Below are 57,671 nucleotides of genomic sequence, written 5' to 3'. Positions count from 1 at the left end.
CCGGACTGCACCTCGCCGGCGCCGGGGCCGATGGGGGCGATGTCGAAGGCGACGGCGGTGCCGGCCTTGCGGGGGTTGACGCCGGCGACGACCTTCGTGCCGGCCGAGAGCATGCGGGTGGTGTGCTTGCGGCCCTCGGAGCCGGTCATGCCCTGGACGATGACACTGTCGGTCTCGGTCAAGAAGATGCTCATGTCTCAGGCCTCCTTGGAAGCGGTCTGCCCGCTGATCTGCTCGGCGATGGCGGTGACGACGTCGGCGGCCCCGTCCATGGTGTCGACGACGGTGACGCCCTCGATGGCGGCGTCGGCCAGGATGGCGCGACCGGTCTCGGCGTTGTTGCCGTCCAGGCGCACGACGACGGGCTTGGGCAGCCCACCCAGGGACTCGACGGCGGTCACGATGCCCTGGGCGACGGTGTCGCAGGAGGTGATGCCGCCGAAGACGTTGACGAGGATGGCGCGCACCTGGGGGTCGGAGGCGACGACCTCCAGGCCGGTGGCCATGACCTCGGCCGATGACCCGCCTCCCAGGTCGAGGAAGTTGGCGGGCTTCATGCCGCCGTGGCGCTCGCCGGCGCCGGCGACGACGTCGAGGGTGGACATGACCAGGCCGGCGCCGTTGCCCAGGACCCCGACCTCGCCCTCGAGGCGCACGTAGTTGAGGCCGGCCTCGCGGGCGCGGGCCTCCAGGGGGTCGGTGGCGGCGTTGTCGACGAGCTCGGCGTGGGCGGGGTGACGGAAGCGGGAATTGTCGTCGAGAGTGACCTTGCCGTCCAGGGCGATGATGCGGCCGTCGGTGGCCTTGACCAGGGGGTTGACCTCCACGAGGGTGGCGTCCTCAGCGGTGAAGACCTCCCAGAGGCGCTCGATGACGGCGGCGACCTCGTCGGCCAGGGCCCCGGCCTCGAAGCCTGCGGCCTCGACGATCCGGTGGGCGACGGCGGGGGTGACGCCCTCGAGCGGGTCGATGCCGACGCGGGCCAGGGCCTCGGGGCGCTCGGCCGCGAGGGTCTCGATGTCCATGCCGCCCTCGCGCGAGCACATCGCCAGGTACTGGCGCTCGGTGCGGTCCAGGAGGATGGAGAAGTAGTACTCGGCGTCGAGGTCGACGCCGTCGGAGATGAGGACGGCGCGCACCGTGTGGCCCTTGATGTCCATGCCCAGGATGTCGCGGGCGCGGGCCTCGGCCTCCTCAACGGTGCGGGCGAGCTTGACGCCGCCGGCCTTGCCGCGGCCGCCGGTCTTGACCTGGGCCTTGACGACCACCAGGTCGCTACCCGCGTCGAGGAGGGACTGCGCGGCGCTGCGCGCCTCCTCGGGGGTCGTGGCCACGGCGCCGTTGAGCACGGGGACGCCGTGCTGGCGGAACAGGTCCCTGGCCTGGTACTCGTAGAGATCCATGCAGCTGATCCTCTCGGGGCATGTGGATGGCTTGAGGGCGCGGGCCGACGTCGGCCGGGCGGGCACCGGTATTGAGCCTAACGTCCCAGGACGCTCCACACGGGCTGGACACGAGGCTGACTTCGGGCGTCTCACGTAGGGCGGGCGCGGCGTCTCACGGCGGGGCGTGCGAACGGGGGCATCCGCTGTGGCCCGGCGGACCTGACGACTGACCGATGTGCTGCTGGTCGGCCGCCCGGTCGGGCTCATCTCGCGGCACAAGGCCTTCGGCCGTGAGCGCCGTCGAGAACGTACTTTCGGCACGAGGACTGCGTTCTGTCGCAGACGACTGGGACCAGAACGCAGTCATCTTGGGGAAAAGTACGTCCCCGACACGAAACGCAGTCCCCGATCACAAAGTACGTTCCCGGCACCTGCTCCAACCTCTACGCTTCGAGCCCGACGTCGTCCACAGCGTAGGATGACAAGGCATGGAGCAGGTGGCATGAGCGAGGTTCCCGAGGACCTTCGGGGCGGGTCGACCGAGGTCACCAAGGTGGGCGGCAGAGTACTTCGTAGTCGGCGCCAGGGCAGCGCCAATGTCGAGTGGCTGCTCACCGTGCTGGAGTGCCGGGGGTTCAGGTACTCACCGAGATTTCTTGGTCTGTCCGACGACGACCGGCAGGTCCTCGGGTTCATTGAGGGCCAGACCGGCTCCTACCCGCTGTCTGAGGAACTGCGCAGCGACGAGGTGCTCGTCTCGGCGGCACGAGCGCTGCACTCACTGCACGAGGCGACCAGCGACTTGGCGACCAAAGTGGTGGACGGCTGGATGCTGACTGCGGTTGAGCCCTATGAGGTCGTCTGCCACGGGGACTTCGCGCCGTACAACTGCGTCTTCGATGGAAGCAGGATGGTCTGCATCATCGACTTCGACACCGCGCACCCAGGCCCTCGCATCCGCGACGTCGCCTACGCGATCTATCGGTTCGCCCCACTCACCGCACCAGAAAATGCGGTCGGCTTCGGCTCTCTGGCCGAGCAGGCTCGGCGGGCCCGGCTGTTCTGCGACGAGTACGGCGAGGTGGACCGGACACAGGTCATCGAGGCCATGTGCCAACGGCTGCTCGATCTAGTCAGCTACATGCGGTCTCAGGCGGCACAGGGCGACGCGGCTTTCCAGTCCCACCTCGACGACGGCCACGACACCACCTATCTGCGTGACATCCACTATCTGAGGACCAACGCGGCGGCACTCACCAGAGCGCTCATATAAGAGGCCCTGACGGAACCACCCCAGGATCGCGGCACAAGGCCTTCGGCCGTGAGCGCCGTCGAGAACGTACTTTCGGCACGAGGACTGCGTTCTGTCGCAGACGACTGGGACCAGAACGCAGTCATCTTGGGGAAAAGTACGTCCCCGACACGAAACGCAGTCCCCGATCACGAAGTACGTCCCCAATCCTGCGCTGCGCATCACCACACGAATTATCGTTGGTTGACACGAGGAGGGCTCGAGAAGGGAGACGGTCATGCCCGCACTGACGGCGACGAGCGCGCTGGTGGGTGCCATAGTGCTGCTCGGCCTCTGGAGCGGCAAGCGGTGGGGCCGACGACGCAAGCACGTCCTCAACACTGAGGCCCGAAAGCTCCCATGCACACCAATCCACAAGCCAGTCGAAATTGAAGACATCAAAGCCGCCCTCGACGTACAGCAACCACCGTCATTGACCAGGACTTCCAAGCACCTAGAATCAACATCCAATTCAGTGAAACTTATTCATGAACCAGAGAACCGCCCATGTTTCTACTGGTCAGAAGCGAGGCATCCGAGTCTGCGAATAGCCCTCAGTGGGCCTACTTGCAACCTCCTCAACTAAAGACACCGCCCCAGAAGGTAATTCAACCTCGGATCGATTTTCAATAATTTGCTCTCTGACTTCACGATGAGAATCCGACTCACTAGAGAACAGCCACGAAACAATTCGAATCAACGGAGAAAACGCGGCGTTGAGAACGGCAAGAAATAGGAATGCCGCTGACGTCCACACTACACTTAAGCACACACTCATAGGCGCCAAAACTATATCGGGAAATCGCTCCAATACAACGCGCCACACAAGAGCCGTCACCAACAAGACAACAGCAAGCACCGCAAGGGCACACAGTGCACCCACAAGCCGTTCAGGAGGACCCACTTGACAGCAGATCGCAAACACAACCCACAAAGTTCTTGCAACCCTGGACCATAACAGCCCCTTCATCTCGTATTCAACACCAAGCCCGCGCACACCTCTCTCTTCGTTTCTTTCCTCCCTCAAAACCGGCAGAACCACCATCGCCACAACGACAACCACCACCACAGCCATAAAGACATTCTGCCAAAATATACTGCGAAACTTAAGTATCGGAGGAGCATCTACCGTAAGCCATCGCGACACAGCCTCCAACCCTACAAAACTAGACACCATCGCACCAACCTCAGTGGGATGTGTTTTCGATGCGACCGAAGCCAAAGCCGACATCGCCGCCATAGCACCAAACCACTCATAGAGGCCATCACCATCCTGCTTCCAAAAATTGAGCATCTTTTCAAGTAGCGACAATGCAACCTTCATCGAGATCTCCTTTCGCTCAGGAACCAGTATGCCAACGGTCACCGACACATATAGGTAGGCATGGGCAGAGGTCACCTAACCCCCGGCATAATCAGAATCACAGATAGCGGAACAACGCCCTTGGGACCTGGGGAGGATGACGTGGCGGCGCTCACCAGCAACAATAAGGGCTGATGTCCTCCCGGCCGACGCCGGGAGCCAGGCCCACCGGCGACCTCAGGGAAGGACCCCACATGCCAGCCGCCACGTCCTCAGACACCGCCCTCTCCCCCACCGGCTCGTCGGCCGGCCCTCTCCTCGGCCTGGACGGTGAGCCCCTGCGCATCGGGGTCCTCACCTCCGGCGGTGACGCCCAGGGCATGAACGCGGCCGTGCGGGCCGTGGTGCGCACCGCCATCCGCCTGGGGGCCAGGCCTTACGCGGTCATGGAGGGCTGGGCCGGAGCCGTGGCCGGCGGCGATGGCATCCGCCCCCTGGAGTGGGACTCGGTGGGCTCCATCCTCCAGCGCGGCGGCACCATCATCGGCACCGCCCGCTCGGCCGAGTTCCGCGAGCGCGCCGGCCAGCTGGCAGCCGCCCGCAACCTCCTGGAGCACGGCATCGACCGGCTCGTGGTCATCGGCGGCGACGGATCCCTGACCGGCACCAACGAGTTCCGCAAGAACTGGCCCTCCCTGCTCGAGGAGCTCGTCGCGGCCGGCGACATCAGCGCGGAGACGGCCGCCGCCCACCCCGTCCTTATGGTGACCGGCCTGGTGGGCAGCATCGACAACGACCTGGTGGGCGCCGATATGACCATCGGCACCGACTCGGCCCTCCACCGCATCCTGGAGGCCATCGACGACATATCCTCCACCGCCGCCTCCCACCAGCGCACCTTCGTCGTGGAGGTCATGGGCCGGCACTGCGGCTACCTGGCCCTCATGGCGGCGGTGGCCGGGGGCTGTGACTATGTCCTGGTCCCCGAGCTCCCCCCGGGCAAGGACTGGGAGGAAGACATGTGCTCCAAGCTCAAGGCGGGCCGGGAGGCCGGGCGCCGCGAGTCCATGGTGATCGTCGCCGAGGGCGCCACCGACCGCGAGGGCAACCGCATCACCGCCGACGACGTCCGCCAGGTCATCGCCGACAAGCTGGGCGAGGCCGCCCGTGTCACCATCCTGGGTCACGTCCAGCGCGGTGGCCGCCCCAGCGCCTACGACCGCTGGATGTCCACACTGCTGGGCTGCGCCGCCGCCCGCGAGGTGGTGGCCATGGAGCCGGGCAGCGAGCCAGTCATCATCGCCGAGCGCCACAACCGCATCCGCCGCCTGCCGATGATGGAGCAGATCGCATCCACCCGCGCCGTCAAGGACCTCGTGGCCGCCCACGACTACCTCGGGGCGATCCAGGCCCGCGGGGCCAGCTTCGGCAACATGCTCGAGCTGTTCGAGACCATGTCCACACCCCCCGCCGAGCCGGCCACCAATGCGGACTCGACGCCGTCGTCCGCCGCTCGCCCCAAGCGGGTTGCCATCATCCACGCCGGCGGCCTGGCCCCGGGGATGAACACGGCGGCGCGCGCGGCCGTGCGCCTTGGCCTCGACCACGACTTCACGATGCTGGGCGTCTATGGCGGCTTCCCCGGCCTGCTCGACGGCGACGTGCACGAGCTGACCTGGGCCGACGTCGAGGGCTGGGTCGGCGACGGCGGCGCCCAGCTGGGCACGCGTCGCGAGGTGCCCACCATCGAGCAGCTCTACGCCCTGGGGCGGGCCATCGAGCTCCATGAGATCGACGCCCTGCTGGTCATCGGCGGCTACAACGCCTACCTGAGTGCCTATCGCCTGGTCACCGAGCGGGACCGCTACCCAGCCTTCCAGATCCCGATCGTGTGCGTGCCGGCCTCCATCGACAACAACCTGCCCGGCTCGGAACTGAGCATCGGCACCGACACGGCCCTCAACAACGCGGTGGCGGCGCTGGACTCCATCAAGCTCTCCGCGGCGGCCTCCCACCGCTGCTTCGTCGCCGAGGTCATGGGCCGCAAGTGCGGCTACCTGTCCCTGATGTCCGGTCTGGCCACCGGCGCGGAGAAGGTCTACCTCAACGAGGAGGGCATCACCCTCAAGGGTCTGGCCGTCGACTCCGAGCGGATGGTGGAGTCCTTCCGCTCGGGCCGCAGCCTCTACCTGGTCATCCGCAACGAGCGGGCCAGCGTCAACTACACCACTGATGTCCTGGCCCACATCTTCGCCGAGGAGGGCAAGGACCTCTACGACGTGCGCGAGGCGATCCTGGGCCACCAGCAGCAGGGCGGCAGCCCCACGGCCTTCGACCGGATCATGGCGACCAAGCTCGTCGCCTACTCCCTGGATCTGCTGGCCGGTGCCTTCAAGCGCGGTGAGCCGACGGCCTCCTACGTGGGCCTGGTGGAGGGCAAGGTCTCCCTCCATCCGCTGGACCGCATGAACGACGAGCTCGACCGCGAGCACCGCCGCCCACGTCACCAGTGGTGGCTGGGCCTACGCCCCGCCGTCGGACTAGTCAGCCAGAACAGCGGAACCCTGAAGCTCGAGGACGTCCCCGACTTCGGCGAGGCGGTCGACGACGCCGCCAGCTGACCCGCCCGGCCCAGGAGCCCCGGGGCCGGGTATCGTGCCTGGCGTGCGCGCGCTGACCCGACCCCGGTTCCTGGTGGCCGCTGTCCTGGCGGGAGTGGCCGCGGGTCTCATCGGGATAGCGATGGCACTGCTCCTGGAGATCTTCGAGTCGCTGTTCTACGGCGTCGCCCACGACGGGCTCCTGGAGCGTCTGGCCACTGCCCCGCCCTGGCGGCGCGTGCTCGCCCCGGCCATGGGAGGCGTCGCCGCCGGTGGCGTGTGGTGGTGGCTGCGCACGACCGGCGGGATCACCGGCGTGGAGGCCGCCGTGGCGGACCACTCCGGCAGGGCCGCCACCCGGATGGGACTGGCACGTCCGTTCGTCGACGCCGTCAACCAGGTCCTCACCGTCGGCTCGGGCAACTCGGTGGGCCGCGAGGGCGCCCCGCGTCTGGCCGCCGGTGCCGTGGCGGCCAAGCTCACCATGTGGTTGGGAATCGGCCGGACCGAGGGCGCGATCCTCATCGCCTCGGCCGCCGGGGCGGGCCTGGCCGCCATGTACAACGCGCCGCTGGGCGGAGCGGCCTACGCCGTCGAGCTCGTCATGGTCACCGGGATGCGGCGACGCGGAGCCGTCGTGGCGGTCCCGGTGTGCGTCCTCGCCGCACTCGTCTCCTGGCTGCACTCCCACGGACGACCCGCCTTCGAGGTCGCCCCCCAGGGGCCGTCGTCGGGGACCGTCCTCGGGCTGGTCCTGTTGGTGCCCGTCGCCGCTGCGCTGGGGGTGGGCGCCCGGCGACTGTGGTCGTGGATGCTGGCAGGCCGAGTGCGCACCGTACGGTGGCTGCCGGCGGCGATCGGGGCGGCGGGGCTGATCACCGGGCTGGTGAGCCTGTGGGTCCCGGCTATCGTCGGCAACGGACGCGACGCAATGGAAGTGGCGCTGGGCACCACCACGGATCCGGCCGCCTCGGACGCCTCGCTCGGCACTCCGGGTGCTGCCGTACTCATGCTGCTGGGTGTCGTCGTCCTCAAGCCGGTCCTCACCGGTCTGACGCTCGGGGCCGGAGCCACCGGCGGACGCCTGGCCCCCTCCCTGGCGGCTGGTTCGAGCGCGGGGGCAGCCCTGGCAGTCGCGCTCCACGCCTGCGGGGTGGAGGCGAGCGTGCCGGTCCTGGCACTGGCGGGCGCGGGCGCGGTGCTCGCCACCACCCAGAAGGCCCCCGTCTTCGGGATCGTCTTCACCTGGGAGCTGGCCCGAGCCGGAGCCTGGACGCTGACGTCTCTGATCGCCGTCGTCCTGGTGGTCATGCTGCTGGTCTCCCCCGCCTGGCAACGAACCCTCATCGACCGGCTACAGCACTCACGGAAGCGATAGCCGATGCCTCCTGCCACGTGTCAGGGTCATTAATTCTTCCGATCGACCGTATACTCCTCGCGGATCGTAGCCAGCAGCCACGTCATCGGAATCACTATGGATCGTCACAGGGGCGTCGCCCCGCCCCGCCACACGTTACGCCCCACCACGGCCGACGCCTACGCCTTCGAGACCGGTCAGCCTGCTGTCTCCGAAGGGGTCACCCTTACGGCCGTCGCCCTGCTGGTCGGCGCCCCGGCACTGGGAACCGCCCTGGCGCTCGTCCGAGGGCCGTGGATCATCATGCTCGCCCTCCTTCACCTCGGCGGGCTCGTTCTCTGGTTCGGGCTGGCCCACCGCGGCTGGCGTGACCTGCTGGCCGGTGGCGGCATCCACAGCAGGACGCTGCTCTTCACGACCGGGGCCCTAGCCGGGATCACTTTCGGCGGGCTGCACGCCTGGATGGGGCCAACAGGCACCGGCCCCCTGTGGAAGCCGGATATCACTGCATCCACGGTGCTTCACGCACTGGTCTTCGCCGTCTCGGTCGGCATCGCCTACAACGCGATCCCTGAGGAGATCACGCTCAGACGCACCCTGTTCGCACCGGTGCGGGAGCGCCTCGGAGCGACGGCTGCCGTACTTGTGACGACGGCCTCCTTCACCGCTCTCCATCTTCCGACCTGGCTGACTTCCGACACCAGCCTCAAGGGCTACGCATGGCAGATCCTCCACAAGGTGCTCTTCGGGCTGCTCGCCGGCTGGTCGGTGGTGCGGCTGCGGTCGGTGTTCTTCGCGCTGGGCCTGCACGTCAGCGGAAACGCGCTGGGCCTGTTCATCGGCCAGCTTCAGAGCGAGAACCTGCCCGACTTCGAGATCTCGTGGCTCAACGCGGCGATCCTGCTCACCGGCGCAGCCGTCGCCGCCGGCCTCATCCATCTCCTGGGCCGACGGCGGAAGCAACCTTCTGCGCTCAGTCCTTGATCGTGAGGATCTCGTCGACGTCGACGCGGTCGGGGGCGAAGGCCGCCAGCTCCGAGTCCGCGGGGTGGCCCAGCGCGATCCCGACTGCCACGGTCTCATCGGCTCCGATCCCCATGGCCTCGCGCACCTCGTCCGGGTACATGACCAGGGCGTAGGCGTTGATGGCGCCAAGGCCCTTGTCGGCAGCCGCCAGGACGAGCATGGCGGAGAAGGCCCCGAGGTCATGGAAGGACCACGGAGTGGACTCGACCGGGATCGTCACGTACAAGACCGCCTGAGCATTGAACAACCGTCCCTGCGATGCCTGGAACTCCTGGACGCCCTCACCCAGCCGGGCACCGATCTGCTCGCCGAGCGCGGCCATGTTCTCCTGGGTGGTCGGAGACCACTCGGCACGAGGCTTCACCGGAAGGTCGGAGCCTCCCTTCCTGCCAGCGGCGACGTCTGCGGCGTGGCGCTTCTTGATCTCCTCCAGCGTCCGGCCGGTGGCGGCGTAGACCCGCCAGGGCTGGGAGTTCACCCACGACGGCGCCTTCTGGGCGGTGCGGACGATATCGACCAGGTCCTCCCGGGAGACGGGCTGGTCGGTGAAGTCTCTCACCGAGTGACGATTGGCGACGACCTGGCTGAACTCCATAGTGCTCTCCTATTTTCGGTGTTCACGGGTTTGCCCGGTGAGACCAACAGTCAGCCGGCCCGGGCTATTCCGCAATTCCGTCAAGAGCGGTCCCGGTGTTCTTCGGTTCCTCAGGCCCGACGGCGCAGCAGCACCGAGTCCCAGCCGGCCATGACCTCTGGCACACCCGTGTGCCCGGAGCCGGGTTGGACATCCGGGTCGCCGGCGCGCAGAACCTGCTCGGCCTCGGCCCACTGCCCCGCCTGCAGCCCCTCGACCGCGAGCGCGGCCAGCAGGCCGCCCTCACCGGTCAGGGGCAGGTCCTCGCGGGTGCACTGGGCGATGAGCAGAAGCTGCTCGACGCGGTTCTCGCCCGTCTCATCCGGCTCCGGGGACAACCACTGGCGCAGGATGACCCAGGCGGTGGGGTGGTCGGCCGCCAGCAGCCGGAAGGTGCCCAGGGCGAGGGCGTCGTCGTCGTGCCGCAGCGTGATGAGGGAGCGGTAGTGCTCGAAGACGCTGCCGGGCACTCCCGCCTGGGCTGCGGCGTGGACGGTGCCGTGGTCGGGGGCCAGGGCGATCCAGGGCTCGCCGGTGGTGAACCCGGCCTTCTCGCTACCGTCCCAGTGAACGGGGGTGCGGGCGTTGTCCCGGGAGATGGGGGCCAGACGGGTCAGGACGGCGGCCGGGTCGTCGCCGGCGCGCACGCGCTCGTGGAAGTGGTTGACGGACTCCAGGTCACGGTAGTCCTCGATGGAGCGGAAGACCGTATTGGCCATGCCGAGCTCCTCACCCTGATAGACGTAGGGGGTGCCGCGGTGGCTGTGGAGGATCGTGGCGAGGGTCTTGGCCGAGCGGACGCGCCAGGCCGGGTCGTCGTCGCCGAAGCGGGAGACGGCGCGGGGCTGGTCGTGGTTGTCCCAGTAGGCGGAGTTCCAACCCTTTTCCACCGTGACGACGCCGGAGGAGTCCGTGACGGGGGCGAGGGCCGCCTGCCAGTCGGCGAGGTTCTTCTTGAGGGTGAGGAGGTCGAGGGGCTGCGGGTCGAACTTGCCTCCGGGCCCGTCGGTGAGGCTGACGTGCTCGAACTGGAAGACCATGTCGAGCTCGCCTCGGGCGGGGTCGGTGTAGAGGGCGGCCTCGCTGCGCGTGGCCCCGGGCATCTCTCCGACGGTGATGACGTGCCCGGGCCGGGGTGCGAGGACCTGCTGGTTCATCTCGTGGAGGAACTCGTGGATGCGCGGCCCATTGGCCACCGCGGCGAAGGAGTTGCCGTAGAGATCGTCCTCGCCCTGGGGCGCGTCGGTGAGCGGGTAGGTCTTGGAGATGAAGTTGATGACATCCATACGGAAGCCGTCAACACCGCGGTCCAGCCACCAGGTCATCATCTCGTGGACGGCGCGGCGCACCTCGGGGTTCTCCCAGTTGAGGTCGGGCTGCTTGGGTGAGAAGAGGTGCAGGTAGAACTCCTGGGTGCCCTCGTCCCAGGCCCAGGCCGACCCGGAGAAGGCCGAGCCCCAGTTGGTGGGCTCGGTGCCCGGCTGCCCGGGGGCCAGCCCATCGACCTGCCGTGCGGGACGCCATATGTACCAGTCGCGCTTGGGGTCCTGCGTCGAGGAGCGGCTGGCGGTGAACCAGGGGTGCTCGTCGCTGGTGTGGTTGGCGACGAGGTCCATGACCAGGCGCATGCCTCGGGCGTGGAGCCCATCAATGAGGGCATCGAGGTCGTCCAGGGTGCCGAAGAGGGGGTCGATGTCCTGGTAGTCGGAGATGTCGTAGCCGTTGTCGTCCTGCGGGGAGCGGTAGACGGGGCTGAGCCACACGACGTCGACGCCCAACTCGTCGAGGTGGTCCAGGCGACTGGTCAGGCCAGGGATGTCACCGGTCCCGTCTCCGTCGGAGTCCTGGAACGAACGGGGGTAGACCTGGTAGACGACGGCGCGGCGCCACCATTCCGGTTCGTCGTCGACGTGGTGGGGAGAGACAACCAGGGGTGCGGGGCAGGTCACAGTGGGTTCCTTCCAACCGGCTTGAAGAGGGGAACAGGGGACGATCGCGAATGGAGACGGACTTACGGACAGGGACTCGCCGGGTCTGTCCCGGCTGCGCCGTCGGAGTCGACGCAGCGACCCTGCCAGCACTGATTGTGTCAGAACGCACAGCGAACCATGGCCGTTTATGATGATCCCGCTCCTGGGCCCGGGCGCCGCCTCCCCCCACCCCTGTCATAGCCACTGTGATGACCCTGTTGCGAAAGGCTAACCGTTGGTTTCTCCTCTCTCCGATGCTCCCGACACGCCACGTCCGGCCACTGCTCGCCCGGAGGCGATCGTCGTCGGGTCGTCGCCGGTCGGGTCCCACTACCGGTTCACAGTGCTCACCTCCCGACTCATCCGCATGGAGCTCTCCCCCACGGGCGTGTTCACCGACGCCGCCACCCAGCTGGTCGTGAGTCGCGACCTCGGAGAGCCGCCATCGTTCCGGGTGGTGCGGGGCGAGGACCGCCTGGAGATCATCACCGAACACCTGCACCTGATCCATGTCCCCTCGCTGGGCTTCTCCCCGTCCGGGCTCAGCGTCAGGCTGCGCTCGACGGCGCTCCACGCCCACGGCGGCACCTGGCACCACGGCGACGTCTGGGACCCCGACGAGACCTTCCCGACGAACCTGGGCGGCACTACCCGCACTCTTGATGAGGCCGACGGCGCCGTCACCCTCAGCCCGGGACTGCTGAGCCTGAGCGGCATCACAGCCCTGGACGACTCAGCCTCACTACTGCTCACCGAGGACGAGTGGGTCCGGCGCCGTGAACCCGGCAACCGTCCGAGCGACGGAGCACAGGACCTCTACGTCTTCGGATACGGCCAGGACTACCGGGAGGCGTTGCGAGACTTCTTCCGCCTCACCGGCCCGAGCCCCCTCATCCCGCGCGCGCTGCTGGGCAACTGGTGGAGCCGCTACTACCCCTACAGCGGTCGGGAGTACCTGGCGCTCATGGACCGCTTCGTCGCCGAGGAACTGCCCTTCTCCGTGGCCGTCATCGACATGGACTGGCACCTCACCGACATCGACCCGGCGATCGGCACGGGCTGGACCGGCTACACCTGGAACCGGGAGCTCTTCCCGGACCCCGCCGCCTTCTTGGCGGACCTGCACGAGCGGGGCATGCTCACCACGCTCAACGTCCACCCCGCCCAGGGGGTGCGGCGCCACGAGGAGGCCTACAAGGAGGTCTGCGCCGACCTGGGCCTGGACGCCGACAGTGGGGAGGACGTGCCCTTCAACGTCGCCGACCGGGACTTCATGGGCTCCTACCTCTCGCGCCTCCACCACCGGCTGGAGGGCCAGGGCGTCGACTTCTGGTGGCTGGACTGGCAGCAGGGCGGCTCCACGACGGTTCCCGACCTGGATCCGTTGTGGATGCTCAACCACGTCCACTACCTCGACTCGGGCCGCGAGCGCCCGACGGAGGCGGGCGGTGTGGAGCGGCGTCGGCCGGTGACCTTCTCCCGCTTCGCCGATGCCTCGAGCCACCGCACCCCGGTGGGCTTCTCCGGCGACACGATCATCAGCTGGGACTCCCTGCGCTTCCAGCCGCGGTTCACGGCCACGGCCGCCAATATCGGCTACTTCTGGTGGTCCAACGACATCGGCGGGCACATGCTGGGTCACAGCGATGACGCAATGGCGGCGCGATGGTTCCAGCTGGGCTGCTTCTCCCCCATCAACCGCCTGCACTCGTCGAACTCGGGCTTCACCTCCAAGGAGCCATGGCGCTACTCGCGTGATGCACGCGCCACGATGGAGGCGCACCTGCGGCTGCGCCACCGGCTCGTGCCCTACCTGTACACGTGGGCACGCCGATCGGTGAGCGAGGGCGTGGGACCGGTGCGCCCGATCTATCACGACCACCCGTGGGAGATGGCCGCCTACGAGCACCGGGGCAGCTTCTGCTTCGGGGACCTGCTGGTGGTGCCCTTCACCTCCCCCCTGGACGAGGCCACCGGCCTGGGACGGGAGCTGACCTGGCTGCCCGACGGCATCTGGTACGACCTGCCCACGGGGCGCCGTTATGACGCCATCACCGGCGGGCACGGGCGCATGCTGAGCCTGTCGCGCCCGCTGGACCGCATCGGTGTCCTGGCCCGGGCCGGCTCGGTCATCCCGCTGGCCGGGAGCCTTGCGGAGGCGGCCGGGGACAATCCGCGCGAGCTGGAGATCGTCGTCGTGCCCGGAGGCTCGGGAAGCTTCACCCTGGAGGAGGACGACGGCTCGGCCCAGCCCGGACCGAACCGGGTCGCCCGCACCCACATGGCACTGACCTGGCCGGATACCGAGAACGAGGACGGCGGGGACGCTGTGCTGCGTATCCGTCTGGAGGGAGCCGCCGACGTCGTCCCGGACTCACGGATGGTGACGGTACGGCTTCTGGCCGGCCGAGCCACGGGCGCCTGGCTGGGGGTGGGCGATCAGGCACGCCGACTCATTGTTGAGGAGGTCGACGGCGACGGCTTCACCTTGGGGGCCGGAACACTGGTGCGCCTAGGTGAGTTGAGCCGCCAGGATCTGGTCGACGGCGTCCAGCTGGTGCTGCGCGGCGCGACGCAGTCACCGGCCGACTGGCGCAGGGAGGTTCACGAGATCCTGGATGCTGCGCGCGTGGAGTACCTGGCCAAGGACCTGGCCTGGGGCGCGTTGCAGCGGGGGCTGCCCGGAACTGCTCTCCTGGGTGAGCTGGAATCCCTCGGTCTGCCTGAGACGCTGCGGGCCGCCGTAGCCGAGGTGCTCCCCCACTCCTGAGCGGAGCAAGGACCGACTCTGGCGGATGAGCTCACACTGACCGGCGGCGCCACAGGCCGCGGCTAGGCTGTCGGTCATGAGCGAGAATCCCTCCCCCCGTTTCCCCGAGGCCGAGCCCTACTTCGTCGGTGACAATCGCACCAACCGCGAGCGCATGCTCGCCGGCGACTGGTACGTCTCCGACGACCCGGACAGCGCCAGGATCGCAGCGCACGCCCGCAAAATGCTCTACCGCTTCGAGCGGGCCTTCGCCGAGGGTGAGGAGGACTGCTGGGACCTGCTGCGCTCGGCGATCCCGGGCCTGGGTGACAAGGTGCGTCTCCTGCCGCCGGTGCGCGTGGACTACGGGGACAACATCACCGTGGGCGAGGGGACCTTCGCCAACTACGGGCTCGTGGCGCTCGACGTCGTGGAGATCCGTATCGGTGCCCACTGCCAGATCGGCCCCAACGTCCAGCTGCTCACCTCGGTCCACCCCCTGGAGCCGACGCCGCGCGCCTGCTCCCTGGAGGCGGCCGACCCCATCACGATCGGCGACAACGTGTGGCTGGGCGGCGGGGTCATCGTCTGCCCCGGCGTGACCATCGGGGACAACTGCGTCATCGGCGCGGGCTCGGTGGTCACCAAGGACGTTCCCGCCGGCAGCCTCGCGGTGGGTAACCCGGCCCGGGTCCTGCGCCAGCTGAACGACTCCACCTTCGGGCCCCGACATCAGTCGTAACGCTTGCGTACGACGCCGCGTCACACCCAAGACTGAGGCTGCGCCGCAAACGGCCCCGAGCACCAGTACCGTCACCTTTTCAGGGAGCCGCCACCATGAATCCCGATGCCTTCTCCGAGCTGGCCGCCGCCCGGTACTCCGTGCGGGACTTCCGACCGGATCCCGTAGCGACTGAGATCGTCGAGGAGATCCTGGAGGATACCCGTCAGGCCCCGAGCTGGTCGAACACTCGGCCCTTCATGCTGGCGCTGGCCACCGGGGAGCGGGCAGACCGACTGCGCGCCGCCTACATCGCCGAGTTCGACGTGACCCTCCCGGTCCAGCACAAGAAGCGCGGCGCCATGGTCCGCCTGGCCCTGAGCGGTAAGGCACCCGACGGCGACTACCGGACCTGGGCGCCCCACCCAGCGGACCTGCTGCCCCACTCCCAGGCCGTCGGCAGTCAGCTGTACGCGCACATGGGCATCGCGAGAGACGACCGCAAGGCCCGCGACGCGGCCGTCCGCCGCAACTGCGAGGCCTTCGGCGCACCGGTCATCGGTTTCGTCCTGGTCCACAAGGGCCTCATGCCCTTCGCCGCGCTCGACGCCGGAATCATGCTCCAGACCCTGTTCCTGTCGGCCAAGGCCCACGGTGTCGACTCCTGCCCCCTGGGAGTCCTGGCCACCTGGCGCCGCCCCTTCGACGCCGAGTTCGAGGCGCCGGCCGACTACCGTCTCATCACCGGCTTCGCCCTGGGCTACGCCTCCGACGCCCCGGTCAACGACTTCCGGGCCGAGCGGCGGGCCGTGCGCCTGGTGCCTGCTCGCAGCTGATCCGGTCGCGGCCCGCTCGAGCCGTCACCGTCCGTGGTGCTCGACGTCGCGGTCGTACCTTATGCCTCGCGTTCGAAGGGTAAAGGGTACGAACGCGCGCCCTAAGGTACGAACACAAGGTGCTCCATCCTATTTTCACAACAGACCCTAGGCCGGCTGCGTGCTGTCCAGTGCGGCCTGAACCGGGCGGCGCCAGCAGGGCGGGACGATGAGTCCGCGCCGGCGGACCGCGACCAGCACGGCCAGTCCGGACGCCGCACACAACACGACCGCGACAACGGACCCCTCGATCCCCATGGCACCACCGGTGAGCAGGTCGGGACCAGTGAGACGGGCCTTGATGAGTCCACGCCCCGCTCCGATGCCGAAGATGCCGCCCTGAACGAAGTTCCAGGCGATGTGCACCCCGATCGCCATCCACAGGCGCCGGGTGAGCAGGTAGCACGCACCCAGCAGGATGCCCGCCTCCAACGCGATCGCCACTGCGCCGAAGACTGTGGCGTGAGAGTTGCCCAAGTGCGCGGCACCGAAGAGGGTCGAGGTGATGGCCAGCGCCCACCACGTCCCCAACCTGCCCTCGATGAGTCGGAGTCGCAGCAGGATACCCCGGAAGAAGATCTCCTCGGCGACTCCGACAGAAACTCCGGCTCCCAGATCGGTGACGACTCCCATGCTCCAGCCGACGTCCACCACATGGTAGAAGCCGATCAGGGCCAGAATCGCAATGACGGCGGACATGAGCAGCGCTCCGATAGCGAGGCCGACCGAGAACTCGCGCAGCGCTGCCCCGCGCCCGCCGAGTTCAATGACGGGTCTCCCACCGACGAAGTGCACCAGCAGCCAGTACCCAACTACGGAGACGACAGCGTCCACAACATCCATGATCATGGTGGCGCACGAACTGAGGGACACAAGGTCACCACCTGCATTAAACGGCGCAAAACCAGCGATCCATAGCAGAAGCGCGGGGATCGCCAGAGAACCAAGAAAGAGCGCAAGGCCGATCACGAGCTGAAGCCGTCCAGAGCGATCCGCCTTTCGCGGAGGGATACGCCACCGGGGACTGACCGGAATGAGCCGGTCCAGGAAACTGCCGGAATGGGGCTCTGACACCGGGGCGGGAGAATTCATGGAAGTGCTCATAAACCAGCGTTTCCTTCCCGACGCGCGTCACGCCTCATGCGCCGCGAGGAAGAGTACCTGCTGCTGCGAGAGCCTGGACCGTCAGATCTTGGCCACGGGGGCGTAGCGCAGGATGAGGCGCTTGGTGGCGGGGGCGCCGTCGATGACGAACTCGACGCGGGCGGTCAGGGACCGTCCCTTGCCCTCCAGGCCGACGACGGTGCCCACCCCGTAGGAGTCGTGGCGCACCTGGTCACTGATCCGAAGCCCGGCCACGGCCGCGGGCAGGTCCTCCGAGACCGCGGCCTCCCCGGTCGGTGAGGCGGTGCCCTGCTTGCCGCGGGCCTCGAGGCGGGCGGAGGCGCGTTTGGCGGCCCGGTCCTGGGCGGTCTCCACGCGCCCCAGCTTGCCCGAGCGCTTGGCGCCTCCCCCCACAGGTGGGGCGAAGTCATCGTCGTCGGAGTAGGAGTCCTGCCGGGAGCCGCCCGAGCGCCGCCCGCCCGAGCCGAATCCGCCCTCGCCCCAGCTGCTCCCCCAACCGGTGCCGCCGCCGCGCAGCGCCTCCATGGAGGAGGCCAGGCGCTTCCAGTCGATGGTCTCTGCGGGCACGTCGTCGAGGAAGCGGGAGGCGGGCATGGCGTTGGCGGCGCCCCAGGCCGAGCGCACGGCGGCGCGGGTGAGGTAGAGGCGCTCGCGGGCTCGGGTGAGGGCCACGTAGGCCAGGCGCCGCTCCTCGGCGAGCTCGGTCTCCTCGGCCAGGGAGCGGGTGTGGGGAAAGGTGCCGTCCTCCATGCCGGTGACGAAGACGATCGGGAACTCCAGCCCCTTGGCGGTGTGGACGGTCATGAGGGTGATCTGGCCCTGCTCCTCGGCCCGCCGGGCGTCCTCGTCCTCGAGGTCGGCGCTGGGCGGGAGCTGGTCGGAGTCGGCCACGAGCGAGACGCGTTCGAGGAAGTCGGCCAGGGTTCCGTCGGGGTTGGCGGCCTGGAAGTCGCTGGCCACGGAGTGGAGCTCGGCGAGGTTCTCCACGCGGGTGGCGTCCTGGGGGTCGTCGCTGGCGCGCAGCTCGGCGAGGTAACCCGAGGCGTCCAGGGCGGAGTCGAGGATGTCGGCGACGCCGTCGCCGGCAGTGACCATGTGGCGCAGGGTGGTGAGCAGCTCGTGGAAGCCGCGCACCTGGTTGCGTGCCCGGGTGGTCAGGCCCTCGACCTCGGGCGGCTCGCCGGCCTCGGTGACGGACGGGGCCAGCCCGTCGGGTTCGCCGGCCACACCCGTCTCGTCGGCCTGCGCCTCGCGGGGTGCTCCGGCGGCGTCGGCGACGGCCTGCCCGAAGGAGACGGAGTAGCGGGCGGCGTGCTCGGCCAGAGCGCCCTCGGCCTTGTCACCCAGGCCGCGCTTGGGGACGTTGAGGATGCGGCGCAGGTTGACGTCGTCGTCGGGATTGTCGACGGCGCGCAGGTAGGCGATGGCGTCCTTGATCTCGCGGCGGTCGTAGAAGCGTGTGCCGCCGATGACCTTATAGGGCTGGCCGGCGCGCATGAAGGCCTCTTCGAGGGCCCGGGACTGAGCATTGGTGCGGTAGAAGACGGCGATGTCGCGGGGGTGCACGCCGTGCTCATCGGACAGGCGGTCGATCTCCTGGCTGATCCAGCGGGCCTCGTCGTGCTCGGAGTCGGCGACGTAGCCGGTGATGGGGGCGCCGTCGCCGGCGGCGGTCCACAGGTTCTTCTCGCGTCGGCCGCTGTTGCGGGAGATGACGGCGTTGGCGGCCGAGAGGATGTTCTGGGTGGAGCGGTAGTTCTGCTCCAGCAGGATGGTGCGCGCCGCCGGGTAGTCCTCCTCGAACTCCTCGATGTTGCGGATGGTGGCGCCGCGGAAGGCGTAGATGGACTGGTCGGAGTCGCCGACGACGGTGAGCTCGCCCGGGGGCAGGGCCGAGCCCGCCCCGGAGGTGCCGGGGCCGCCGACGAGCTCGCGCACGAGAACGTATTGGGCGTGGTTGGTGTCCTGGTACTCGTCGACCAGGATGTGGCGGAAGCGGCGCCGGTACATCTCGGCCACGGCCGGGCGGGTCTGGAGCAGGGTGACGGTGCGCATGATGATGTCGTCGAAGTCCAGGGCGTTGGCGGCGCTCAGGCGCTCGGCGTAGGCGCGGTAGACCTCGGCGAGGTGGCGCTCGAGGGGGTTGGAGGTGACGGCGCGCTCGGCGAACTGGGCCGGGGTGATGAGCTCGTTCTTGAGGTCGGAAATGCGGTTGGCGAAGGTCTTGGGGGTGAAGCGCTTGGGGTCGATGCCCAGCTCGCGCACGATGAGGGTGATGAGGCGGGTGGAGTCGGCGGCGTCGTAGATGGAGAAGGTGGAGCGCAGGCCGGCGGCCTCGTGCTCGCGGCGCAGGATGCGCACGCAGGCGGAGTGGAAGGTGGAGACCCACATGCGCTCGCCGGCGGGGCCCACCAGGGCGGTGACGCGTTCGCGCATCTCGGCGGCGGCCTTGTTGGTGAAGGTGATGGCCAGGATCTCGCCGGGGCGGGCGCGGCCGGTGGCGATGAGGTGGGCGATGCGGTGGGTGAGGACCCGGGTCTTGCCCGAACCCGCACCGGCGATGATGAGCAGCGGCGCGCCGACGTGGGTGACGGCGGCCTCCTGGGCGGGGTTGAGGCCGGAGAGCAGCTCGGCCGGGTCTGAGACTGTGACGCCCCAGGCCGGGCCGGAGACGTGGCCCGACGGCGCGGCGCCGTCGGCTCGGGCCCGGGCCGCGGCGGCATTGGCTTGGGCCCGGGCGACCAGGGCGGAGACCTCGTCCTGACGCTCCTCCCAGGTGGGGGCCGCGGCGGCCTCGTCCTCGGGGGGCGGGGCGTCCTCGGGGCCCCAGTCCTCCTCGGGCGCCTCGACGTCGGCCCAGGAGTCGTCGTCGAAGGAGCCACCGGCGGGAATGAGGGCGGGCAGCGCGGCCTCGGGCGGCGGCGTGGCCGCACCGCTGGAGCCGGGCATGGGCAGGGCACCGAAGAGGGAGTTCATCGCGTTCATCGTGAGGCCAAGCCTAGGCCAGGGCGCCGACACGTTCCGCCTTTCTTACCCCACCTCAACATTGACAGCACACCGTCGACATTGACAGTGTGCTGTCAATAGGTTGCAGATCACCCGGAGAGGAGCCGAGATGCGCACGATCGCCCTGTACACGACCGAGACCATGGCGGATTGGGAGTATGCCTACCTCACCACTCAGATCGCCGATGCAGAAGGACTCAAGCCCGGACGCTTCCGACTGCTGCTCGTGGGTGATGGACTGGAGCCGGTGCACACACTGGGGAATCTCCCTCTTGCTCCGGAGGTCGACCTCGGCGCCCTGGATGCGGTGGCCGCCGACGGCTCACTCGCGGCCCTGGTCATTCCGGGAGGGAATCACTACGCGGCCGGGCACGAGCGGCTCATCAAGGCGGTCGGCCATCTCGTGGACAAGGAGATTCCGGTGGCGGCGATCTGCGGTGCCACGCTCCTGCTTGCCCGCGCCGGCTTCCTGGACGAGCGCCGTCACACCTCGAATGCCGCCTCGTACCTTGAGGCCAGTGGATACCGAGGCGGTGCGCACTACGTGGAGGCCCCGTTGGTCACCGACCGGGGCGTCACAACAGCCTCGAGCATCCACGCGATCCCCTTCACTGCGGAGGTCATGCGGATCACCAACCTTGTGCCCGATGCGATGGTCGACTCCTGGGAACAGGTCTTCCTCAACGGCAAGGAGAAGGACTACATGGCCCTGATGGAGGCGACCGTTGCCTGGCAGAACGCCTGAGGGGGACGCCCTCACCGCCTTGGTCCTTCCCGTCTTCGCCCTCAACGGGGAGCTCCTGGAGGCGGCTGCGGTGTTCACGGCCCCGCATGAGCTGACCCCGGCCCGGTGGCAGGTGCTGGGCGCCGTCCTGGAGGAATCGCTGCCGGTTGCCGAGATCGCGCGTCGGGTCGGACTGGCGCGGCAGAGCGTGCAACGGGTGGCCAATGATGTCGTCATCCAGGGATGGGCGCGCTGGGAGCCCAATCCCGGGCGGCGCGGTCAGAACCTGCTCGTCCTGACCGACAGGGGACGGCGCGCGATCGCGGCGCTCACCGCGGAGCAGCACGCCTGGGCCGATGCCGTCGGCCAGGAGATCGGAGAGAGGGACCTGAAGACCCTGGCAACGCTGATCAGCCGGGTCACCGAGGCGTCACGCCGCTACCGACAAACCGCCGGAGAGGAGCCCTCGCCTTAAGCAGCAACCGACTCCCAGTCGCACCTGCCCCCGAGCGGGCAACGTCGACCTCGACGCACTCGCACTCGTCAGCCTGCGCCACATAGTTAGCGTCGAGGACGCCGTCAGATAGCGAGCACCCGGAGCAGTCGCATCACGCCTCCAGGCATCAACAGCAAAGCCGCGACTGCGCGACTGAGAACCTCTCTCCTCCGAAGGCCTCATCAGAACCTACCCAAAAGCAGCCCTTGCCCAATATAGTACGAATTTCGTACTATATGTTTCACGCAGCAGTTGACGGCGGTTGCAGCATCTCGCTGTCGAGCGAGCCCGAGGAGGTTTCCATGAGTCGAGCGATCGAGTACCGGAGATTCGGCGGACCAGAGGTCCTGGAGGAGGTCGAGCGTCCGGCGCAGACACCCGGCAATGGAACGGTACGCATCGCGGTGCGCGCCGTCGGGCTCAACCCTCTCGACTTCAAGACCTTCGAGGGTAACTTGCGACCGGTTGAGCGGGTTCAGCGCCTCATTCATCCTCGACGCTGGCTGGAAGGCTCATCCGCCCACTTCCCCAGGAGCGTGGCCCGAGACTTCGCAGGCGTCATCGACGCAGTCGGCGCCAGCGTCACGGACCTCGCCGTGGGCGACGCCGTACTGGGTACCTTGCGGAGCGCACCCGGCCAGGCCGACACCCGCGGAGCACTCACCACCGAGCTGGTGGCACCCGCCGACGACGTCGTCAAGAAGCCGGCTCCGCTGCCCTTCACGCAGGCGGCCTGCCTGGGTGTTGCCTCGCAGACCGCGTGCGGCGCGTTCAGGCAACTGAACCTGCACGACGACGATGTGATTGTCATCAGTGCCGCTGCAGGCGGCGTGGGTTCGGTTGCCGCTCAACTCGCCTTGAGCCGAGGAGCCACCGTGATCGGAATCGCCGGCGCCCGAAATGCCGAATATCTCCGCTCCTTGGGAGCCATTCCAGTCACTTACGGCGGGAACCTGACAAGCCGGGTTCGCGATGCGGCTCCGTCGCCCGTCACCAAGCTCCTTGACTGCTATGGCAGCGGCTACGTACAACTTGGCCGTGATCTCGGGCTAACGGGCCGTTCCATCGGCACTCTGGTTCCCTCACCCGCAGCGATCCTCAGGGGCGCGCGGTTCACCGGCTCACGACACAGTAGTGGACGCGGTGACCTCGAGGAGGTGGCACAGCTGGTGGCGGACGACGCCATCAAGGTCGAGGTCGCTCACACTTACTCTTTCACGCTGGAGCAGGTTCGCGCCGCCTATACCGAGCTGGCGACGGGGCATGTCCGCGGCAAGCTCGTCGTCGACCTATCCTGACACTCATCCATGTTCACCCCGATCAGGAGGATCGCTTGAGCAGAGGGATTCACGATCAGCGTCTCATCCGGGCGCTGCGTGCCATGAACAGCGAGCTCGCCGCCAGCAACCGTGCTGTAGCGGCGCGAACAGGACTCAACGACAGCGATCTGGCTGTGCTCGACGTCCTGCACCGCGACGGTCCGCAGACCCCTACCACTCTGGCCCGCCGCACCCGGATGGGGACCACAACAATGGCCAGCGTGCTACGGCGACTCGTCCGCGATGGTTGGGTTGAGCGTCGCCCCAGCGAGACGGACCTGCGATCCTTCACCATCCACGCCACAAGTGCTGATCGTCTTGCCAAGATGTTCCTGCCCGCCAACCGGAAGCTGACCGCTCTGGTCGAGCACTGGCCGGACAACCAGGTCGATCAGCTCATTGAGTTCCTGGAGGACGCCACCGAGGTGATCCATGAGTCGGCAGAACAGCTATCGTCCACCAGCGGCCGCGACTCCTGACCTCGTTCATACATTCCCCCAGGCGCATATACGTACAGCGCCAAATCCACTCTGACGGTCCATCCTCGACAGGTCTCTGGACTCGCATCGCTCTCGGCTCCACGATAGAGAGGTGTACTCCTCTGGCACGCATTGAGCAAGTATTCCGAGCACGCTCGCTTCTCCAGCGGGGACTTTCGCCGGCCGATGTCTCAGCGACTTCGGGTTATGCGGATCAGTCGCATCTGACCCGTGAGTTCGCGCGCACGGTCGGGGTGACACCGGCTCAGTTCTCCAAGGCCGCGAAGAGGTCGACGCTATTGCCATCGGGGTCGAGCACCGTGGCGTAGCGCTGCCCCCAGGGGGCATCCCACGGCTCGGTGCGACCTTCGTATCCTGCTCCGGTGAGCTTGGCGTAGGTGGCGTCCACGGCGTTCACCGTCCCCTGGTCAAAGGCCAGGGCGATGCGATGACCTCCCGAGGGCGACTCATAACCGGGATCAAGACGGCGAATGAGGTCGATGGTGTCCCACGCCAGAACGGTGCCGTCTTCGAGCCTGGTATCGACGTGCGGCTCGTCGCTCCTTTCAGGAACAGGCGCTCCAAGCAGACGGTAGAAGGCGAGCGAGGCGGACATATCGCGAGTCACGATGCCGATGAATCCGAGTCGTAGTGCCATAGCCACACCGTATGCCGTCGGCGTCGCTGTGTCTTGAACAGAACGGCCACGGCCCGACGGGGCTCAGCCAAGTCCGTATCCGCTCAATCTGTGACACCTCAGCTCACCGAGTGCGAGAGAGCATCACGCTGCCGAAACAAGTACCCGCCGCGGTCGGGCCCGGGCCGGCCTTCAGATCCACTGGGACTCTCAACACTGCCGGCCCCGACGGCGGGGTTTACCGCACCGCGCGCAGGTAACGGTCGCGGCCGGTGAGGTCCTGGCCGGTCTCGGCCTGCTTGAACCCGGCCCCGAGCGCAGCCGCACGCAGCAGCGCCCCCTGCTCGTGGTCGTGCTCCATGACGAGCACCCCGCCGGTGCGCAGCAGCGCCACCGAGCGCACAAGGACGTCGACCGGGATGTCCAGCCCGTCAGGTCCCCCGCCGTAGAGGGCCACGGTGGGCTCGTGCTGGGCCGTCTCGGTGTCCTCCACGGCGCCTGCCGGCACGTAGGGAGGGTTGGAGACGACGACGTCGACCTGACCGTTGAGGTCGTGGAGGACCAGTGGGTCTGTGGCGTCGGCGTGGATCACCTCGACGCGTCCGGGGACCAGCCGTTCGCAGTTCTCGCGGGCCAGGGCCGCGGCGGTCTCGCTGATCTCGACGGCGACCACTCGGGCGCCGGGCACCTCCTTGGCGACGCAGGCGGCGATCGCGCCCGAGCCGGTGCACAGGTCGGCGGTGAGGACCACTCCCCCGCCGCCGGCCATCACCTCGCGGGCGGCCTCGATGGCGGCTCCGGCCACCACCTCGGTCTCCGGGCGCACGATGAACACGCCGGGGCGGCTGATGAGCTCGGCGCCCCGCAACCACATGCGTCCGATGATGTGCTGGAGGGGCTCGCGGCACTCGCGGCGCAGCACCAGCGCATCATAGGCGGCCGGGAAGTCCCCGTCGGCGCCGTCGGCCAGCAGCAGGGCCCGGCCCAGAAGATGCTCAGCCAGGATCCGGGCATCGACCTGGGGACTGGTCACTCCGGCCGCCGCCAGCCGCCCGGCCGCCTGGCGCACCAGCGCCCGCAGCCCGTAGCGGTCCACCGCGCCCGCCGGCGCGCCGCCGCACAACTCAGGAACCACTGCCCTCACCCACCTGGGATAACCGTTCGGCCTCGTCCATGGCGATGGCCGAGGCGATCACCGGGCCGAGGTCACCGTCAAGCACGGCATCGAGGTTGTAGGCCTTGAAGCCGGTACGGTGGTCGGCGATCCGGTTCTCAGGGAAATTGTAGGTGCGGATCCGCTCGGAGCGGTCCACAGTGCGCACCTGACTACGACGGGCCTGTGCGGCCTCAGCGGCCACCGCCGCCGCACGCTCGGCCAGGAGCCGGGCCCGCAGGACCCGCATGGCCGCCTCCTTGTTCTGCAGCTGGGACTTCTCATTCTGCATGGACACGACGATCCCCGTGGGCAGATGGGTGATGCGCACGGCAGAGTCAGTGGTGTTGACGCTCTGGCCACCCGGCCCTGAGGAACGGAAGACGTCGATGCGCAGATCGGCGGCGTCGATCTGGAGCTCGCCCGGGTCGTCGGCCTCCGGCATGACCAGGACGCCGGCGGCGGAGGTGTGGATGCGCCCTTGGGACTCGGTGACCGGGACGCGCTGGACTCGGTGGACGCCGCCCTCGTACTTCAGGTGCGCCCACACCCCGTTCTGAGGCTCCACGGGCCCGCGGGTCTTGATGGCCAGGCGCACGTCCTTGTAGCCGCCCAGGTCGGAGTCGGTGGCATCGAGAACCTCGACGGCCCACCCCTGGCGCTCGGCGTAGCGGGAGTACATGCGGGCAAGGTCGGAGGCGAACAGCGCCGACTCCTCTCCCCCCTCGCCGGCCTTGACCTCGATGATGACGTCGCGGGCGTCGTCGGGGTCGCGGGGCACGAGCACCTCGCGCAGGTGCTCGCCGGCGGCGGCCTCGGCGGCCTCAAGGGTCGGCACCTCGGCGGCGAAGTCCTCGTCCTCCGCGGCCAGTTCGCGGGCGTCGGCGAGGTCGGTACTGGCCGACTGCCAGGCCCGGTAGGCGGCCACGACCCTGCCCAGCTCGGCGTAGCGGCGCCCCAGCCGACGCATAGCGCCGGGATCGGCGGCCGCGGGCCCGGCCATCTCGGCCTCGATGTCCGCGTACTCGGCCAGGAGCGGCTCGGCGGCGGAGAAGTCCTCACTCATGGACGCGGGTTCCTTCACGGGCTAGGAGTCGTGCTGACGGGCGGCTGCGACACTCGTGCGATATGCAAACGACGCCGACGGCGGCTCTGGGAGCCGGCCGCCGGCGTCGTGAGACGCGGCTACTTGCTGCGCTTGCCGTACCGGGCCTCGAAGCGGGCAACGCGGCCACCAGTGTCGAGGATCTTCTGCTTGCCGGTGTAGAAGGGGTGGCAGGCCGAGCACACGTCCACGCGGATCTCACCGGAGGTGACGGTGGAACGGGTCTCGAAGGTGTTGCCACAGGTGCACGTGACCGTGGTGGCCACGTAGTCGGGGTGGATGCCCTGCTTCATAGGTTTCTCCTTAAGCGTCAGAGGGTCCCGGGTCCCACGCGGGAGCGCGGGTGAGCCGGAGGCCAGCAGCAGACTATGCCACCGGCCGAGGGCCCATGCAACGGTTTTACCGCGTGATAACGGGCACCTGCTTGTCTCCGGCCGGGGCCCGACGGCCCTGGGCCGATCCCGGAGGCGTCACTCGTCCTCGCCGTCGGCCAGAGAGGTGCCGGCCGGGGTGGTCTTGGACAGGACCATGAGGAACTCTGCGTTGGACTGGGTGTCCTTGAGCTTGGACAGCACCAGCTCGAGGGCCTGCTGCTGCTCGAGCCCCGCGAAGAGCCGACGCAGACGCCACATGATCTTGAGCTGGGCGGGGTCGATGAGCAGCTCCTCGCGGCGGGTGCCGGAGGCGGCCACGTCCACGGCCGGGAAGATGCGCTTGTCAGCGAGCTGGCGCGACAGGCGCAGCTCCATGTTCCCGGTGCCCTTGAACTCCTCGAAGATGACCTCGTCCATCTTGGATCCGGTCTCCACCAGGGCAGTGGCCAGGATGGTCAGGCTCCCGCCGTTCTCCACGTTGCGGGCGGCGCCGAAGAAGCGCTTGGGCGGGTAGAGGGCGGAGGCGTCCACACCGCCGGAGAGGATCCGGCCGCTGGCCGGGGCGGCCAGGTTGTAGGCGCGCCCGAGACGGGTGATGGAGTCCAGCAGCACGACGACGTCCTGTCCCAGCTCCACGAGGCGCTTGGCGCGCTCGATGGCCAGCTCGGCCACGATCGTGTGGTCGGAGGCGGGCCGGTCGAAGGTGGAGGCGATGACCTCTCCCTTCACGGTGCGTTGCATGTCGGTGACCTCCTCGGGGCGCTCGTCGACGAGCACGACCATGAGGTGGGCCTCGGGGTTGTTGACGCTGATGGCGTTGGCGATCTGCTGCAGGATGATCGTCTTGCCCGCCTTGGGCGGGGAGACGATGAGCCCTCGCTGTCCCTTGCCGATGGGCGAGACCAGGTCGATGATCCGCGGGGTGACGGCCTTGGGCGTGGTCTCCAGCCGCAGCTGCTCCTGGGGGTAGAGGGGGGTGAGCTTGGCGAACTCGGGCCGGCGCTTGGAACGCTCGGCGTCCATGCCGTTGACGGTCTCGACGTTGACCATGGGGTTGTACTTGACCCGGCCGGCGCGATTCTGTCGGCGGTTGTTGCGTCCGCCCTGATGGGACGTGGAAGACTCCGCGCCCTCACGGACCCAGCCGGTCACGGCGTCGCCGGCACGCAGCCCGTTGTCCTTGATGAGCTGGTTGGAGACGTAAACATCCTTGGGGCCGGGCAGGTAGCCGGAGGTGCGCAGGTAGGCGTGCTGGTTGTCGGTGACATCCAGGATGCCGGCCACCGGCAGGAGGACCTCGTCCTCACGCGACTGGTTGCGGCCACCGCGTCCGCCACTGCCGTCGCGGGTGTCTCTGCCCTCGCGGCCGGAGTCGCGGTCGTCTCGGTCGAAGCGGTCGCGTCCGCGCTTGCGACCCCGACGACGGCGCCCCCCGCGCTCGTCGTCGTAGCCGTCGGACTCGTCATTGCCGTCGCGTCCACGGCGGGGGCGTTCCTGGGACTCGACGACGGAGGTGCCGGTGGCGTCGGCCAGGTCGCGCATGAGGGCGGCCTTGGCGTCGGCATGGTCCTCGGGCGAGTCGGTGCGGGACTCGCGCGAGGAACGCTCCTGGTTCTCGGGGGCCCCGGCGGAGGCCTGAGCGCGCCTGCGGCCACGGCGAGCCTGGTCGCGCGAGGAGCGCTCACCGCGCTCGGAGCGGCCGTAGGAGTCACCGTCGCCGGCCTCGGCGGATTCAGAGCGATCGCTGCGCTCGCGCCGTCGGCCGCGAGCGGGCCGCTCCTCGCCGGCGGTGTCGCCGCCGGACCGGTCGGGAAGGTCGATACCGAGGTCGAGAACCGGTGAGGACTGGCGCTCCTCGGGAGCACCGGAGGCCGCGGTGACCCGACGACGACGCGAGCGCGCCGGAGCACTCGTCTCCGTGGGCTCCGAGGACGTACGGGAGGAAGAAGAGGAGTCGGTGGCGTCGGTCTTGCCTGCATCGGCTGCGCCGTCCGACGCGCTCGGAGAGTCGGGAGTGGAGGCTGAGGAGCCACGCGCCTGACGGATGGCGGCGACGAGCTCGCTCTTTCGCATACGGGAAATGCCCTTGAGGCCCATGGAGCCGGCAAGCGACTGAAGCTCGGCCAGACGCATGGTGGAAAGCGAGGGCTGGGCGCTGGAGGTCTCGGTCACGAGTGTCCTAACGGTGTGATGACGCTCCGCGGGAGGAGACGTTCAACTGGGGAGACTCCCCCGGAATCATTCACGGGGAGGGTCATGCACTGCCGGTTCCTGCTGAGGCCTGAGCCTCAGGTCCGGAGCTGGTGCGGTCAGCGGCGTGGTGCGATCCTCGCGGCCGACGGCGTCAGCATAGCAGCCACTTGACGCAGTGCATAACGGAGCAACGCGCGCAGTCTCACCGTTAGTCCACCTCGTCGCCGCCTCTGTCCCCATACGAAGGACAGACTCAGGAGGTCAGAACCGCGCCACGGGTGTCGATGCCTGGACTGAGCACGCTCCAGCCATGGTTCTCCAGGGTGAAGCGGATCTGCTCGGCCAGGGTGGACAGGACCAGCACCGTGGGCCCCGCTCCGGAGATGACCGCCGGGTATCCCTGCTCTCGCAGGGAGTCCATGACCGCCATGGAAGCGGGAAGGACCCCGCGCCGGTACTCCTGGTGGAGCCGGTCCTCGGTGCCGGCCATGAGCAGGTCGGGACGTCCGGCGAGGGCCAGCATGAGCACGGCCGCCCGGGAGGTGTTGAACAGGGCGTCCTCGCGCGGCACGGAGACGGGGAGGACCTGACGGGCCTCCTTGGTGGACAGGCGCGTGGTCGATGGAGGGATGAGCAGGCTCACCCCGAGCGAGGCGTCCACGGGCATGGGCGCCATGCGCGGATGCCCCCCGCGCTCGACCCAGGCGACGGTCGCCCCTCCGAAGACGGCGGGGGCGACATTGTCGGGGTGACCCTCGAACTCGGTGGCCAGGGAGAAGATCCGGTCATCGCTGAGGGCCTCCGGCTCGGAGATGAGGCCGCGCGCCAGCATGAGCCCTGCCACGGCGGCACTGGCGGACGATCCCATGCCCCCGCCATGGGGGATCCGGTTGACACAACGCATCTCGAAACCGGCCTGCGGGGCGCCGACGGCGTCCAGGCCGGCCCGCAGGGCCTGTACGACGAGGTTGTCGTCGTCGGCTGGGACTGTCTCAGCACCGACACCCTCGACGATGACTCGGGTGATGCCGGTGATGGGGCGCACCGAGACCTCGTCGTAGTAGCGGAAGGCCATTCCGAAGGAGTCGAAGCCCGGCCCCATGTTCGCCGTCGTGGCGGGGACGCGGACGGCGGCGCGCTCGTAGACGATGCGCATGTCACTCGCCCTCGACGCGTTGGATGGAGACGACCTCGGCGACCCGCTCTGAGGCTCGCAGCCCCTCGACGGCGGCGTCGAGGTGGGAGACGGGCGCCGGGTGGGTCACGAAGGTGACGACGGCCTGGTCCTCGCTGCCGTCGGCGGTGACGTAGGCGCTCTGGCGCACCGAGTTGATGGAGACCCCGTTCTCGGCGAAGACGGAGGCCATAGCGGCCAGGGAGCCGACGGAGTCGTCGGAGCGCAACTGGATCTGGTAGCGGGTGACGGCCGACTCCGGGCCGAGGACCGGCAGGTGGGCGTAGGAGGACTCGCGGGGTGCCTGACCTCCGTGGACCCGGTGCGCGGCGGCGGCGACGACGTCGGACAGGACCGCGGAGGCGGTCGGGGCCCCGCCGGCGCCCTGCCCGTAGAACATGAGGCGCCCAGCGCTTTCGGCCTCGACGAGGACGGCGTTGTAGGCGCCGTGGACGCTGGCCAGCGGGTGGTCGCTGGGTACGAGGGCGGGGTGGACCCGCACGGAGACGCCGTGGGCGTGCTCGTCCTCGCGGCGCTGGGCGATGGCGAGCAGCTTGAGCTCGCAGCCCGAGGCGTGGGCCTCGCGGATGTCGTCGGCAGTGATCGCACGGATGCCCTCGACGGAGACGTCGTCGAGGCCCACGCGGGTGTGGAAGGCGAGGGAGGCGATGATGGCGGCCTTGGCGGCGGCGTCCAGACCGTCGACGTCCGCGGTGGGGTCGGCCTCGGCGTAGCCGAGCTCCTGGGCGGTGGCCAGGGCGGTCTCGAAGGACAGGCCCTTGGTGCTCATCTCGTCGAGGATGTAGTTGGTGGTGCCGTTGACGATGCCGAGCACGCTGGTGACGCGGTCGCCAGCCATCGACTCGCGCAGCGCGTAGACGACCGGGATGGCACCGGCGACAGCGGCCTCGTAGTAGAAGTCGGTGCCGGCCGCGGCAGCAGCCGCGTAGAGCTCGGGGCCATGAGCGGCGATGAGGGCCTTGTTGCCGGTGATGACGCTGGCCCCGGCCTTGAAGGCCGCCAGAATGAGGGTCCGTGCCGGCTCGATGCCGCCGATGAGCTCAATGACCAGGTCGTTCCCGGTAGCGACTGCGGTGACATCATCAGTGAGGAGATCTTGGGGGACGGAAACATCGCGCGGCGCGTTGACGTCGCGCACGGCGACGCCCGTGATCTCAAGGCGCGCACCGGATCGGGCGGCGAAGTCATCGGCCTGCTCGATCAGCAGACGAATCACCTGGCTGCCCACGGTCCCGGCGCCGAGGACGCCGACGGTGAGGGTGCGCTGGGCGGGGGAAGAGTCCTGAGCCACGAGATGACCACCTTGCTGTGTTGCGTGCCGTGTGCAGGCACTCCGACTGCGTGATGCGGGGCCCGGGGAGGCGGAGACATCCGACCGGTTGTCCGACCGTCCCGGCCACCGCTGCGGGCCAGCATAAGGGGCATCGGCCTCGGAGCGCTCGCGGGTCCGACTGCAGACACGCAGTGAGCCCTCACGTCCCACTGCCCGCGAGGTTCCGGTGTGGCCGCTCCAGGCATCTCACCGACGAGGCAGCACAGGCGGATCAGGCCCTCAACGGCGCCAGATGATCTGTTTGAGCAGGCGGCCGAGCACCCGCCCCAACCCCATGGACATCGGCGCCACTGCGCCGTCGGAGTACCCCCAGGCCGGGGGTGGCTGCTCCAGGGAGGAGACGAAGGAGGTCAATGAGGACGGTGAGGAGGATGGTGCTGCGCTCATACCTCCAGGCTAGAAAAGACTTCAGACAGCCGAGACCGTCGTGAGAACGATTGGCAGCGAGGCCGGCTCCTCCTCCGGTCTGAGCCGCCCTCATGCTTCCGTACCGTTCCAGCACCCGAGGAAGGATGAGGGCGGCACGCCAGTAGCCCCGCCCCGGAACGAACCGGGGCGGGGCCACTGGGCTCTCGCGATGAAGCGGTCAGCCTTGAGAAGCGGTGACCCGCATTCAGGAGGCCTTGCGGCGGCGAGCCATCAGCAGGGCTCCACCACCCACACCGGCACCAGCGAGCAGCAGGAGCGCAACGGTGTTGGCACCGGTGTGCGCCAACGGCGGGGTACCACCGGTCGGCGTCTTCGGGGTTGAGGTGGGCGGAACCGGGCCTGCCGGGGTCGTCTGTGGAGCGCCCGGGGTGCTCGGCGGAGCCACGGTGGCCGGCGGGTTCGACTCGCTCGGCGGCAGCTGCTGCGTGGTCGTCGGAGGCGCAGTGGTGGCCGGCGGGTACCCGGGCGGGTTGGAGGCCGTGGGCGGCAGCTGGTAGGTGGTCGGCGGAGCCGAGGTGGTGGTCGTGTTGGTCAGCGAGACCCTGACGACCTGCTGGTCGCGGATGGTGAAGGTGTTGGTGTTCTGACCATCCACGGTGAAGGCCGGCTCACCCCAGCTGTAGCCGGAGGCGGCGGGCTGGGCCTTGGAGGTGTCCTCGCTCAGCGTGATCTTGGTGCCCACGGGGAAAGTGCCGCCGAAGGCAACCGGCTCACCCGGCTTGACCGTGACGGAGGAGGTACCGGTGCGGCTCTCACCGGTGGCCTTCTGTCCCTCGGGAGCCTTCCAGTCCGGGTAGGAGCTGGCAGCGGCCGGCAGCTCGTAGGCGACGTCGACGACGAAGGAGGAGCCGGCGGCCTGAGCAGCGGCGCCACCCTGGACGACCTTGGTCACGTCGAAGGTACCGAAACCGGGCTCCATCTGGACCGAGATGTCGAAGTACTGGACGTAGGACTGGTGCTGAGTGCTGGTCAGGTCCGTGCCCTGGAGGTTGACGGTGTTCTCGTAGGCGGCGCCCTGGGTGGCGGCGACGGCGTTGCCGTTGGCGTCCACGAAGGAGACCGGGTACTCCAGGGTGAAGTTGGTGCCGTTCTGGAACGGGCCGGTCACCTCGTAGGTGGCCGTGCGGCCGTCCTGGGAGTAGCTGGTCTTGACGTCGAAGTCACCGTGCTGGGTGGTGGAGTCCTGGCCGGCGGCATTTGTCACCGGGATGGACTTGCCGTCCGCGGGGCGGAGGTTGAGGACCGTACGGGTGGCGTCGGTCTGGTTGAAGCTCATGCCTCCACCGAGAGTGTCGGTGAAGACGATGGTCTGCCGGGAGCCGTCGAAGGTCTTGCCGAGCTTGTCACCAGTGGTCTGGTTGGTCCCGAAGTTCACGCCCCAGGTCAGCTCCTTGTAGTTGTTGTAGAAGCTGGAGGCCCACTTGGTCAGCTCCCAGTTGCTCTCCTGGGGGCCACCGATACCGCCGCCACCGGGCAGGGTGACAGAGGTGGTCACTCCGTTGGCGGTGAGGTCGACGGCCTGAGCGTCGGTGGTCTTGTCGACCGCGACCAGAGCGGAGCCGGTGCCCTTGAAGTTGTGGAAGCCTGCGGCCTTGAGCTCGTCGACCTTGGAGTTGAAGGTGCAGGTGACGTCCTTGACGGTGAGGGTGCAGCTGCCGACCTCGACGTCCTTGCCGCCGTACTCGACGGTCATCGGGTGGGTCGCGCTGTTCTGCAGGTTGGTGAAGTACTCACCCAGACCGATCGTGAAAGAGTCGCCCGACTTGAGGTTGGCGTCGACGCCGCTCCAGTCGAAGCTCAGGCGAGCGAGGTCGTAGTAGCTGAGCTTTCCGTCCTGCTCAATGTTGTTGCCGTCCACTCGTGTCAGAGACAGGTTGGAAACGTTGACGCTCTTGTTCTCGTCGGCACTCGTCTGAGGCGAGAGCTGAGACATGATTGCGACAAGGAAGAGCGCAAGGATGGCGACGTGTCCCCTCACCGCCCCTCGTGAGAGGGCCGGCCGAGAGGCGGCGCCCGTGGACAATGTGTTCATGGGTTCTCCGGATTCCTGGCATAGATGGCAAGGGTCTGCCTTGTGAAGCATCACCGGACATTCCCACCAACCGTTCAGGAGACGGGAAGGCTGCCCCGTGATGACCACGACCACTGTGTCACAAACCGACTGTTTGGGAGTAGTGAACACACAAATGACGCACGAGTTCACAACCTCAACACGATTGTGATCTATGTTTCATGCGACCGCGAGCAGTTTGAAATTGTAGACGTCCCACAAGAACGAAGAGATGAACTATGTCGACACTGTGCCTCTCCTATCAGGCGAACCGTGCTTCCGTTGTGTCGGTCCTTCAAGACAATCGGACTTGATCTCTGTTGCGACACAATCCACTCAGGCTTCTTTGAGGACACATCGACTTTCAGGAAAAATTCATTTAATTTCTAGACAACATACAGGAGCGCTGTCGAGGCAGGAATCGTTCCTGCCTCGACAGCGCTCCTGTCAATTCGTCGGAGGACTCAGTCCTCGAGGCGTAGGAGGTCCTCGATGGTCTCCGGGCGCAGGATCCAGCCCGACTCGCCCTCCCGGACCCAGCGCACGCCGGGGCGGGTGAAGAGGTTGTAGCTGGAGGCCATGGAGCGCCCGTAGGCACCTGTGGCGGGCACGGCCAGCACGTCGCCGACGGCCAGGTCCGCGGGCAGGTCCACGTCACGTACGACGACGTCGCCGGACTCGCAGTGCTTGCCGACGACGCGCGCGCGGGTCAGGCCCGCGGACGGGTCGGGGCGACGGTTGGCGACCAGGGCGGTGTAAGCGGCCTCGTAGAGGGCGGGGCGGATGTTGTCACTCATGCCGCCGTCGATGCTCACGTAGAGACGTGAGGCCCCCTCCCCCAGCTCGACGCGCTTGAGTCCGGTGACGGTGTAGAGAGTGACCGTCGTCGGGCCGGCGACCGCGCGACCGGGCTCGATGGAGACGGTGGGGACCTCATCGCCGAGGCGCTCACAGGTCTCGCGCACGGCCTCGGCCAGGGTGCGGGCTACCTGCGCAGGTGAGGGCGCCACGGGGTCGGCCCCGGTATAGGCGATGCCGTAGCCGCCACCCAGGTCGACCTCCGGGCACAGGTGACCGGTGTCGACGGCGATCTCGTGGCGCAGACCGAGCACCACCCCGACGGCCTCCCGGAAGCCGGCCATGTCCAGGATCTGGGAGCCGATGTGGGAGTGCAGGCCGGCGAGCTCGAGCTCGTCCGCCGCCACGATGGCGTCGATGGTTCGGCGAGCCGCACCGGTGGACACCGACAGGCCGAACTTCTGGTCCTCGTGCGCGGTGGAGATGTACTCGTGCCCGCCGGCGTGGATACCGGTGGTCAGGCGCACCATGACGCGGGCGCGTTCGTCAGCTCCGAAGTCGCCACTGCGCCTGAGCTCGTGCACCGCGGCGACGGCGTGGTCGACCTCCTCCGGGGAGTCGATGACCAGATGGCCCACCCGGTGGCGCACGGCGGTGGTCACCTCTGCCGGGGTCTTGCCATTGCCGTGCAGACCCAGGCGGCGGGCGTGGGTGGTGGCCTCGGGGCCGTCAACCTTCTCCAAGCCGGTCAGTCCCACGGCCAGCTCCACGCGGGAGGCGGTGTCGATGCCCATACCCTCCTGGAGGACGATGCGTGCGACCTGCGTGGTCAGAAACGCCTTTCCGGCGTAGAAGGCCTCGCCGCCGCGCAGTCCGTAGCCGGACCAGAACTCCTCGGCCATAGCGGCGCTCCAGGAGGCGGCACGCCCCCGCAGGTCGGCCTCGTCCAGGACAAAGACGGGGCTGGGGGCGTCGGCGAGGATCTCGGAGACGGTCAGCCCGCCCAGGGCGAGCTCGCCGTCGGGCGTGCGCCGCGCCGTTGTGGGCCACAGGTCTGGACGGTCCTCAGGCTCGGGGCAGGCCAGCACTCCCAGGGGCGGCTCACCGGAAGGAATCTGGTTCGTCATGCTCTCACATCCTCTCGGGGGCGGTGACGCCCAGCAGACCGAGCCCGTTGGCGAGGACCTGCCCCACGGCATCGTTGAGCCACAGGCGGGCCACGTGGCCGGAGCTGACGGCGTCGTCCCCGCGGGGAGTGACGCGGGTGGCACCGTACCAGGTGTGGTAGGCGGCGGCCAGCTGCTCGAGGTAGCGGGCCACGCGGTGCTGCTCGCGCAGGGAGGCGGCCTGGGCCACGGTGGCGGGGAACTGGGCCAGGACCCCCAGAAGGGCGGTGTCGGCCGGGTCGTCCAAGGCTGCGGGCTCGAAGGGAGCCACTTTCGGGTCGCGGCTCACGCCGTGCTCTGCGGCATTGCGGGCCACATTGCGGGTACGGGCGTGGGCGTACTGGACGTAGTAGACGGGGTTGTCGGAGGTGGAGGAGGCCAACAGGTCCAGGTCGATGTCGATCATGGAGTCCATGGAGGAGCGGGCCAAGGCGTAGCGGGCGGCGTCCACACCGACGGCGTCGACCAGGTCCTCCAGGGTGACGACCGTGCCGGCACGCTTGGACATGCGCACTGGGACGCCGTTGCGCACGAGGTTGACGAGCTGACCGATGAGGATCTGCATGTTGGTGCCGGGGGTGTCCCCGAAAGCCGCGCACATGGCCATCATCCGGCCGATGTAGCCGTGGTGGTCGGCCCCGAACAGGTAGAGAGCGCAGTCGGTGCCGCGCTCGCGCTTGTCCAGGTAGTAGGCGAGGTCGGCTGCGAAGTAGGCGGCGTTGCCGTCGGACTTGATAAGGACCCGGTCCTTGTCGTCACCGAAGTCGGTGGTGCGCAGCCAGGTGGCGCCGTCGCGCTCCTCGATGACGCCGCGCTCGCGCAGACGGGCGATGGCCCGCTCGACGGCGCCGGAGGTGTGCAGGGAGTCCTCGTGGAAGAAGACGTCGAAGTCGGAGCGGAAGGCGTGCAGCTCGGCCTTGACGGCGGCGAACATGAGGTCGACGCCGCGGGCGCGGAAGACCTCGGCGGCCTCGGCGTCGGGCAGGGTGGCCGGGTCAGGGCGGCCGGCGGCGAGCTCGTCGGCGGTCACCTGCTGGGCGATCTCGCCGATGTAGGCCCCGCCGTAACCGTCCTCGGGGATCTCCTGGCCACGGGCGGAGGCGAGCAGGGAGCTGGCGAAGCGGTCGATCTGGGTACCGTGGTCATTGAAGTAGTACTCGCGGGTGACTCTGGCGCCGCAGGCGGACAGGATCCGGGCCAAGGAGTCTCCGACGGCGGCCCAGCGGGCACCGCCCAGGTGTACCGGACCAGTGGGATTGGCGGAGACGTACTCGAGGTTGATGTGCTGGCCGCTCAGGGAGTCGTTGCGCCCGTAGGCCTCGCCGGCCTCGACGATGGAGCGGGCGAGCTCGCCGGCACTGGCGGCGTCCAGGCGGATGTTGAGGAAGCCGGGGCCGGCCACCTCCACGGAGGCGACGCCGTCGAGGGCCTCGAGCCGGGGGACGAGGAGCTCAGCGAGATCGCGAGGCCGTGTACCCGCCTTCTTGGCCAGCTGCATGGCGACGTTGGTGGACCAGTCACCGTGGTCACGGTTGCGAGGGCGCTCGACGCGGGGGTCGGGGATCTCTGCGGCGGGCAGGGCGAGGGAGCCCTCGGCAGAGGCCTCCTCCAGGACGGTGCGGATGGCTGCGGCAAGCTCTTCTGGAGTCACGTGCGTCAGCGTACCGTCATCGGCCAAACCGGATCGCGAGGGAGGCCGGAGGCCTCGGGGCATCGTGGGACATGTCGCAGTCTCTCGCCGGTTTCGCTCCGGGGCCGGGACGCTGGTACAGTCACGCCTCGGGCCCCGGTAGCTCAGTGGATAGAGCGTCTGCCTCCGGAGCAGGAAGTCGCAGGTTCGAATCCTGTCCGGGGCACCACCCCAGGGTCCCCGTCGCCACCCGCGGCGGGGGCTTGCTCGTGCACACTGCGGTACAGGTCTCCTGGCAGACCCCGGAGCAGGACGGCTTCCAAGACAGTTCCCCAGATCCGGGTTCCTGAGGCGCTCTTCATCTGAGGGTCTGGAGGGCGAGGGTGGGGACGTCGGTCATGATGGCGTCGACGTTGAGCTCGGCCAGCTGGCACATCCGCTCGGGATCATCCACCGTCCAGACGTGAACCTCCAGATCGGCGGTGTGCGCGGAGGCGACGAAGCGCCGGGTGACCACCGGGACACCGAGATAGCTCTCGGGGACCTGGACGGCGTCCACCCTCCCGCGCGTCCACCCCCAGCGGGTCTGCGGCAGCGGGACCGCCGCCTCACTGCGCAGCATGAGTCCGAGGACGTCACCGACTCCCAGGGAGGTTGTGGCCCTGGGCTCCTGGCGGCGCAGGACGGCCAACCGACGGGCGGAGAAGGACGCGAAACGGACCCGGTCGAGGGCATCGGCGTCGCGCACCGTCTGCAGGGCGGCCTGGACGACGCCCGAGTCCTTGAGATCGATGTTGAACCTCATCGTCGGGTGGGCGTTCAGGGCGTCGTCGAGTCGGACGAAGCCGCGCCCGTCACCGGAGTCGAGGTCAGCCAGCTCGGCCCACATGACCTCCCTCACGGTGCGAGGGTCGTTCGCGGTGCGGCGCAGGTCCTCATCGTGGCTGAGGACCACGATGCCGTCGGCGGTCAGCCGCAGGTCGGTCTCCATCCACTCCAGACCGAGCGCGGCCACGTGCTCAACGGCGCTCCAGGTGTTCTCGGGCACCTCGTGCCCGCCACCACGGTGGGCGATGACGGCAGGACGTCGTGTTCGTGACGCGGCAGGCGGCACAGTGGGTCTCCCTCAGCTGCAGTTGGTGGTGAGCTCGACGGCGCCGTGCTCCTTGAGCCAGCCCCACGGCTCCACGGTGGACTCGTCGGCGGAGTCGTCCTTGGTGCGAACCTCGAAGTGCAGGTGCGCACCGGAGGACCGTCCGGTGTTGCCCACGCCGGCGATCATCTGGCCGGCCGTGACGGTGTCACCGGCCTTGACGTAGATGCCGTCCTCATACATGTGAAGGTAGCTGGTGTACCAGACCTGACCGTCGATCTCGTGCTTGATGGTGACGGTTCCGGTGCCGTCCACCATGCCGGCGGTGGTGACGGTTCCGGCGGCGGCGGCGTAGATGGGTGTTCCCACGGGCGCGGCCATGTCCTGGCCGGCGTGAAGCTTCTGGATGCCGAGGGTGGGGTGGGTGCGGTAGCCGTACTCCGAGGAGATCGTGTAGGTGTCCGGGAGCATCGGGTAGAACAGCTGTGGCTTGGAGCTGAAGGCGCTCGTGTCGCCAGAGGCGCCGGTGGCCGAGGAGCAGGTCTTGGCCGCGTTCTGGTAGGCCTCGCGGATCCTGGCCCGGGTCGCGGCGTCGGGGACGTTGGACAGCTGGGTATTGGAGTCCTCATCCAGGTCATCACTGCCGAGCACTGCGCTGGCCACCGACGAGGGTCTCGTCCCCGAGGCGGCCGGGCTCTGCGCAGCGGCACCACCGGTGTGCATCTTCATCGCGGCGGAGGCCAGTGGGGTGTTGTCGAGATGGCTGGACAACGGGGCGAGCACCGTGGCCACGGCCAGGGCCGACAGCACGGCGGTGCGTCCCAGGATTCCGGACCCGGTGCGACGCCGTGCGGGACGTGCGGAGGCGGGACCGGTCGAGGAGTCGCGGTGGGTGTCCGGCTTGGAGGCGGCGGAGACGCGGGTCGACGGCGCCGAAGGTGCCGACGGGATCGCCTCATCCGACGAGGCTGCCGCCGCAGAGTCGGCAGACGTCCTCGCGGACCGAGTCTTCTGGGCGGCCTTGGCAGCACGGATGGCCGTCTCATCAGCAAGCGGCACCCCGGCCTTGCGGGCGGCCATGAGCTTGCGGACCTCGGGGACCTCAACGGTCTCGGCGCCGCGGAAGTCCGTGATCCGACGTGAGAAACGGATCTCATGGGGGGCCTCGGGAGCCGACGCCGTCGCGGGGGCGGCCTCGACACTCACCTCGGGCACGGGGTGCGGCATCGGGGTGGGGACGACGTCCGCCGACGTGTCAGGAACGCTGAAGGAGGTGGTGTGGTGCGTGGTGGAGGCGACGACGGGCTTGACCGAGGCGCTGGCCGGCGTTGCCGCGGAGGTGCGCCTTCTGCGGCGGCCCTCTGACCGCGAGGCGGACTGGGAGGCCGGGGCGGACGCCGACTTGGCCTCGGCGGCGTGACTGCCGAAAGGTGCTGGGCGGGACGAGGTCGGGGCCGTGTCACCGGCGGCCCACCAGGGCTTGTTGCCGGCGGCCCGTCCGGCCGGCGACTCAAGGCTGGAGGTGGACTCGGCCAGGGAGGCGGCGACCAGAGGCGACAGCGCTGAGGGCGCCGCCGGCGTCTGCGAGACACTGGGCTGCTCAGCGGCGTGGGAGCGGTGGCGGCTGCGCCGGTTCTCCGGCCGGGCCTCGGACTGAGGGACCTGCCGATGAACCTGCGGCTGTGAGTGACCCTGAGGTGCACTCGCGATAGCCGGGTTCTCTCGCGTCCGCTGAGTGTCCTCGGAGGCTTGTGCGGTGCGCAGGTCCTTGCGGGAGCGCCGGGTGGGGCGAGCCTCCCCTGGTGCCTGCGGGGAGGCGGAGGAGACGGTGGGCGTGGCCGGGGAGGGCTGCGATGTGCCTACCGCGCCCTCCATCTCGGGGAACGCAGCGGGTGCGGAGGGAGTGGCGGGCTCAGTCACCACGGGCGCATGAGGGCGCGGTTCCGCGGGCTGGGCGGGCTGCTCGACGGCGCTCTGACGCCGGCGGGCCATCCGGCTCATCGGGGCGATCTGCGGCTGGCCGCTCTGCCCTGTCTGCTCAGTGGGAGCCGGATGCACCGACCCTGCGGCTGCGTGCGCCCCTGATCGCGTGGCCGACGCCGTGGCCGGAGGGGTTGCTGGGGCCGCGGGTCTTTGCGGGTGGTTCTGCTTCTGCGGGGCGACCGGAACGTCGGGGAGGGCAGAGGGACTCGGGGCGGTGACGGTGCTGGGGACAGCACCGGGCTGGGATCGGTGAGCGCGGAGGTCACGACGCGAACGGTGAGTGGGGGCGGCGTGGGTGGTATGCGTCGTCGGCGGTGACGGCGGGACGGTTCCGGCCTCCGCCTCGGCGAGCTGGCGAGCGACTTCGGCAGCACGTTCCGCCTCGCGACGCTGGCGTCGACTCATGGGCTGCGGGGTCACGCGGGAAGCCTCCAGGTGGCTGTTGTCATGGGGAAGTCGTCGCTACCGGCGATCCGGTGGTGGCGACATGCTGGCTGCCGGGGCGACAGTCTCGTGTTGTGCTCGGTTAAAACAGTAGCGGTCTCATGTAGGTCTTGCCAGGAGAACCAGCACACCTTTGTGTGACCTGCACTTCTCAGACATGTCGCAAAGTTCCACCTATGGCCCCGATCCTGAAACAGAAACACGTGTCATACGAACGAATCGGCACCAGATCACCACTGCGTGGACTGCAGTCGACGATCGTCGTCCGACGCGGCCCGAGTTGTGGGTATCCACCGGCCACCGCCGTGAGGTCACGATTTAATCACGGCGCTGGTGCTCCTCGCGCTGCATGGCGTCATTCACCTCACCGACAAGCTCTTCGAGGATATCCTCCAGGAAGAGGACCCCGACGAATCGCCCCTGCGCATTGCGCACGTGTCCGAGGTGGGCCCCCGAGCGCTGCATGGCAGCCAGAGCCTCCTCGACCTCGTCGTCGTAGCCGACGGGGACGAGTGCGCGGGCCCGCCAGGCGGGGACCGGCTCGGTGCGGTCGGTGCCGTCGGCGTAAAGGACGTCCTTGAGGTGCAGGTAGCCGGTGATGACGGGCCCCTCTCCCCCATCCGTGGCTGCGTCAGCCGCCGATTCATCCGCAGCGACCTGATCGGCCAGGAGCGGGAAGCGGGAGAAGCCAGTGGAGGCCACGGCCCGCTCCACGTCCTCCGGGGTGCAGCTCTGAGGCAGGGTGACGAGCTCGCTCAGGGGCACCATGACGCTGCCGGCGGTCTCCTCGGAGAACTCCAGGGCTCCGCTGAGCAGGCCGGTGGAGTCCTCCAGAACGCCCTCGGCGGTGGAGCGCTCGACGATGGAGGCGACCTCCTCGGCGTTGAAGGCGGCGGCGATCTCCTCCTTGGCCTCGATGCCCAGGACCCTCAGGACCCCGTTGGCGAAGCCGTTGAGCCCGTTGACCACGGGGCTGAAGACGCGCGAGCACCACACCAGGGGCGGGGCGAGCCAACGCACGGCCTTCTCGGGGGAGGAGATGGAGATGTTCTTGGGCACCATCTCCCCGGCGACGACGTGCAGTCCCACGACGATGACCAGGGCGATGAGGACGGCGACCGCGTGGGAGCCGGCGTGGCCGACGCCGACGGCGGCGAGCAGGGGAGCGAGAGCGCGGGCGATGGCCGGCTCAGCGACGACGCCAAGGCCGGTGGAGCACAGCGTGACGCCGAGCTGGGCAGTGGCCAGCATGCGCGAGACGTTCTGGAGGGCCCACAGGGCGGTGGCGGCGCGGGTGTCGCCGGCCTCGGCCAGCGGCTCGAGCTGGCTGCGGCGCGAGGAGGTGACGGCGAACTCCGCGCCGACGAAGAAGGCGTTGCCGGCCAGGAGGATGACGGTGACCACAAGGGCCAGGGGCGTGCTCATCGTCGCTCCCCCTCAGGCCCCCGGCCTCCGGGCGCGGCATCGGGGTCCTTGGGGCGCACGTGGAGGCGGGTGACGCGGCGCCCGTCCATGGCGTCGACGGTCAGGGACGCATGAGTCAGCTCGACGACGTCGCCGACGACGGGGATGCGGCCGAGCTCGGTCATGACCAGGCCGCCGAGGGTCTCGTAGGGGCCGTCGTCGGGCACCTGAATGGCGGCGCGGGTGGCGAGCTCGTCGGGGCGCATCCACCCCGGGACGACCCAGTGCCCCGAGGGGTCGAGGTGGGCGCCGGCACGGCGGCGGTCGTGCTCGTCGGCGACGTCCCCGACGACCTCCTCGACGGCGTCCTCGAGGGTGACGACGCCGGCGGTGCCGCCGTACTCGTCGACGACGATCGCCATCTGGGACCCCTGGGCGCGCAGCTCGACGAGCAGGTCGGCCAGCGGCATGGTCTCGGGGACGCGGGGCGCGGGTGTCATGAGGGAGGTGGAGGCCACCGGCACGTCGGCGCGCCGCTCGTAGGGGACGCCGATGGCGCGGCGCAGGTGGACGATGCCCATGACGTCGTCGACGTCGCGGCCGATGACGGGGAAGCGGGAGTGGCCGGTGGCACGGGCCAGGTGCACGACGTCCTCGGCGGAGTCGTCGGCCTCGAGGGTGTGGAGGCGGCCACGGTCGGTCATGACATCGACGGCGGTGAGCGCCCCCAGGCCGATGGAGCGAGTGAGCAGGGTGGCGGTGGAGGCGTCGAGGGTGCCCTCCTCGGCGCTGTGGCGCACGAGGGAGGCCAGCTCGCCGGCACTGCGGGTGCCGCTGAGCTCCTCGGCCGGCTCGATGCCCATGGCGTGCAGGACGGCGTTGGCCGCGTTGTTGAGCACAAGGATGAGGGGCTTGAGCAGGGTGGTGAAGCCCATGAGGAAGGGGGCCACGAGGCCGGCGGCGCGCATGGGGTCGGCCAGAGTGGCGTTCTTGGGGATGAGCTCGCCCATGACCATGGAGAAGGCGTTGACGACGATGAGCGCGATGACGACCGAGGCGCCTGTGGCCACCGAGGCAGCCAGCCAGTGGCTCATGAGGTCGGTGAGGAGGTTGGCCAGGGCGGCCTGCATCGTGTAGCCCAGGAGCACCGTGGTCAGGGTGATGCCGACCTGGGCTCCGGACAGGAGGGTGGACAGGCGCCCCAGGGCCCGCTGGACGGCGGTGGCGCGCTTGTCCCCGGCGGCGGCGCGGGTCTCGACGGTGGAGGGGTCGAGGGCCACCAGGGAGAACTCGCCGGCCACGAACAGGGCGGTGCCCGCGGTGAGGACCACGCCGACGACGATCATGAGCCAGTCGGTCATGCGGGCCCCTCCCCCGTGTGGGGCTCGACGTGGGCGCCGGAGGCGGACGAGTCGGGGTGGGGTTGGTCAGAGGCGGGCGAGGAGGCGCGGTGCGTGCGGGTGCGGCGCCTGCGGGCCCGGCGGAAAGCCGATCGCATAGTGACCGAACGGTACCACCGCCGGGCTCCTCCGGGCCGGTCACGGGGCCGGGCCACGAGCGGCGTCACAGCCGGGACACGCCTGTGTCCTTGGTCCCGCATTTGCTCGCCTGAGACGCCTTTCACCTCCTAGGATGTCCTACGGACACCGCCGTTCCTCCCCGGGTCCCGCCGAGGTTCCCAGCGCCGGGACGGCAGACTGACGAATTCACCGAGGAGACCCGACGTGCCTACGCAGGACCAGACCAGCCCAGGCTTCGGTGCCAACGAGTGGATGGTGGAGGAGATGCGGGCCGCCTGGTTGGCGGATCCCTCCTCCGTGAGCCCCCAGTGGCGAGAGCTCTTCGAGACCGACCCGAGTGCCGGCTTGCGGAAGCCGAGCTCCAACCCCTCGAACGGCTTCGCCAACGGTTCTGCGTCGTCGGCCCCTGGAGGGCCGCGCCGGGCGACCATCACGCCACAAGCCGCCGTCCTCCAGCGCCGTTCCTCCGCGATCCAGGACGTCACCCGCTCCGATCTTCCCCCGGCCCCGCCGTCGGACACCGCTCCCCCGACCTCCCCCTACGCCCAGCGCCTGGCCGCCCACCCCGCCCACGACCTGGAGGGCGACGGCTGCGAGGACGGCTCCGTCCGCCTCAAGGGCGCGGCCGCCCGTACCGCCAAGAACATGGACGACTCCCTGTCCATGCCCACGGCCACCTCCGCCCGGGCCATCCCCGCCAAGGTCCTCATCGAGAACCGCGCCGTCATCAACAGCCACCTGGCCCGCACCCGCGGCGGCAAGGTCTCCTTCACCCACCTCATCGGCTGGGCGGTGGTCGAGTCCCTCTCCGAGATGCCCTCGATGAACGTCTCCTACGGGGTCGACGAGGCCGGCAAGCCGGTCCTGCGCGAGCCCGCCCACGTGGCCTTCGGCCTGGCCATCGACGTGCCCGCCTCCGATGGGCAGCGCCGTCTGCTGGTGCCCTCCATCAAGCAGGCCGATCTTATGGACCTGTCCCGGTTCGTGGAGGCCTATGAGGGCCTCGTGGCCAAGGCCCGCGACAACAGGCTGGACCTCGACGACTTCCGCGGCACCACCGTGACCCTGACCAACCCCGGCATGATCGGGACCCTGCACTCGGTGCCGCGCCTCATGCCCGGCCAGGGGCTCATCGTGGGGGTCGGAAGCATGGACTACCCGGCGGCCTTCGCCGGCGCCAGCCCCGACACCCTGGCCCGCCAGGGCATCGGCAAGGTCGTCACCCTGACCTCCACCTACGACCACCGTGTCATCCAGGGCGCAGCCTCGGGGGAGTTCCTGCGCCTGGTGGAGCGCAAGCTCCTGGGGCTGGACGGTTTCTGGAGCCGGGCCTTCGAGTCCCTGCGCATCCCCCTCGAGCCGGTCGAGTGGGTGCGCGACACCACCTACGACCCCGAGCTCGAGACCGGCAAGCCGGCGCGCGTGGCCGAGCTCATCCATGCCTACCGTCAGCGCGGGCACCTGGCCGCCGACAACGACCCGCTCACCTACCGCCTGCGCCGCCACCCGGACCTGGACATCACCTCCTACGGGCTGAGCCTGTGGGACCTGGACCGTTCCTTCCCCACCCGGGGCCTGGGCGGGCGAGACCGGGCCACCCTGCGCGAGATCCTCAAGATGCTGCGCGACGCCTACTGCCGCACCGTGGGCGTGGAGTACATGCACATCCAGGACCCGGCCCAGCGCACCTGGTGGCAGGAGCGCCTCGAGCGAGACTGGGAGGACATCGCCGACGAGGAGCGCCGTCGGATCCTCACCAAGCTGGAGCAGGCCGAGGCCTTCGAGACCTTCCTGCAGACCAAGTACGTGGGTCAGAAGCGCTTCAGCCTCGAGGGCGGGGAGTCCCTCATCGTGGCCCTGGACCGTCTGCTCGACGCCGCCGCCCACGACGGCCTCGATGAGGTCGTCATCGGCATGGCCCACCGCGGCCGCCTCAACGTGCTCACCAACATCGCCGGCAAGTCCTACGCCCAGGTCTTCGACGAGTTCGAGGGCAATGGCGTCATCGAGGGCGCCAGCACCGGGGACGTCAAGTACCATCTGGGCACCGAGGGTGTCTTCTCCGGGACCGACGGCGTGACCACGCGCGTCTCCCTGGCGGCCAACCCCTCCCACCTGGAGACGGTCGACGGCGTCGTCGAGGGGATCGTGCGCGCCAAGCAGGACCGCATCGGCCTGGGCGAGAAGGGCTACACGGTCATGCCGGTCCTCGTCCACGGCGACGCCGCCTTCGCCGGCCAGGGCGTGGTCTACGAGACCCTCAACATGAGTCAGCTGCCCGCCTACCGCACCGGCGGCACCGTTCATGTCATCGTCAACAACCAGATCGGCTTCACCACCGGATCGGCCTCGGCCCGCTCCACCATCTACGCCACCGACCTGGCCAAGGGCCTGCAGGTGCCGATCTTCCACGTCAACGCCGACGATCCCGAGACGGTCGCCCGCACCGCCCGCCACGCCTACGAGTACCGGCGCACCTTCCACAAGGACGTCATCATCGACCTCATCTGCTACCGGCGCCGCGGGCACAACGAGGGCGACGACCCCTCGATGACCCAGCCGCTCATGTACCGGCTCATCGACTCCTTGGACTCCACCCGCGGGGTCTACACCGCCGCCCTCGTGGGGCGCGGCGACATCACCCCTGCGGAGGCCCACGAGATCGCCGAGAGCTATCAGGGCGAGCTGGAGCGAGTCTTCACCGAGGCACATGTCCAGATCACCGGGAGCGAGGAGAACTCCAGGGGCTCCGGCGACACCGATGCCTCGGGAACCGACGCCTCCGCCCAGGACCTGTCCGACCCCACGAAGGTGGGCGTACCCCTGTCCTCTCTGGAGATCCCCCACTCTCAGCAGGCGGGCAGCGGCATGATGCTCGGCTGGACCTCGGCCGTGCCACGCGACGTCGTCGAGCGCATCGGGGACGCCCAGGTCGCCTGGCCGGGCTCCTTCACCGTCCACCCCAAGCTCCAGACCATGCTCGCCAAACGACGTGAGGCCACCCGCGAGGGCGGTATCGACTGGGGCCTGGGCGAGCTCATCGCCCTGGGGAGCCTGCTCATGGAGGGCGTGCCGATCCGCATCGCCGGCGAGGACGCCCGCCGTGCCACCTTCGCCCAGCGTCACGCGGTCCTGCACGACCACGCCTCCGGTCAGGAGTGGACGCCGTTGAGCTTCCTCACCCCGGACCAGGCTCCTCTGGAGATCTACGACTCGCTGCTCAGCGAGTACGCCGCTCTGGCCTTCGAGTACGGATACTCGGTGGAGCGGCCCGAGGGACTGACGATGTGGGAGGCCCAGTTCGGCGACTTCGCCAACGGCGCCCAGTCCGTCATCGACGAGTACGTCACCTCCGCCGCTCAGAAGTGGGGGCAGCGCTCCGGCCTGGTCATGCTGCTCCCCCACGGCCAGGAGGGGCAGGGACCGGACCACTCCTCGGGGCGCATCGAGCGCTACCTGCAGATGTGCGCCCAGGACAACATGGTGGTGGCCCAGCCCTCCACGCCCGCCAGCTACTTCCACCTGCTGCGCGAGCACACCTACCGCCGCCCGCGCCGCCCGCTCATCGTCTTCACCCCCAAGCAACTGCTGCGTCTGAAGGCCGCCTGCTCGCCGGTGGAGGACTTCACCTCCGGCACCTTCCAACCGGTCATCGGGGAGATCGACGACGCCGTCCTGGCCGCAGCGCAGGAGCAGGGAGTGGATCGGGTGCTGCTGTGCTCGGGGCGCATCTACTACGACCTACTGGCTCACCGTTCCAAGACCGGGGACACGAGCACCGCCATCGTCCGTCTCGAGCAGCTCTACCCGCTTGAGACCGAGGCCATCGCCGAGGCGCTGGCGCCCTTCAGCGGCGCCGAGCTCGTGTGGGTGCAGGACGAGCCGGCCAACCAGGGCATGTGGCCCTACCTGGCGCTCCACCTGCCCGCGGACCTGACCGGCGGTGTCCTGCCCACGCTGGTCTCCCGGCCCGAGGCCGCAGCGCCGGCCGTGGGGACCGCCGGTGTCCACCGCGCCCAGCAGGAGGAGATCATCGGTCAGGCCTTCACCCGAGACTGAGAACAGGCTGGTCATCACCGGTTCGTCTCCGGCCAACCCCGCCGAAATGCCGCCAGCCTCCCGCGCCGCAGCGCAAGGTCACGATAATGTCAAGACAGCATGAGGGATCATGAGGCATGAGGAGGCGCTGCCATGCGTGAGACGAGGCTGAGCTTCATCGGCGACGAGCTGGTGGCCGGTCATGGCGACGGACGTGCTCTGGGCTGGACGGGCCGAGTCATGGCCCGCACGCCCCGGGACGCCGAGATCCTGTGGACCTCGCTGGCGGTCCCCGGTGAGACGACCGCGCAGATGTCCGACCGCTGGGGGCCTGAGGTGGCCCGGCGCTCCACGCACACCGGTATCAACCGGCTCGTGGTGGGGCTGGGCGTGGCCGACGTGCTTGCCGGCATCTCCTACGCCCGCTCCCGCCTGGCCCTGGCCAACATCCTCGATACGGCCGCCTCCGACCACCGCGAGTGCTTCGTCGTCGGGCCGCCTCCCCTGCCCGAGGCCGACCCCGACGCCACCGCCCAGCTCTCCCAGGCCGCCGAGGAGGTGTGCCTGCGCCGCAACGTGCCCTACGTGGACGCCTTCGAGCCGCTGCGCAACCACGAGCAGTGGACGGCCGACGTCGCCGCCGCCGGCGGCACGCACCCGGGCCAGGCCGGCTACGGCCTGCTGGCCTGGCTGGTGCTGCACCGCGGCTGGTACGAGTGGCTCGGCGTCGAGCGCCCCGAGTCCTGAAGGCATCGATGCCCGCCGGTCAGGCCGGCGATGGAGAGCCCTCGGCGGACGGCTCGGATGCGGCGAAGATGTCGCCGCGGATCCCCACCAGGCGGTTGGAGACGCGTTTGTTGAAGAAGCCGACGATGGGGCCGATGAAGAAGCCCATGATGATCGTGCCCAGGGCGATGATGCCCAGTGAGAGGTCGAACCTGATGAGAATGAGGGCCAGCAAGATCGTGATGATGTCCTGAACCACGCGGTAGGCGCGGTAGCTGCAGCGCGGGAAGTGGCGCCTGAGCGAGGGCGCGATCCCGTCATAGGGGCACTGGCCCAGATCGCAGGTGATGTACATGGAGACTCCCAGGCAGAACAGCGGCAGCCCGATCGCCAGGTGGAGGAGCATGCTGCCCACGGAGTACTCGACGTGGAAGAAGCTGCGGTGAATCGGACGGAAGTAGTCCACGAGGACGCCCACGATCGTGAAATTGACGACCGTCCCCAACCCGAAGATCGACCGGTCGAAGGGGAGGACAAGGATCAGCATGATGATGTTGACGATCGGGACGATCGCCGAGAAGGAGATCCCTGAGACGTGGGAGATGCCCTGCAGGAAGGCGGTGAACGGGTCGACGCCGCTCTTGCCCTCCAGGCAGATCGCGATCCCGACCGCCGTGATCACCTCCCCCAGAAAGCACACGAGGATGCGCCGCAGAAGCGAGTTGTCGGAAAGTGTCCACTGGTCTTTTGCTGTCAGGTTCCTCAGGGTCATGTCACACCACCGTCGTTGAGGAGGAGACCGGCAAGGCCGCGCCGCAGGACGCGCCATGGGACGTGGAAGGAGCCGATCGGTGCCTCCTCACCACGAACCGCCCTGGTATTCTACGGCTCACACCTCAGCGTCTCATCACCGTCAAGGCCGTAGGACCCAGGAGGCGACTCGAGTCAGCACCCGACCAAGGCTTTTACGCGGCGGTTCCGGGGCAGCTCATGAACGACGTCGGCCGGTCACCGTGATGGTGACCGGCCGACGTCTGTTGCGTCTCAGGGTGCTGCGCTCCGCACGTTACCCGGCTCAGGCGTTGGGACGCTTGCCGTGGTTGGCGCTAGACTTGGCGCGTGCACGACGCTTACGACCGCGCTTGCTCATCACTGCCTCCTCGTGTCTGGACTCGCCCCACGAGGGGGCACGGAACGCCGATGATTGTCGCATATGGCGACTCGACCCGGCCAGTCTCGCGGCGCCAACTGGCCGGTGAAGGCGACCACATGTCACCGCAGCCAACACGGCGCCGGCAACGAACCTGACGGACCGAGCGACCGGAAGGCCTCAGTCGCCCTCCATGCGAATGGTTCGCGAGGACTCGACCCGGGACTCCACGATGCGCACGACCCGCCCGGAAGCCGAGGCCTGAGTCCGGGTCGTCGTCGACGTCGACGTCACACTCACCGCGGTGGCGCGCAGGGTCGACAGGCGCCCCAGGACCCGGGCGCGCAGCTCGGGAGGAGCCTGCTCGGCACACCGCGAGCGCAGGATCTCACGCAGGTGGGTCTCGGCGTCGGCGATGCGCGAGCAATGCAGGCAGGTGGCCACGTGCTGGGCCAGGCGCTCGGTGAGATCGGCGGTGCACTCCCGGTCGAGGAAGGCCTCCAGGTGGGCGCGGGCCTCGGCGCAGGAGCAGTCCTGGGAGCCGACTGCCGTCTTGGGGGCCTTGGCGGACTCGGTGCTCTTGTCCGTGTTCACCTGCGGTTCCATGCGGTCTCTCATTTCTCCTCCTCCCCGTATCCGTACTCGCGAGCGTAGTCGGCCAGCAGCTCGCGCAGCTGGCGGCGCCCCCGGTGCAACCGGGACATGACGGTGCCGATCGGCGTGTCCATGATCTCGGCGATCTCCTTGTAGGAGAAGCCCTCGACGTCGGCCAGGTAGACGGCCAGGCGCCGGTCCTCGGTGAGCTGACCCAGGGCCTCCTTGATGTCGGAGTCCGGCAGGGCGTCCAGGGCGAGGTTCTCGGCGCTGGGCAGCCCCACGGGGTCGTGGGAGGCGGCCCGGTGCAACTGCCAGTCCTCGACGGCGTCCGCGTCGGACTGGAGGGGCTCGCGCTGCTTCTTGCGATAGGAGTTGATGAAGGTGTTGGTCAGGATCCGGTAGAGCCAGGCCTTGAGGTTGGTGCCGGGCCGGTACTGGTGGAAGGAGCCGAAGGCCTTGGCGTAGGCGTCCTGAACGAGGTCCTCGGCGTCGGCCCGGTTGCGGGTCATGCGCAGGGCGGCACCGTAGAGCTGGTCCAGGTAGGGCAGCGCCTCGGCCTCGAAACGGGCGGCCCGGGCGGCCTCGTCCTCGTCGGCGGGGGCACGGTCGAAGCCGTCTGCGCCGTCATCCGGATCAATCACCTCATCCAGGGTGATCTCGTCTGTGTGGTCGTCGATGTCCGTCATCGCCCACGAGCCTAGCCCGAGCCCGGACACCCAGGTGTCATCAACGCCGAGCGGGCTGGTCACCGTGGCGGGTCGCCGCTCCGGAGGGTCCACGGGGCGGGCCGATCCCGGGCCGCTGTGTCCCATGTGTCTGCCGGGCCGGTCGGTGCGGCGGCTCTGACCGCCCCTCGGCCCGCTCGGCAGTGCGCCTCGCCGGCGGGCGGTCCTGCTCGACGGCGGCACAGTCGGCTGCTGAGTGCTCATGCTCTGACCAACAGGACGGCGCCCCGGATTCATTCCCCGTCCGCACTCAGCGAGGCGCGCACCACGCTCGAGCGGCGACGTCGCTGGCCCGAGCCGCCCGTGTAGGTCAGGATGGGGGCATGAACATTCTGCGCTCCTTCGCCCGCCCGATGCTCGCTGCGCCCTTCATCGTCGATGGGCTCGACGCCCTCGTGCGCCCGTCGCGCCACGTGGAGAAGTTCGAGAAGGTCGCCCCCACGCTCGAGCGCGCCGGCCTGCCGCCGGTGCTGACCTCCGACGCCCGGATGCTCACCCGCGCCTCGGGCGCCGTGAGCCTCGTGGCCGGGCTGGGGCTGGCCGCCGGCCGGGCGCCCCGCACGAACGCCACCATCCTGGCGGCCCTCAACATCCCGCTCACGGTTGTCAACAACCCCGTCTGGGCGGTCAGGGGAGCCAAAGCCCGCAAGGAGGCCCTCTCCGGTCTGCTTCGGGGGGCCGCCGTCGGCGCCGGGCTCGCCCTGGCCGCCGTCGACCGTCAGGGCAGACCGTCCTTGGCCTGGCAGGTGCGCAACTCGCGCCAGCAGCGCGAGGCGATCCAGGCCGCTCAGGAGGCCGTGCGCCAGCGCTACGTGACCGCCTGATCCGCTTCTTCCGGGGTCAGCCGGTTCTCACCCCGGCTCCGTCATCGCCGTCACCTGGGCGTCATAGGTGACGGCTAGCCTCATCTCGTCCACTTCAGCCCACCTCACCACGCGCAGACACGTCATCGACACGCAGGGAGCACTCATGACCGTCCAGTCCGCCCAGCCGGCCCAGTCAGAACAGTCCGCCCAGAGTACTGAGCCCGACGTCATCTATACCTGGACCGACGAGGCGCCGATGCTGGCGACCCACTCCTTCCTACCGATCGTGCGGGGCTTCGCCCAGCGGGCGGGCGTGAGCGTGGGAACCGCGGACATCTCGCTGGCGGGCCGCATCCTGGCGGCCTTCTCCCTGGCCGACGACGACCTGGCCCGCCTGGGCGAGCTCACCCAGTCCCCTGCGGCCACCATCATCAAGCTGCCCAACATCTCGGCCTCCCTGCCCCAGCTCAAGGCCGCCATCGCCGAGCTGCAGGCCCTGGGTTACGAGGTCCCCGACTACCCCGACTCCCCCAGCACGCCCGCAGAGCAGGAGGCGCGCACCGCCTACGACGCCGTCAAGGGCAGCGCCGTCAACCCCGTCCTGCGCGAGGGCAACTCGGACCGGCGCGCCCCGGCGGCTGTCAAGGCCTACGCCCGCTCCCACCCGCACTCGATGGGGACCTGGTCGTCCGAGTCGTGCACGCGCGTGGCCACGATGAGGGCCGGCGACTTCCGGCACAACGAGCGCAGCGTCGTCGTCCCCGAGGCCGGCACCCTGCAGATCTGGCTGCGCCCGGCCGACGGCGGAGCACCCGTCATCCTGCGGGAGTCGCTGCCGGTGAGCGCCGGGGAGGTCGTGGACGCCACATTCATGAGCGCCGTCGCCCTGGATGAGTTCCTCACCCGGCAGGTGGCCGCCGCCAAGGATGAGGACCTGCTGCTGTCGGTGCATCTCAAGGCCACGATGATGAAGGTCTCCGACCCGCTCATCTTCGGCCACGCGGTGCGCGCCGCCCTGCCGGGCGTCTTCTCCACCTACGGGCAGGTGCTGGCCGAGGCCGGCCTGCGCGCCGAGGACGGCCTGGCATCGGTCCTGGCGGGCCTGGGGTCGCTGCCCCAGGGCGAGGAGATCCGCGCCGCCATCGAGGCCGAGCTCGCCGCCGGGCCGCGCCTGTCCATGGTGGACTCCGACCGCGGGATCACGAACCTGCACGTGCCCAGCGATGTCATCATCGACGCCTCCATGCCCGCCATGATCCGGGCCGGCGGCCACCTGTGGGGGCCGGACGGCCAGACCGCGGACACGCTCGCCGTCATCCCGGACTCCTCCTACGCCGGGGTCTACCAGGCCGTCATCGAGGACTGCCGCACCCACGGGGCCCTGGACCCGGCCACCATGGGCTCGGTTCCCAACGTGGGTCTCATGGCCCGCAAGGCCGAGGAGTACGGCAGCCACGACAAGACCTTCCTCATCCCGGCCGACGGCACCATGGAGGTCGTCGTGGTCGAGGGAGCGGGCGCCGAGCCGGGCGCGGTGCTGTTGTCCCACGAGGTGGCCACCGGCGACATCTGGCGGGCCTGCACCACTCAGGACGCCCCCATCCGCGACTGGGTGCACCTGGCGGTCACCCGGGCCCGGGCCACCGGTGCCCCGGCCGTGTTCTGGCTGGACCCCGAGCGCGGCCACGACGCCGTCCTCATCGACCTGGTGCGCCGTTGCCTGGATGAGGAGGACACCGAGGGCCTGGACATCCGCGTCCTGGACCCGGTGGCGGCCACACGCCTGTCCCTGGAGCGCGCCCGCCGCGGTGAGGACACGATCTCGGTGACCGGCAACGTGCTGCGCGACTACAACACGGATCTCTTCCCCATCCTCGAGCTGGGCACGAGCGCCAAGATGCTCTCGGTGGTGCCGCTGATGAACGGCGGCGGCCTGTATGAGACCGGGGCCGGGGGCTCGGCCCCCAAGCACGTGCGCCAGCTGCTCGAGGAGGACTACCTGCGCTGGGACTCCCTGGGCGAGTTCCTGGCCCTGGCCGAGGCCTTCCACCACGTGGCCCAGGTCAGTGGCAACGAGCGCGCCGAGGTCCTGGCAGACGCCTTGGAGGCCGCCACGGCCCGGCTGCTGGAGGAGAACCGCTCGCCGGCGCGCCGCCTGGGGCAGATCGACAACCGCGGCTCGCACGCCTGGCTGGCTCTGTACTGGGCCCGTGAGCTGGCGGCCCAGCAGACCAGTCCGGAGCTCGCCGCCGTCTTCACCTCGATCGCCCAGCAGCTCGAGGCCTTCAACGACACGATCCAGGCCGAGCTGCTGGCCGTCCAGGGCTCCCCGGCGGACATCGGCGGCTACTACCGCCCCGATGAGGCCCTGACCGACGCCGTCATGCGCCCCTCGACAACCCTCAACGCGGTCATCGAGGCCCTGGCATGACCGACAGCCCCGGCACTGCCGGCTTGGCCAGCTCAGCTGACTCGGCCGAGCCGTGGCGGGCGCCGGTGGCGGCGGGGGCACTGGAGGCGGTCGTGGAGCTGCCGGGGTCGAAGTCGCTCAGTGCCCGGGCCCTGCTGCTGGCCGCCGTCGCTGACACGCCGACCACGCTCACCGGGCTCCTGCGCTCGCGCGACACCGAGCTCATGCTCGCCGCCCTGAGCGCGCTCGGCACCCGTTTCGAGGACCTCAACGACTCCGGTACACGGCTGCGTGTCACGCCGGCTCCCCTGCCGCTGCGCGTGCAGGCAGGTCCCGACGGCGTCGGGCGTATCGACGTCGGCCTGGCCGGGACCGTCATGCGCTTCGTGCCCGCACTGGCCGCCCTGGCCGATGCCCCGGTCGTCTTCGACGGGGACGAGGCCGCCCGGCGCCGCCCCATGGCGCCGCTGCTCGACGCGCTGGCCGCCCTGGGCGCGGAGGTGGCCCACCTCGGTGAGCCCGGCTTCCTGCCTGTGCGCATCGGCCCCGGCGGCGGTGCGCTCCTGAAAGCCCGGAACGCCCGCGTGGCGGTCGACGGTTCGGCCTCCTCCCAGTTCGTCTCCGCCCTCCTGCTCCTGGGCGCCCTCCTGCCCGGTGGCCTGGAGCTCACCCCCACCGGGCCGGTGCCCTCGCTGACGCATGTGGCCATGACGGTGGCGACGCTGCGCGAGCGGGGCATCGCCGTCGACGAGCCCGCCCCCGGGGGCGGCGACGGCGAGCGCACCTGGCGGGTCCACCCCGGCCGCCCCCGCGGCGGGCAGGTGGCGATCGAGCCGGACCTGTCCAACGCCGGCCCCTTCCTGGCGGCCGCCCTCGTGGCCGGCGGCCGGGTGAGCGTCCCCCACTGGCCGGCGGTCACGACTCAGGCCGGTGACTCCTGGCGCGAGCTCCTGCCCCGCCTGAGCGGCGAGGTGACGCTCTCCGACGGCGCGCTCACCGCTCGCGGCACCGGACGGCTCAGCGGGATCGAGGCGGACCTGTCCGACGTCGGCGAGCTCGTCCCCACGGTGGCGGCCCTGGCGACCCTCGCCGGGGCGCAGGGCCACGCCAGCACCCTCACCGGCATCGCGCACCTGCGCGGGCACGAGACCGACCGCCTGGCCGCCCTGGCCACCGAGATCCGTCTTCTGGGCGGGGACGCCGAGGAGACCGCTGACGGCCTCCTTATCCGCCCCGCCCCGCTGCACGGCGCCGCCCTGCACTCCTACGCCGACCACCGGATGGCCACCTTCGCCGCCATCATCGGCCTGGGCGTGGACGGGGTGAGCCTGGACGACGTCGAGTGCACCTCCAAGACGCTGCCCGGCTTCGCGGGCCTGTGGGCCGCCATGCTCGCCACCGCGGCCGGAACTCATAGCGCCAAGCCGGAGCCTGAACCGGGCGTCCCGGGAGATCGCGCCTGATGGCCCGCCGCGACACCGGCACCGACGACCCGCGCGTGAGGGTCCGCCCCGGCCGGGGCTCGCGCCCCCGCACCAAGCAGCGCCCCAGCCACGCCGACGCGGTCCTGGGCATGGTCACCCGCATCGACCGCGGCCACTACCGCATCCGCCTCGACGACCCCGGCCTCACCGAGAGCTCCAGCGGCGACATCACCGCCATGAAGGCCCGAGAGCTCGGCCGGGGCAAGGTCGTCGTCGGCGACCGGGTCGCCGTCGTCGGGGACACCAGCGGGCGCTCCGGGACCCTGGCCCGCATGGTGCGTATCGAGGAGCGCACCACCCTGCTGCGCCGCAGCGCCGAGGACGGCGACGCCGCCGGCACCGAGCGGGCGATCGTCGCCAACGCCCGCCAGCTCGTCATCGTCACCGCCGTGGCCGATCCCGAGCCGCGTCCGCGGATGATCGACCGTTACCTCGTGGCCGCCTATGACGCTGGCATGGAGCCGCTCATCGTGCTCACCAAGACCGACCTGGCCGACGCCGCCCCGCTGACGGGCCTTTACAGCCCCCTGGGCGTACGCTGCCTGGCCACGCGCCTGCACCCGGGCGCCTCGGACGACGAGGCCGGCCCCACCGAGACCGCAGGGGCACCGGAGCAGGCCGACGACGGCATCGAGGCGGTCCGGAAGGCGCTGACCGGTACCGTCTCGGTCCTCGTGGGCCACTCTGGGGTCGGCAAGTCCACGCTCATCAACGCGATCGTTCCCGGCGCGGACCGCGCCACCGGTCACGTCAACGAGGTCACCGGTCGCGGCCGCCACACCTCCACCAGTCTCCAGGCCCTTGCCCTGCCCGGCGGTGGCTGGGTCATCGATACTCCAGGCGTGCGCTCCTTCGGGGTCTCCCACGTGGGCAGCGCCGACGTCCTGCGCGGCTTCCCGGACCTGGCAGCCGTGGCCGAGGACTGCCCGCGCGGGTGCACCCACGAGGACGGCGTCGTCGACTGCGCCCTGGATGAGTGGGTGAATGATCCGGCTGCACCCAACGGGCGGCGCGCACGGGTGGAGTCCTTCCGCCGGTTGCTGGCGCCCTCGCTGGAGGCCGAGGACCCCACCAGGCCCTGAGCGCTCCTGGCCGCAGGCGGGGTCCTTCGACGAGCGTCACGGTTTCGTCGACAGCGCGATCCTTAAACTCTGAGGGCCGCCTACCCGGCTATTGGGCCAAGCCCCGGCAAAACGGCGCCAGCACTGAGTTTTTTCACGCCTCGACGCCCCCATTATTGGACATCCTGTGCTAAAACTCACATCACAGAGCCGTTGCAGGATTCAACTACAAGCCGATTTTGACGGTTCCCACAAGCGAAAGCGCGTTAGTCTCATGACATGCACAATCGTCCGACCCCTTCACTCCCACGTCCCGCCCTGGGCGACTTGTCCGCGCGCGCCAACCTCTCAGCGGCGCGCCGGCGCGTCCTGGAGGTCGTGGAGGCTTCAAACGACGCGATGACGGCCGTTCAGGTCGCCAGCGCACTCAACCTGCACCACAACACCGTCCGTGAGCACCTCGACGCCCTGGTTGACGCCGGGTTCGTCACGGTGTCCACCAAGCCGACGGGCAAGCGGGGCCGCCCGGCCCTGCGCTACGCCTCGACGGCACCCGACCCCCAGCAGATGGTCGACGCCTACCTGCTGCTGCTCGACGCGATCGCCGACACCCTGGGCGAGGGCGAGGACGCCCGGGCCACCGCCCTGGAGATCGGTCGCCGCTGGGCCGAGCTGACCCCCGGCACCGTCGCCGAGCCCGTGGTCGACGGCGAGGAGGTGGACCGGGTCACTGCCCTCATCCCCTACCTCGCGGTCATGGGCTTCGCCCCGGAGGTCTCCGGCGATACCGTCGTCCTGCGCTCCTGCCCGCTGGTCACGCGCAACCACCGGCCGCGCGACCTGGTGTGCACCATGCACGAGGGCTTCCTGCGGGCTGTCGTCGGCCCCGGCCCGGGGGCCTACGAACGCATCAAGTTCCTGCCCAACGGGCCCGACGGCTGCCAGATCAGCCCGGCTGAACCGGCCCAGGAGGAGCCGGAGCTGAAGATCGTCCGCGCCGACGTCGCCTGATTCGCGCAGCTCCATCAATCACCATCATCCGTCCACCTACCAACCACTTCCGAGATCGCACGGCTTCGGCCCCGGGCACAGGCGCCCGGGGCCGAA

44 protein-coding genes and 1 tRNA gene (1 of these 45 running past the window's edge) are annotated in these 57,671 nt (G+C 69.3%); 20 read left to right on the top strand and 25 right to left on the bottom strand.

Going from position 1 to position 57,671, the window contains the following annotated elements; all coding sequences use genetic code 11:
* Together sucD and sucC are read right to left on the bottom strand one after the other, a co-directional pair.
* Nucleotides 1-194, bottom strand: partial view of a succinate--CoA ligase subunit alpha gene (sucD, locus tag HMPREF9056_RS04365; protein ID WP_009403221.1) — the 5' end (the start) only. Its footprint begins 748 nt before the window's first position; the window shows 194 of its 942 coding nt (coding positions 1-194); its start codon is at nt 192-194; its stop codon lies off the left edge, out of view.
* Between the two features lie 3 nt (nt 195-197).
* The gene (gene sucC / locus HMPREF9056_RS04360) at nt 198-1,403 is read right to left on the bottom strand and encodes an ADP-forming succinate--CoA ligase subunit beta (RefSeq protein ID WP_009403220.1); all 1,206 of its coding nucleotides are present in this window, start codon (nt 1,401-1,403) and stop codon (nt 198-200) included.
* 484 nt (nt 1,404-1,887) lie between these two features.
* Between sucC and HMPREF9056_RS04355 the strand changes: the two genes are divergently transcribed.
* Entirely contained in the window at nt 1,888-2,658 is a 771-nt protein-coding gene (locus tag HMPREF9056_RS04355; RefSeq protein ID WP_009403219.1) for a phosphotransferase, read from the top strand.
* Between the two features lie 538 nt (nt 2,659-3,196).
* On the opposite strand, the gene HMPREF9056_RS14055 is transcribed toward HMPREF9056_RS04355, so the two are convergent.
* On the bottom strand, nt 3,197-4,000 hold the full coding sequence (locus tag HMPREF9056_RS14055; RefSeq protein WP_009403217.1) for a hypothetical protein: 804 nt from the start codon (nt 3,998-4,000) through the stop codon (nt 3,197-3,199).
* 233 nt (nt 4,001-4,233) lie between these two features.
* Here HMPREF9056_RS14055 and HMPREF9056_RS04350 point away from each other — a divergent pair, with 233 nt between their 5' ends.
* The 3 genes from HMPREF9056_RS04350 to HMPREF9056_RS04340 all read left to right on the top strand — a co-directional run bounded on the left by HMPREF9056_RS04350 (nt 4,234) and on the right by HMPREF9056_RS04340 (nt 8,920).
* Nucleotides 4,234-6,600 (top strand): 6-phosphofructokinase, encoded by a 2,367-nt coding sequence (locus HMPREF9056_RS04350; RefSeq protein WP_009403216.1) that lies wholly within the window; start codon nt 4,234-4,236, stop codon nt 6,598-6,600.
* A 43-nt stretch (nt 6,601-6,643) separates the two neighbouring features.
* On the top strand, nt 6,644-7,957 hold the full coding sequence (locus tag HMPREF9056_RS04345) for a chloride channel protein (RefSeq protein WP_009403215.1): 1,314 nt from the start codon (nt 6,644-6,646) through the stop codon (nt 7,955-7,957).
* Between the two features lie 96 nt (nt 7,958-8,053).
* Nucleotides 8,054-8,920 (top strand): CPBP family intramembrane glutamic endopeptidase, encoded by an 867-nt coding sequence (locus HMPREF9056_RS04340; RefSeq protein WP_009403214.1) that lies wholly within the window; start codon nt 8,054-8,056, stop codon nt 8,918-8,920.
* Here HMPREF9056_RS04340 and HMPREF9056_RS04335 read toward each other — a convergent pair.
* Both HMPREF9056_RS04335 and HMPREF9056_RS04330 read right to left on the bottom strand, forming a co-directional pair.
* On the bottom strand, nt 8,910-9,557 hold the full coding sequence (locus HMPREF9056_RS04335; RefSeq protein ID WP_009403210.1) for a nitroreductase: 648 nt from the start codon (nt 9,555-9,557) through the stop codon (nt 8,910-8,912). The two genes, HMPREF9056_RS04340 and HMPREF9056_RS04335, sit on opposite strands and share 11 nt — an antisense overlap.
* 110 nt (nt 9,558-9,667) lie before the next feature.
* Nucleotides 9,668-11,545, bottom strand: a complete 1,878-nt coding sequence (locus tag HMPREF9056_RS04330; RefSeq protein WP_009403209.1) for an alpha-glucosidase — start codon at nt 11,543-11,545, stop codon at nt 9,668-9,670.
* A 256-nt stretch (nt 11,546-11,801) separates the two neighbouring features.
* Here HMPREF9056_RS04330 and HMPREF9056_RS04325 point away from each other — a divergent pair, with 256 nt between their 5' ends.
* The 3 genes from HMPREF9056_RS04325 (at nt 11,802) to HMPREF9056_RS04315 (ending at nt 15,872) form a co-directional block, all read left to right on the top strand.
* The gene (locus HMPREF9056_RS04325) at nt 11,802-14,336 is read left to right on the top strand and encodes a TIM-barrel domain-containing protein (protein WP_034513779.1); all 2,535 of its coding nucleotides are present in this window, start codon (nt 11,802-11,804) and stop codon (nt 14,334-14,336) included.
* Between the two features lie 76 nt (nt 14,337-14,412).
* Nucleotides 14,413-15,057: a sugar O-acetyltransferase gene (locus tag HMPREF9056_RS04320; protein WP_009403206.1), complete on the top strand. Its 645-nt coding sequence runs from the start codon at nt 14,413-14,415 to the stop codon at nt 15,055-15,057.
* 95 nt (nt 15,058-15,152) lie between these two features.
* Entirely contained in the window at nt 15,153-15,872 is a 720-nt protein-coding gene (locus HMPREF9056_RS04315; protein ID WP_009403205.1) for a nitroreductase family protein, read from the top strand.
* A 147-nt stretch (nt 15,873-16,019) separates the two neighbouring features.
* On the opposite strand, the gene HMPREF9056_RS04310 is transcribed toward HMPREF9056_RS04315, so the two are convergent.
* Both HMPREF9056_RS04310 and HMPREF9056_RS04305 read right to left on the bottom strand, forming a co-directional pair.
* Nucleotides 16,020-16,754 carry a CPBP family intramembrane glutamic endopeptidase gene (locus HMPREF9056_RS04310; RefSeq protein WP_253269926.1) on the bottom strand — a complete coding sequence of 245 codons (735 nt, stop codon included), beginning with the start codon at nt 16,752-16,754 and terminating at the stop codon, nt 16,020-16,022.
* A 342-nt stretch (nt 16,755-17,096) separates the two neighbouring features.
* A complete protein-coding gene (locus HMPREF9056_RS04305; RefSeq protein WP_009403203.1) occupies nt 17,097-20,021 on the bottom strand; it encodes an ATP-dependent helicase in 2,925 nt (974 codons plus the stop codon).
* A 130-nt stretch (nt 20,022-20,151) separates the two neighbouring features.
* On the opposite strand from HMPREF9056_RS04305, the gene HMPREF9056_RS04300 reads away from it, so the two are divergent.
* From HMPREF9056_RS04300 to HMPREF9056_RS14970, 5 genes are all read left to right on the top strand, one after another.
* A complete protein-coding gene (locus tag HMPREF9056_RS04300) occupies nt 20,152-20,787 on the top strand; it encodes a DJ-1/PfpI family protein (RefSeq protein ID WP_009403202.1) in 636 nt (211 codons plus the stop codon).
* A complete protein-coding gene (locus HMPREF9056_RS04295; RefSeq protein ID WP_009403201.1) occupies nt 20,768-21,241 on the top strand; it encodes a MarR family winged helix-turn-helix transcriptional regulator in 474 nt (157 codons plus the stop codon). Before HMPREF9056_RS04300 ends, HMPREF9056_RS04295 begins: the two co-directional genes overlap by 20 nt.
* Before the next feature lie 323 nt (nt 21,242-21,564).
* Nucleotides 21,565-22,560 (top strand): NADP-dependent oxidoreductase, encoded by a 996-nt coding sequence (locus HMPREF9056_RS04290; RefSeq protein ID WP_034513776.1) that lies wholly within the window; start codon nt 21,565-21,567, stop codon nt 22,558-22,560.
* Nucleotides 22,561-22,643: 83 nt separating this feature from the next.
* A complete protein-coding gene (locus tag HMPREF9056_RS04285; protein WP_009403199.1) occupies nt 22,644-23,060 on the top strand; it encodes a MarR family winged helix-turn-helix transcriptional regulator in 417 nt (138 codons plus the stop codon).
* Nucleotides 23,033-23,389, top strand: coding sequence for a helix-turn-helix domain-containing protein (locus HMPREF9056_RS14970; RefSeq protein ID WP_367379060.1), 357 nt, complete (start codon nt 23,033-23,035; stop codon nt 23,387-23,389). Before HMPREF9056_RS04285 ends, HMPREF9056_RS14970 begins: the two co-directional genes overlap by 28 nt.
* Here HMPREF9056_RS14970 and HMPREF9056_RS04280 read toward each other — a convergent pair.
* The 11 genes from HMPREF9056_RS04280 to argS all read right to left on the bottom strand — a co-directional run bounded on the left by HMPREF9056_RS04280 (nt 23,326) and on the right by argS (nt 37,144).
* Nucleotides 23,326-23,718, bottom strand: coding sequence for a VOC family protein (locus HMPREF9056_RS04280; protein ID WP_009403198.1), 393 nt, complete (start codon nt 23,716-23,718; stop codon nt 23,326-23,328). The genes HMPREF9056_RS14970 and HMPREF9056_RS04280 overlap by 64 nt on opposite strands.
* A 217-nt stretch (nt 23,719-23,935) precedes the next feature.
* Nucleotides 23,936-24,832, bottom strand: a complete 897-nt coding sequence (prmC, locus tag HMPREF9056_RS04275) for a peptide chain release factor N(5)-glutamine methyltransferase (RefSeq protein ID WP_009403197.1) — start codon at nt 24,830-24,832, stop codon at nt 23,936-23,938.
* Entirely contained in the window at nt 24,822-25,916 is a 1,095-nt protein-coding gene (prfA, locus tag HMPREF9056_RS04270) for a peptide chain release factor 1 (RefSeq protein WP_009403196.1), read from the bottom strand. Before prfA ends, prmC begins: the two co-directional genes overlap by 11 nt.
* A 119-nt stretch (nt 25,917-26,035) precedes the next feature.
* On the bottom strand, nt 26,036-26,248 hold the full coding sequence (gene rpmE, locus HMPREF9056_RS04265; RefSeq protein ID WP_003782958.1) for a 50S ribosomal protein L31: 213 nt from the start codon (nt 26,246-26,248) through the stop codon (nt 26,036-26,038).
* A gap of 177 nt (nt 26,249-26,425) precedes the next feature.
* Nucleotides 26,426-28,501, bottom strand: a complete 2,076-nt coding sequence (gene rho, locus HMPREF9056_RS04260; RefSeq protein WP_009403195.1) for a transcription termination factor Rho — start codon at nt 28,499-28,501, stop codon at nt 26,426-26,428.
* A 274-nt stretch (nt 28,502-28,775) separates the two neighbouring features.
* Nucleotides 28,776-29,678 carry a homoserine kinase gene (thrB, locus tag HMPREF9056_RS04255; RefSeq protein WP_009403194.1) on the bottom strand — a complete coding sequence of 301 codons (903 nt, stop codon included), beginning with the start codon at nt 29,676-29,678 and terminating at the stop codon, nt 28,776-28,778.
* Nucleotide 29,679: 1 nt separating this feature from the next.
* Complete coding sequence (locus HMPREF9056_RS04250) at nt 29,680-31,008, bottom strand: homoserine dehydrogenase (RefSeq protein ID WP_009403193.1); 1,329 nt, start codon at nt 31,006-31,008, stop codon at nt 29,680-29,682.
* Nucleotides 31,009-31,269: 261 nt separating this feature from the next.
* The gene (locus HMPREF9056_RS14325; protein WP_009403191.1) at nt 31,270-31,437 is read right to left on the bottom strand and encodes a hypothetical protein; all 168 of its coding nucleotides are present in this window, start codon (nt 31,435-31,437) and stop codon (nt 31,270-31,272) included.
* A 226-nt stretch (nt 31,438-31,663) separates the two neighbouring features.
* Nucleotides 31,664-33,412: a DUF5979 domain-containing protein gene (locus HMPREF9056_RS04245; protein WP_253269925.1), complete on the bottom strand. Its 1,749-nt coding sequence runs from the start codon at nt 33,410-33,412 to the stop codon at nt 31,664-31,666.
* Nucleotides 33,413-33,993: 581 nt separating this feature from the next.
* On the bottom strand, nt 33,994-35,454 hold the full coding sequence (gene lysA, locus HMPREF9056_RS04240) for a diaminopimelate decarboxylase (protein ID WP_009403188.1): 1,461 nt from the start codon (nt 35,452-35,454) through the stop codon (nt 33,994-33,996).
* A gap of 4 nt (nt 35,455-35,458) precedes the next feature.
* Nucleotides 35,459-37,144, bottom strand: a complete 1,686-nt coding sequence (argS, locus tag HMPREF9056_RS04235) for an arginine--tRNA ligase (protein ID WP_034513801.1) — start codon at nt 37,142-37,144, stop codon at nt 35,459-35,461.
* 132 nt (nt 37,145-37,276) lie between these two features.
* Here argS and HMPREF9056_RS04230 point away from each other — a divergent pair.
* Nucleotides 37,277-37,352: transfer RNA gene (locus HMPREF9056_RS04230), tRNA-Arg, on the top strand.
* Nucleotides 37,353-37,481: 129 nt separating this feature from the next.
* Here the strand turns inward: HMPREF9056_RS04230 and HMPREF9056_RS04225 are convergent.
* From HMPREF9056_RS04225 to HMPREF9056_RS04210, 4 genes are all read right to left on the bottom strand, one after another.
* Nucleotides 37,482-38,237, bottom strand: a complete 756-nt coding sequence (locus HMPREF9056_RS04225; RefSeq protein WP_050792992.1) for a glycerophosphodiester phosphodiesterase — start codon at nt 38,235-38,237, stop codon at nt 37,482-37,484.
* 12 nt (nt 38,238-38,249) lie between these two features.
* Nucleotides 38,250-40,619, bottom strand: coding sequence for a M23 family metallopeptidase (locus tag HMPREF9056_RS04220; RefSeq protein WP_034513772.1), 2,370 nt, complete (start codon nt 40,617-40,619; stop codon nt 38,250-38,252).
* 342 nt (nt 40,620-40,961) lie between these two features.
* On the bottom strand, nt 40,962-42,068 hold the full coding sequence (locus HMPREF9056_RS04215; protein WP_009403180.1) for a hemolysin family protein: 1,107 nt from the start codon (nt 42,066-42,068) through the stop codon (nt 40,962-40,964).
* Nucleotides 42,065-43,408, bottom strand: coding sequence for a hemolysin family protein (locus HMPREF9056_RS04210; RefSeq protein ID WP_009403179.1), 1,344 nt, complete (start codon nt 43,406-43,408; stop codon nt 42,065-42,067). The genes HMPREF9056_RS04215 and HMPREF9056_RS04210 overlap by 4 nt, the downstream gene beginning before the upstream one ends.
* Nucleotides 43,409-43,771: 363 nt before the next feature.
* Between HMPREF9056_RS04210 and HMPREF9056_RS04205 the strand changes: the two genes are divergently transcribed.
* Together HMPREF9056_RS04205 and HMPREF9056_RS04200 are read left to right on the top strand one after the other, a co-directional pair.
* Nucleotides 43,772-47,626: a multifunctional oxoglutarate decarboxylase/oxoglutarate dehydrogenase thiamine pyrophosphate-binding subunit/dihydrolipoyllysine-residue succinyltransferase subunit gene (locus tag HMPREF9056_RS04205; protein WP_034513770.1), complete on the top strand. Its 3,855-nt coding sequence runs from the start codon at nt 43,772-43,774 to the stop codon at nt 47,624-47,626.
* A gap of 132 nt (nt 47,627-47,758) precedes the next feature.
* On the top strand, nt 47,759-48,352 hold the full coding sequence (locus tag HMPREF9056_RS04200) for a GDSL-type esterase/lipase family protein (protein WP_009403176.1): 594 nt from the start codon (nt 47,759-47,761) through the stop codon (nt 48,350-48,352).
* Nucleotides 48,353-48,371: 19 nt separating this feature from the next.
* Here HMPREF9056_RS04200 and HMPREF9056_RS04195 read toward each other — a convergent pair whose 3' ends face one another.
* The 3 genes from HMPREF9056_RS04195 to HMPREF9056_RS04185 form a co-directional block, all read right to left on the bottom strand.
* Nucleotides 48,372-49,103, bottom strand: a complete 732-nt coding sequence (locus tag HMPREF9056_RS04195; RefSeq protein ID WP_009403175.1) for a YitT family protein — start codon at nt 49,101-49,103, stop codon at nt 48,372-48,374.
* Nucleotides 49,104-49,661: 558 nt separating this feature from the next.
* Nucleotides 49,662-50,087: a mycothiol system anti-sigma-R factor gene (gene rsrA, locus HMPREF9056_RS04190; protein WP_253269924.1), complete on the bottom strand. Its 426-nt coding sequence runs from the start codon at nt 50,085-50,087 to the stop codon at nt 49,662-49,664.
* 8 nt (nt 50,088-50,095) lie between these two features.
* Nucleotides 50,096-50,764, bottom strand: a complete 669-nt coding sequence (locus tag HMPREF9056_RS04185) for a sigma-70 family RNA polymerase sigma factor (protein WP_009403172.1) — start codon at nt 50,762-50,764, stop codon at nt 50,096-50,098.
* Between the two features lie 362 nt (nt 50,765-51,126).
* Between HMPREF9056_RS04185 and HMPREF9056_RS04180 the strand changes: the two genes are divergently transcribed.
* From HMPREF9056_RS04180 to HMPREF9056_RS04160, 5 genes are all read left to right on the top strand, one after another.
* Nucleotides 51,127-51,627 (top strand): DoxX family protein, encoded by a 501-nt coding sequence (locus HMPREF9056_RS04180; RefSeq protein ID WP_009403171.1) that lies wholly within the window; start codon nt 51,127-51,129, stop codon nt 51,625-51,627.
* Nucleotides 51,628-51,772: 145 nt separating this feature from the next.
* The gene (locus tag HMPREF9056_RS04175; RefSeq protein ID WP_009403170.1) at nt 51,773-54,040 is read left to right on the top strand and encodes an NADP-dependent isocitrate dehydrogenase; all 2,268 of its coding nucleotides are present in this window, start codon (nt 51,773-51,775) and stop codon (nt 54,038-54,040) included.
* Nucleotides 54,037-55,482, top strand: coding sequence for a 3-phosphoshikimate 1-carboxyvinyltransferase (aroA, locus tag HMPREF9056_RS04170; RefSeq protein WP_009403168.1), 1,446 nt, complete (start codon nt 54,037-54,039; stop codon nt 55,480-55,482). The genes HMPREF9056_RS04175 and aroA overlap by 4 nt, the downstream gene beginning before the upstream one ends.
* On the top strand, nt 55,482-56,585 hold the full coding sequence (locus HMPREF9056_RS04165; protein WP_009403167.1) for a ribosome small subunit-dependent GTPase A: 1,104 nt from the start codon (nt 55,482-55,484) through the stop codon (nt 56,583-56,585). The genes aroA and HMPREF9056_RS04165 overlap by 1 nt, the downstream gene beginning before the upstream one ends.
* A gap of 258 nt (nt 56,586-56,843) precedes the next feature.
* Nucleotides 56,844-57,575 carry a metalloregulator ArsR/SmtB family transcription factor gene (locus tag HMPREF9056_RS04160; RefSeq protein WP_034513763.1) on the top strand — a complete coding sequence of 244 codons (732 nt, stop codon included), beginning with the start codon at nt 56,844-56,846 and terminating at the stop codon, nt 57,573-57,575.
* Nucleotides 57,576-57,671: the final 96 nt, after the last annotated feature.

Source organism: Actinomyces sp. oral taxon 170 str. F0386 (genome assembly GCF_000195595.1).
In the GTDB taxonomy this organism is placed as follows: Bacteria; Actinomycetota; Actinomycetes; order Actinomycetales; family Actinomycetaceae; genus Actinomyces.
The sequence above is the reverse complement of the archived record's forward strand: the minus strand, read 5'-3'. Positions and strand labels throughout refer to the sequence as shown.

Bases quoted from the DNA above. Each gene is read 5' to 3' on its own strand.
- HMPREF9056_RS04320 (WP_009403206.1), top strand. From the start codon at position 14,413: ATGAGCGAGAATCCCTCCCCCCGTTTCCCCGAGGCCGAGCCCTACTTC.
- HMPREF9056_RS14325 (WP_009403191.1), bottom strand. From the start codon at position 31,437: ATGAGCGCAGCACCATCCTCCTCACCGTCCTCATTGACCTCCTTCGTC.
- HMPREF9056_RS04165 (WP_009403167.1), top strand. From the start codon at position 55,482: ATGGCCCGCCGCGACACCGGCACCGACGACCCGCGCGTGAGGGTCCGC.
- rpmE (WP_003782958.1), bottom strand. From the start codon at position 26,248: ATGAAGCAGGGCATCCACCCCGACTACGTGGCCACCACGGTCACGTGC.
- HMPREF9056_RS04185 (WP_009403172.1), bottom strand. From the start codon at position 50,764: ATGACGGACATCGACGACCACACAGACGAGATCACCCTGGATGAGGTG.
- prfA (WP_009403196.1), bottom strand. From the start codon at position 25,916: ATGAGTGAGGACTTCTCCGCCGCCGAGCCGCTCCTGGCCGAGTACGCG.
- HMPREF9056_RS04215 (WP_009403180.1), bottom strand. From the start codon at position 42,068: ATGAGCACGCCCCTGGCCCTTGTGGTCACCGTCATCCTCCTGGCCGGC.
- HMPREF9056_RS04175 (WP_009403170.1), top strand. From the start codon at position 51,773: ATGACCGTCCAGTCCGCCCAGCCGGCCCAGTCAGAACAGTCCGCCCAG.
- rsrA (WP_253269924.1), bottom strand. From the start codon at position 50,087: ATGGAACCGCAGGTGAACACGGACAAGAGCACCGAGTCCGCCAAGGCC.
- HMPREF9056_RS04195 (WP_009403175.1), bottom strand. From the start codon at position 49,103: ATGACCCTGAGGAACCTGACAGCAAAAGACCAGTGGACACTTTCCGAC.
- HMPREF9056_RS04245 (WP_253269925.1), bottom strand. From the start codon at position 33,412: ATGTCTCAGCTCTCGCCTCAGACGAGTGCCGACGAGAACAAGAGCGTC.
- HMPREF9056_RS04310 (WP_253269926.1), bottom strand. From the start codon at position 16,754: ATGGATGTTGTGGACGCTGTCGTCTCCGTAGTTGGGTACTGGCTGCTG.
- HMPREF9056_RS14055 (WP_009403217.1), bottom strand. From the start codon at position 4,000: ATGAAGGTTGCATTGTCGCTACTTGAAAAGATGCTCAATTTTTGGAAG.
- sucC (WP_009403220.1), bottom strand. From the start codon at position 1,403: ATGGATCTCTACGAGTACCAGGCCAGGGACCTGTTCCGCCAGCACGGC.
- HMPREF9056_RS04160 (WP_034513763.1), top strand. From the start codon at position 56,844: ATGCACAATCGTCCGACCCCTTCACTCCCACGTCCCGCCCTGGGCGAC.
- HMPREF9056_RS04300 (WP_009403202.1), top strand. From the start codon at position 20,152: ATGCGCACGATCGCCCTGTACACGACCGAGACCATGGCGGATTGGGAG.
- aroA (WP_009403168.1), top strand. From the start codon at position 54,037: ATGACCGACAGCCCCGGCACTGCCGGCTTGGCCAGCTCAGCTGACTCG.
- HMPREF9056_RS04200 (WP_009403176.1), top strand. From the start codon at position 47,759: ATGCGTGAGACGAGGCTGAGCTTCATCGGCGACGAGCTGGTGGCCGGT.
- HMPREF9056_RS04285 (WP_009403199.1), top strand. From the start codon at position 22,644: ATGAACAGCGAGCTCGCCGCCAGCAACCGTGCTGTAGCGGCGCGAACA.
- HMPREF9056_RS04335 (WP_009403210.1), bottom strand. From the start codon at position 9,557: ATGGAGTTCAGCCAGGTCGTCGCCAATCGTCACTCGGTGAGAGACTTC.
- HMPREF9056_RS04340 (WP_009403214.1), top strand. From the start codon at position 8,054: ATGGATCGTCACAGGGGCGTCGCCCCGCCCCGCCACACGTTACGCCCC.
- HMPREF9056_RS04210 (WP_009403179.1), bottom strand. From the start codon at position 43,408: ATGACCGACTGGCTCATGATCGTCGTCGGCGTGGTCCTCACCGCGGGC.
- HMPREF9056_RS04180 (WP_009403171.1), top strand. From the start codon at position 51,127: ATGAACATTCTGCGCTCCTTCGCCCGCCCGATGCTCGCTGCGCCCTTC.
- HMPREF9056_RS04350 (WP_009403216.1), top strand. From the start codon at position 4,234: ATGCCAGCCGCCACGTCCTCAGACACCGCCCTCTCCCCCACCGGCTCG.
- lysA (WP_009403188.1), bottom strand. From the start codon at position 35,454: ATGACGAACCAGATTCCTTCCGGTGAGCCGCCCCTGGGAGTGCTGGCC.
- HMPREF9056_RS04305 (WP_009403203.1), bottom strand. From the start codon at position 20,021: ATGAACGCGATGAACTCCCTCTTCGGTGCCCTGCCCATGCCCGGCTCC.
- HMPREF9056_RS04290 (WP_034513776.1), top strand. From the start codon at position 21,565: ATGAGTCGAGCGATCGAGTACCGGAGATTCGGCGGACCAGAGGTCCTG.
- HMPREF9056_RS04280 (WP_009403198.1), bottom strand. From the start codon at position 23,718: ATGGCACTACGACTCGGATTCATCGGCATCGTGACTCGCGATATGTCC.
- thrB (WP_009403194.1), bottom strand. From the start codon at position 29,678: ATGCGCATCGTCTACGAGCGCGCCGCCGTCCGCGTCCCCGCCACGACG.
- HMPREF9056_RS04315 (WP_009403205.1), top strand. From the start codon at position 15,153: ATGAATCCCGATGCCTTCTCCGAGCTGGCCGCCGCCCGGTACTCCGTG.
- HMPREF9056_RS04355 (WP_009403219.1), top strand. From the start codon at position 1,888: ATGAGCGAGGTTCCCGAGGACCTTCGGGGCGGGTCGACCGAGGTCACC.